48 protein-coding genes and 2 tRNA genes (2 of these 50 only partly in view) are annotated in these 56,922 nt (G+C 70.4%); 17 read left to right on the top strand and 33 right to left on the bottom strand.

From position 1 onward, the window contains the following. The 4 genes from VXJ25_RS00940 to VXJ25_RS00925 all read right to left on the bottom strand — a co-directional run. Positions 1-773, bottom strand: partial view of a nicotinate phosphoribosyltransferase gene (locus VXJ25_RS00940; RefSeq protein ID WP_330957330.1) — the 5' portion only. The gene continues 715 nt to the left of window position 1, outside the view; the window shows 773 of its 1,488 coding nt (coding positions 1-773); the start codon lies at positions 771-773; the stop codon falls past the left edge of the window. Between the two features lie 103 nt (positions 774-876). Beyond that, on the bottom strand, positions 877-1,266 hold the full coding sequence (locus VXJ25_RS00935) for a hypothetical protein (RefSeq protein WP_330957329.1): 390 nt from the start codon (positions 1,264-1,266) through the stop codon (positions 877-879). A gap of 37 nt (positions 1,267-1,303) precedes the next feature. Continuing rightward, positions 1,304-2,281: a radical SAM protein gene (locus tag VXJ25_RS00930; RefSeq protein WP_330957328.1), complete on the bottom strand. Its 978-nt coding sequence runs from the start codon at positions 2,279-2,281 to the stop codon at positions 1,304-1,306. Between the two features lie 92 nt (positions 2,282-2,373). After that, positions 2,374-2,449: transfer RNA gene (locus VXJ25_RS00925), tRNA-Ala, on the bottom strand. A 451-nt stretch (positions 2,450-2,900) separates the two neighbouring features. Between VXJ25_RS00925 and VXJ25_RS00920 the strand changes: the two genes are divergently transcribed. Then, entirely contained in the window at positions 2,901-4,088 is a 1,188-nt protein-coding gene (locus VXJ25_RS00920) for a glycosyltransferase family 4 protein (protein ID WP_330957327.1), read from the top strand. Between the two features lie 188 nt (positions 4,089-4,276). On the opposite strand, the gene rplT is transcribed toward VXJ25_RS00920, so the two are convergent. The 11 genes from rplT to VXJ25_RS00865 form a co-directional block, all read right to left on the bottom strand. Further along, positions 4,277-4,642: a 50S ribosomal protein L20 gene (gene rplT / locus VXJ25_RS00915; protein WP_330957326.1), complete on the bottom strand. Its 366-nt coding sequence runs from the start codon at positions 4,640-4,642 to the stop codon at positions 4,277-4,279. A gap of 46 nt (positions 4,643-4,688) precedes the next feature. Beyond that, complete coding sequence (gene rpmI, locus VXJ25_RS00910; protein ID WP_330957325.1) at positions 4,689-4,883, bottom strand: 50S ribosomal protein L35; 195 nt, start codon at positions 4,881-4,883, stop codon at positions 4,689-4,691. 2 nt (positions 4,884-4,885) lie between these two features. Continuing rightward, complete coding sequence (gene infC, locus VXJ25_RS00905) at positions 4,886-5,458, bottom strand: translation initiation factor IF-3 (protein WP_330957525.1); 573 nt, start codon at positions 5,456-5,458, stop codon at positions 4,886-4,888. Positions 5,459-5,808: 350 nt separating this feature from the next. After that, a tRNA-Leu gene (locus tag VXJ25_RS00900) sits at positions 5,809-5,894 on the bottom strand. Between the two features lie 80 nt (positions 5,895-5,974). Continuing rightward, entirely contained in the window at positions 5,975-6,613 is a 639-nt protein-coding gene (locus VXJ25_RS00895; RefSeq protein WP_330957324.1) for an MBL fold metallo-hydrolase, read from the bottom strand. Next, positions 6,614-9,010 carry a RelA/SpoT family protein gene (locus VXJ25_RS00890; protein ID WP_330957323.1) on the bottom strand — a complete coding sequence of 799 codons (2,397 nt, stop codon included), beginning with the start codon at positions 9,008-9,010 and terminating at the stop codon, positions 6,614-6,616. 7 nt (positions 9,011-9,017) lie between these two features. Beyond that, the gene (recJ, locus tag VXJ25_RS00885) at positions 9,018-12,752 is read right to left on the bottom strand and encodes a single-stranded-DNA-specific exonuclease RecJ (RefSeq protein WP_330957322.1); all 3,735 of its coding nucleotides are present in this window, start codon (positions 12,750-12,752) and stop codon (positions 9,018-9,020) included. Positions 12,753-12,756: 4 nt separating this feature from the next. Continuing rightward, on the bottom strand, positions 12,757-13,716 hold the full coding sequence (secF, locus tag VXJ25_RS00880; protein WP_330957321.1) for a protein translocase subunit SecF: 960 nt from the start codon (positions 13,714-13,716) through the stop codon (positions 12,757-12,759). Further along, entirely contained in the window at positions 13,709-15,208 is a 1,500-nt protein-coding gene (secD, locus tag VXJ25_RS00875) for a protein translocase subunit SecD (RefSeq protein WP_330957320.1), read from the bottom strand. The genes secF and secD overlap by 8 nt, the downstream gene beginning before the upstream one ends. A gap of 113 nt (positions 15,209-15,321) precedes the next feature. Next, the gene (gene tgt / locus VXJ25_RS00870) at positions 15,322-16,494 is read right to left on the bottom strand and encodes a tRNA guanosine(34) transglycosylase Tgt (RefSeq protein WP_330957319.1); all 1,173 of its coding nucleotides are present in this window, start codon (positions 16,492-16,494) and stop codon (positions 15,322-15,324) included. Between the two features lie 110 nt (positions 16,495-16,604). Then, a complete protein-coding gene (locus tag VXJ25_RS00865; RefSeq protein WP_330957318.1) occupies positions 16,605-16,877 on the bottom strand; it encodes an HPr family phosphocarrier protein in 273 nt (90 codons plus the stop codon). A 393-nt stretch (positions 16,878-17,270) separates the two neighbouring features. Here VXJ25_RS00865 and VXJ25_RS00860 point away from each other — a divergent pair, with 393 nt between their 5' ends. Then, entirely contained in the window at positions 17,271-18,536 is a 1,266-nt protein-coding gene (locus VXJ25_RS00860) for a coiled-coil domain-containing protein (protein ID WP_330957317.1), read from the top strand. A gap of 56 nt (positions 18,537-18,592) precedes the next feature. On the opposite strand, the gene queA is transcribed toward VXJ25_RS00860, so the two are convergent. The 4 genes from queA to VXJ25_RS00840 form a co-directional block, all read right to left on the bottom strand. Then, positions 18,593-19,756: a tRNA preQ1(34) S-adenosylmethionine ribosyltransferase-isomerase QueA gene (queA, locus tag VXJ25_RS00855; RefSeq protein WP_330957316.1), complete on the bottom strand. Its 1,164-nt coding sequence runs from the start codon at positions 19,754-19,756 to the stop codon at positions 18,593-18,595. A 138-nt stretch (positions 19,757-19,894) separates the two neighbouring features. After that, positions 19,895-20,443 carry a PTS sugar transporter subunit IIA gene (locus VXJ25_RS00850; RefSeq protein ID WP_330957315.1) on the bottom strand — a complete coding sequence of 183 codons (549 nt, stop codon included), beginning with the start codon at positions 20,441-20,443 and terminating at the stop codon, positions 19,895-19,897. 132 nt (positions 20,444-20,575) lie between these two features. Continuing rightward, positions 20,576-21,223: an epoxyqueuosine reductase QueH gene (locus VXJ25_RS00845; RefSeq protein WP_330957314.1), complete on the bottom strand. Its 648-nt coding sequence runs from the start codon at positions 21,221-21,223 to the stop codon at positions 20,576-20,578. A 19-nt stretch (positions 21,224-21,242) separates the two neighbouring features. Then, positions 21,243-21,851: a DUF3267 domain-containing protein gene (locus tag VXJ25_RS00840; RefSeq protein WP_330957313.1), complete on the bottom strand. Its 609-nt coding sequence runs from the start codon at positions 21,849-21,851 to the stop codon at positions 21,243-21,245. Positions 21,852-21,978: 127 nt separating this feature from the next. On the opposite strand from VXJ25_RS00840, the gene VXJ25_RS00835 reads away from it, so the two are divergent. The 7 genes from VXJ25_RS00835 to VXJ25_RS00805 all read left to right on the top strand — a co-directional run bounded on the left by VXJ25_RS00835 (position 21,979) and on the right by VXJ25_RS00805 (position 31,509). Continuing rightward, complete coding sequence (locus VXJ25_RS00835) at positions 21,979-24,009, top strand: class I tRNA ligase family protein (RefSeq protein ID WP_330957312.1); 2,031 nt, start codon at positions 21,979-21,981, stop codon at positions 24,007-24,009. A 2-nt stretch (positions 24,010-24,011) separates the two neighbouring features. After that, complete coding sequence (locus VXJ25_RS00830; RefSeq protein ID WP_330957311.1) at positions 24,012-24,920, top strand: alpha/beta fold hydrolase; 909 nt, start codon at positions 24,012-24,014, stop codon at positions 24,918-24,920. Positions 24,921-25,126: 206 nt separating this feature from the next. Continuing rightward, complete coding sequence (locus VXJ25_RS00825; RefSeq protein WP_330957310.1) at positions 25,127-25,615, top strand: MarR family winged helix-turn-helix transcriptional regulator; 489 nt, start codon at positions 25,127-25,129, stop codon at positions 25,613-25,615. Continuing rightward, positions 25,608-27,497 carry an ABC transporter ATP-binding protein gene (locus VXJ25_RS00820; protein ID WP_330957309.1) on the top strand — a complete coding sequence of 630 codons (1,890 nt, stop codon included), beginning with the start codon at positions 25,608-25,610 and terminating at the stop codon, positions 27,495-27,497. Before VXJ25_RS00825 ends, VXJ25_RS00820 begins: the two co-directional genes overlap by 8 nt. Continuing rightward, complete coding sequence (locus VXJ25_RS00815) at positions 27,490-29,478, top strand: ABC transporter ATP-binding protein (protein ID WP_407941889.1); 1,989 nt, start codon at positions 27,490-27,492, stop codon at positions 29,476-29,478. The genes VXJ25_RS00820 and VXJ25_RS00815 overlap by 8 nt, the downstream gene beginning before the upstream one ends. A gap of 268 nt (positions 29,479-29,746) precedes the next feature. Continuing rightward, a complete protein-coding gene (locus VXJ25_RS00810) occupies positions 29,747-30,505 on the top strand; it encodes a peptidylprolyl isomerase (protein ID WP_330957308.1) in 759 nt (252 codons plus the stop codon). 110 nt (positions 30,506-30,615) lie between these two features. Continuing rightward, the gene (locus VXJ25_RS00805) at positions 30,616-31,509 is read left to right on the top strand and encodes a YpsA SLOG family protein (protein ID WP_330957307.1); all 894 of its coding nucleotides are present in this window, start codon (positions 30,616-30,618) and stop codon (positions 31,507-31,509) included. Positions 31,510-31,577: 68 nt separating this feature from the next. Here VXJ25_RS00805 and VXJ25_RS00800 read toward each other — a convergent pair whose 3' ends face one another. The 5 genes from VXJ25_RS00800 to VXJ25_RS00780 all read right to left on the bottom strand — a co-directional run bounded on the left by VXJ25_RS00800 (position 31,578) and on the right by VXJ25_RS00780 (position 36,983). After that, positions 31,578-32,777, bottom strand: a complete 1,200-nt coding sequence (locus VXJ25_RS00800; RefSeq protein WP_330957306.1) for a galactokinase — start codon at positions 32,775-32,777, stop codon at positions 31,578-31,580. Between the two features lie 137 nt (positions 32,778-32,914). After that, positions 32,915-33,838 (bottom strand): SPFH domain-containing protein, encoded by a 924-nt coding sequence (locus VXJ25_RS00795; RefSeq protein WP_330957305.1) that lies wholly within the window; start codon positions 33,836-33,838, stop codon positions 32,915-32,917. A 129-nt stretch (positions 33,839-33,967) separates the two neighbouring features. Next, positions 33,968-35,725 (bottom strand): ABC1 kinase family protein, encoded by a 1,758-nt coding sequence (locus tag VXJ25_RS00790; RefSeq protein ID WP_330957304.1) that lies wholly within the window; start codon positions 35,723-35,725, stop codon positions 33,968-33,970. Positions 35,726-35,728: 3 nt separating this feature from the next. Beyond that, the gene (locus VXJ25_RS00785) at positions 35,729-36,103 is read right to left on the bottom strand and encodes a phasin family protein (protein ID WP_330957303.1); all 375 of its coding nucleotides are present in this window, start codon (positions 36,101-36,103) and stop codon (positions 35,729-35,731) included. Positions 36,104-36,278: 175 nt separating this feature from the next. Continuing rightward, positions 36,279-36,983 (bottom strand): HAD family hydrolase, encoded by a 705-nt coding sequence (locus VXJ25_RS00780; RefSeq protein ID WP_330957302.1) that lies wholly within the window; start codon positions 36,981-36,983, stop codon positions 36,279-36,281. A gap of 119 nt (positions 36,984-37,102) precedes the next feature. On the opposite strand from VXJ25_RS00780, the gene serC reads away from it, so the two are divergent. The 6 genes from serC to VXJ25_RS00750 all read left to right on the top strand — a co-directional run bounded on the left by serC (position 37,103) and on the right by VXJ25_RS00750 (position 45,345). Beyond that, a complete protein-coding gene (serC, locus tag VXJ25_RS00775; protein WP_330957301.1) occupies positions 37,103-38,197 on the top strand; it encodes a 3-phosphoserine/phosphohydroxythreonine transaminase in 1,095 nt (364 codons plus the stop codon). Between the two features lie 69 nt (positions 38,198-38,266). Further along, positions 38,267-39,451: a 3-phosphoglycerate dehydrogenase family protein gene (locus tag VXJ25_RS00770; protein WP_330957300.1), complete on the top strand. Its 1,185-nt coding sequence runs from the start codon at positions 38,267-38,269 to the stop codon at positions 39,449-39,451. 103 nt (positions 39,452-39,554) lie between these two features. After that, positions 39,555-40,787 (top strand): DUF1015 domain-containing protein, encoded by a 1,233-nt coding sequence (locus VXJ25_RS00765; protein ID WP_330957299.1) that lies wholly within the window; start codon positions 39,555-39,557, stop codon positions 40,785-40,787. 202 nt (positions 40,788-40,989) lie between these two features. Beyond that, positions 40,990-42,762, top strand: a complete 1,773-nt coding sequence (locus VXJ25_RS00760; protein ID WP_330957298.1) for a polysaccharide deacetylase family protein — start codon at positions 40,990-40,992, stop codon at positions 42,760-42,762. Between the two features lie 83 nt (positions 42,763-42,845). Continuing rightward, on the top strand, positions 42,846-43,922 hold the full coding sequence (locus tag VXJ25_RS00755) for an ABC transporter substrate-binding protein (RefSeq protein ID WP_330957297.1): 1,077 nt from the start codon (positions 42,846-42,848) through the stop codon (positions 43,920-43,922). Beyond that, positions 43,915-45,345 carry an ATP-binding cassette domain-containing protein gene (locus tag VXJ25_RS00750; protein ID WP_330957296.1) on the top strand — a complete coding sequence of 477 codons (1,431 nt, stop codon included), beginning with the start codon at positions 43,915-43,917 and terminating at the stop codon, positions 45,343-45,345. Before VXJ25_RS00755 ends, VXJ25_RS00750 begins: the two co-directional genes overlap by 8 nt. Before the next feature lie 76 nt (positions 45,346-45,421). Here the strand turns inward: VXJ25_RS00750 and VXJ25_RS00745 are convergent, their stop codons facing one another. Further along, a complete protein-coding gene (locus tag VXJ25_RS00745) occupies positions 45,422-45,787 on the bottom strand; it encodes an ArsR/SmtB family transcription factor (RefSeq protein ID WP_330957295.1) in 366 nt (121 codons plus the stop codon). 149 nt (positions 45,788-45,936) lie between these two features. On the opposite strand from VXJ25_RS00745, the gene VXJ25_RS00740 reads away from it, so the two are divergent. Next, on the top strand, positions 45,937-48,711 hold the full coding sequence (locus VXJ25_RS00740) for an ICP22 family protein (RefSeq protein ID WP_330957294.1): 2,775 nt from the start codon (positions 45,937-45,939) through the stop codon (positions 48,709-48,711). A 51-nt stretch (positions 48,712-48,762) separates the two neighbouring features. Here the strand turns inward: VXJ25_RS00740 and VXJ25_RS00735 are convergent, their stop codons facing one another. Further along, positions 48,763-50,178: a Sapep family Mn(2+)-dependent dipeptidase gene (locus VXJ25_RS00735; protein ID WP_330957293.1), complete on the bottom strand. Its 1,416-nt coding sequence runs from the start codon at positions 50,176-50,178 to the stop codon at positions 48,763-48,765. A 105-nt stretch (positions 50,179-50,283) separates the two neighbouring features. Here VXJ25_RS00735 and VXJ25_RS00730 point away from each other — a divergent pair, with 105 nt between their 5' ends. Further along, entirely contained in the window at positions 50,284-50,991 is a 708-nt protein-coding gene (locus VXJ25_RS00730) for an HAD family hydrolase (protein WP_330957292.1), read from the top strand. Positions 50,992-51,081: 90 nt separating this feature from the next. On the opposite strand, the gene VXJ25_RS00725 is transcribed toward VXJ25_RS00730, so the two are convergent. From VXJ25_RS00725 to VXJ25_RS00695, 7 genes are all read right to left on the bottom strand, one after another. After that, positions 51,082-51,285 (bottom strand): cold-shock protein, encoded by a 204-nt coding sequence (locus VXJ25_RS00725; RefSeq protein WP_330957291.1) that lies wholly within the window; start codon positions 51,283-51,285, stop codon positions 51,082-51,084. Between the two features lie 192 nt (positions 51,286-51,477). After that, positions 51,478-52,710, bottom strand: coding sequence for a cation diffusion facilitator family transporter (locus VXJ25_RS00720; RefSeq protein ID WP_330957290.1), 1,233 nt, complete (start codon positions 52,708-52,710; stop codon positions 51,478-51,480). 45 nt (positions 52,711-52,755) lie between these two features. Continuing rightward, the gene (locus VXJ25_RS00715; protein ID WP_330957289.1) at positions 52,756-53,139 is read right to left on the bottom strand and encodes a hypothetical protein; all 384 of its coding nucleotides are present in this window, start codon (positions 53,137-53,139) and stop codon (positions 52,756-52,758) included. A 56-nt stretch (positions 53,140-53,195) separates the two neighbouring features. After that, positions 53,196-54,257, bottom strand: coding sequence for a Holliday junction branch migration DNA helicase RuvB (gene ruvB, locus VXJ25_RS00710; RefSeq protein ID WP_330957288.1), 1,062 nt, complete (start codon positions 54,255-54,257; stop codon positions 53,196-53,198). After that, the gene (ruvA, locus tag VXJ25_RS00705) at positions 54,258-54,890 is read right to left on the bottom strand and encodes a Holliday junction branch migration protein RuvA (protein WP_330957287.1); all 633 of its coding nucleotides are present in this window, start codon (positions 54,888-54,890) and stop codon (positions 54,258-54,260) included. It lies immediately after the preceding gene. Next, positions 54,887-55,552, bottom strand: coding sequence for a crossover junction endodeoxyribonuclease RuvC (gene ruvC / locus VXJ25_RS00700; protein ID WP_330957286.1), 666 nt, complete (start codon positions 55,550-55,552; stop codon positions 54,887-54,889). The genes ruvA and ruvC overlap by 4 nt, the downstream gene beginning before the upstream one ends. Before the next feature lie 81 nt (positions 55,553-55,633). Then, positions 55,634-56,922, bottom strand: the 3' portion of a protein-coding gene (locus VXJ25_RS00695; RefSeq protein ID WP_330957285.1) for a nitrilase-related carbon-nitrogen hydrolase. 646 nt of this gene lie beyond the right edge of the window; only the last 1,289 of its 1,935 coding nucleotides appear in the window; the start codon falls outside the window, past its right edge; the stop codon is at positions 55,634-55,636.

Below are 56,922 nucleotides of genomic sequence, written 5' to 3'. Positions count from 1 at the left end.
TTGGCCACCGTGATGGCGTTCCTGATGCCCTGGTGCACGTCGTAGGTGTCGAGCAGCAGCACGCAGTTCTTGGGGCTCGACTTGGCGAAGGCGCGGAAGGCCTCGAGCTCGGAGGGGAAGGCCATGACCCAGCTGTGGGCGTGGGTGCCGAACACGGGGATGCCGTAGATCTTGCCCGCGAGCACGTTGGAGGTGCTGGAGGCGCCGGCGATGTAGGAGGCGCGGGCCACGGCGAGGCCGCCATCGGGGCCCTGGGCGCGCCTCAGGCCGAAGTCGGACACGGGGTGGCCCTGCGCGGCGTGCACGATGCGCGCGGTCTTCGTCGCCACGAGGGTCTGGAAGTTCACGAGGTTGAGAAGGGCCGTCTCGAGCAGCTGGCAGGCGATGATCGGGCCCTCCACGCGCACCATCGGCTCGCGCGGGAAGACGAGGTCGCCCTCGGGGACCGCGTGGATGGTGACGTCCATCCTGAAGGTGGAGAGGAAGTCGAGGAACTCGGGCTTGAACATGCGACCGCCGCCGGGCGCGTCGATGCCGGCGAGGTAGTCGATGTCCTCCCTCTCGAACACGAAGTTCTCGACGAGGTCGGCGATCTGGCCCATGCCGCAGGCCACCGCGTAGCCTCCGCCGAAGGGGTTCTCGCGGAAGAACACGTTGAAGCACGCACGGTCCTCCGCGAGGCCCGACTCCCAGAAGCCCTGGGCCATCGTCAGCTCGTAGAGGTCGGTGTTGAGTGAGACGTCGCTTGCCTTCGTCCGGTCAGTGAGAGACATCAGGGCTTCCTTCCGACTTCGCGCCTCGGCGCGGTGTGCGACAAACTCCCATAAGACTACCACTCAGCCGCAGCCGGGCCCGTACCCTGGCCGCGCCTCCTTGCTACTTGGGGCCGAAGACGGTCAGGAGCACGAAGACGAGGGCGACCAGGGCGATGCCCGCCAGGACGACCTTCTGCCCCAGGGGCATCCTGAGGTCGTCGTCGGGCTCCATGAGCCTGCGACCCCGCTCGCGGCGCTCGGCGTCGCGGGCCATGGCGGCCGCCTCCTCGCGCGATACCGGGCGCGGCGCCGGGCGCCGGGCCGCCGGCTCGGCCGCCCTCGGCTCCGCGTGCGGCTCCGTGCGGGCGCCGTCCCTCTCCGCACGGAGCCGCTCCAGCTCCTCGCGGTCCCTGCGGTCGCGCTCCTCCTGCTCGCGGCGCCTCTTCTCGGCGCGGAGCTCCTCGAGCTCGGCCCTCTCCTCGTCGCTCAGCGGCCTTGACTCCTCGGACATGCCCCCTCCTTCCCGGGCGAAAGCCCGGCGTCGAATCCTATCCGCGCGCGGGCGCGTCCGGCCCGCCGTCTGAGAGCTCGGGGCCGCGCACGCCCGTGGCGTCGAAGGCCGGCACGAAGCTCTCCGAGACCGTGCCGCCCTGCTGCCACCACAGGCGCTCGAAGCCGAGATCGTCGGCGTGGTCGAGCACCAGCTCGTACTCCTCGTCGGTCACCGCCCGCGAGAGGTCGCCGCCGGCGCGCCTGCAGCGGTCGTTGGGGGTGTACTGGTTCATGACGGAGAGGTCCACCTCGTTCCCGCACAGCTCCCACACCCGGTCGAGCACGGCGCAGGAGTCGTCCGCATGGCCGGGCAGCACGAGGTGGCGCACGATGATCCCGCGCCGCATGGCCCCCGAGCCGTCGAGCTCCTCGCCCCCTCCCTCCCTGAGGGAGGAGAGCATCTCGGCGAGCGCCGCGGTGGCGACCTCAGGGTAGTCGCGCGCCCGCGAGAGCTCGGCGGCGAGGTCGGCGGAGGCGTACTTGAAGTCCGTGAGCCAGACGTCGACGTAGGGCGCCATCGCGCGAACGACCTCGGGGCGCTCGTAGCCCGACGTGTTGCACACGATGGGCAGCGTGAGGCCGGCCTTCCGGGCGAGCCCGAGCGCCTCCACGACGTGCGGGGCGAAGTGCAGGGGCGTCACCAGGTTGACGTTCAGCGCGCCCTGCCCCTCGAGCTCGAGCATCATGCGGGCGAGCCGCGACGGGCTCACCTCGAGACCGAAGCCCTCCTGGGATATCTCGTGGTTCTGGCAGAAGACGCACCTCAGGGGGCAGCCCGAGAAGAAGATGGCGCCCGACCCCGCCTCCCCGGAGATGGGCGGCTCCTCCCAGAAGTGGAGGGCCGAGCGGGCGACGCGCAGACGTGCCGTGGCGCCGCACGCCCCCGCCTCCCCCGCGGCGCGCCCGGCGCCGCAGCGCCTCGGGCACAGCTCGCAGCGCTCGTAGGCGGCCTTGCTCAGATCCTGTGCGTCCATGGCCCCACCGTGGCTTCCTGCCGGCCCGCGGCTCGCCGCGGGCCCCTTACGAAAAAGGGCCCGGATGCCATCACCCGAGCCCCTCGAATTCATGGTGGAGATGAAGGGATTCGAACCCTCGGCCTCTGCCTTGCGAAGGCAGCGCTCTCCCAGCTGAGCTACATCCCCATGCTTTCGCGCAAGGAGTATTGTTGCAATTCTCGCCACGCCTGTCAACCACAACCGCAAAATGGTTTTCCGACGCCCACATCCGGCGCGACCGGCGGGGAAAGCCGCCCTCCTGCAGATGCGATAATGAACCCACCTATCCACAGGTGGGTGCCCTCGACGCCCGTTCCAGCTTCCTCAACAAGGAAGGATACCTGTACTGAGGACGAGATATGGGCTCCCAAGTAACGCTTGTCGGTTCACCCAGTTTGCCCCGCAGGAGGACGGCACCTCTAATATAGGTGCTCTCGCCCCCGATAACAGACTTGACTTCTCGGGGATGTTCGGAAGAATGAAATGAGTGCGGTTTTCGCCCCGAGCCGCTCCGTTCACGTCCCTTCACCGCGTTGGTCTCGCATACTCTTCTCTAGAGAGCTTGCCAGGGGTCCTGACGGTCAGGGAGGGTGAATAGATGCTGAGGTGGTGGCTCCCCTTCTTAGCGGTCTTCGCTGCCTCGTTCCTCGTGACGCTCGCCACGACGCCGCTCGCCCGGCGCATAGCCTGGAGGCTCCGCGCGGTGGACTACCCCGCCGCCCGTCGCGTCAACAAGCGCCCCGTCCCGCGCATGGGCGGCATCGCGATCGTCTGCGGCCTCGTCGCCGGGGAGCTCGTCCAGGCCCTCGGGGTGGCCTTCCTGGGATGGCCCCGCGTCTTCGTCCCCGTCGCCAGGCAGACGGTCAACTACTGGCTCCTCTTCCTCTCCTTCCTCGTGATCTTCCTGACGGGCCTCGTCGACGACAAGTTCACCCTCACGCCGAGGCAGAAGCTCTTGGGACAGGTCGTGGCCTCCGTCGTCGCGGTCGCGAGCGGCCTCGTGATCGACGAGATCGTGAACCCCCTGCAGAACTCCGTCATCCACCTGGGCCTCGCGGCCATGCCCATAACGGTGGTCTTCCTGGTCGCCTACACCAACATCTTCAACCTGATAGACGGCTTGGACGGCCTCGCCTCGGGCATCGCGTGCATCGCGGGCCTCACGATGTGGATCGTCTCCACCATCTCCGGCCGCCTGGACGCCGCCGTGCTCGCGATCATGATCTCCGGCACCACGCTGGCGTTTTTGCGCTACAACTTCCACCCCGCCTCGATCTTCCTCGGTGACTCCGGCGCCCTGCTCATCGGCTTCGCGCTCGGCACCGTCTCCCTGCTCTCCGTCTCGAGGGTCTCCGGCCTCACCGCGATCATCATCCCGCTCGTCGTCGCGGGCATCCCGATCATCGACACCTTCTCCGCTATCGTGCGCCGCGGGCGGGCGCACGTCTCGATCGGCCACGCGGACAAGGGCCACATACACCACCGCCTGATGAGCGTCGGCCTCGGGCAGCGCCAGACCGCCCTCGTCATCTACGCGTGGACCGCCGCCCTCTGCGTGGGCTCCGTTGTCATGACGCAGGTAGAGGTCTTCCCCCGCATCTGTATCTTCGTCGCCCTCGTCGTCGCCTCCGGCGCCTTCGCGAGTCGCCTCAGGCTCTTCCGGCCCGTCCTCCTGCACCACCGCGACCCCAAGACCGGCGAGGACGAGCTCGTGACCCCTCAGGACCCGGCCTTCGAGCAGGAGCGCGAGAAGTTCGACGAGCAGCACCACCAGCTCGGAGAGTAGCTCCGACTCCCGGGGTCCGGAGGGCGCCTTGCACCTGCGCCGTCCTTCTCCACACGGCACCTGTGCCAGAGCCTGCCACGCGTCGACGAAAAGAGGGGCACCCGCTCTCGCGGATGCCCCTCATCTCGAACCCTGCGCGCTCGCCGCCAGTCAGGTGCCAGCTGCGAACAGAAGGAGGCTCGCCGTGCCTACTGGGCGGCCTCGATGGCCTTCTTGGCGACCTCGGCGAGGGCGGCGAAGCCCTCGGCGTCCTCGTAGGCGACCTGGGCGAGGACCTTGCGGTCCAGCTCGACGCCGGCGAGCTTCAGGCCGTGCATGAACTGGCTGTAGGACAGGCCGTTGACGCGGGCCGCGGCGTTGATGCGCTGGATCCAGAGAGCGCGGATGTCGCGCTTCTTGTTGCGGCGGTCACGGTACTGGTACTGCATCGAGTGCTGGGACTGCTCCTTCATCCCGCGGAAGGTGCGGGAGCTGGTCCCGTAGTAGCCCTTGGTACGCTGGACGAGGGTCTGACGCTTCTTGCGACCGGCGACTGCGCGCTTAACACGTGCCATATCTGATCAACTCCTTGAGAATGCTTCTGAACTGACGCGTGTGCGCCTACTTGCCCATGCGCTGGCTGACGACCTTGACGTCGCCCTTGCCCAGTGCGGCCTCCTTGCGGAAGTTACGGATGCGCTTCTGGGACTTCTTCGTCAGGATGTGGCTCTTGAAGGCCTTGGCACGCATGATCTTGCCGGTGCCGGTGCGGCGGAAACGCTTGGCCGAACCCTTATGAGTCTTCATCTTGGGCATGACTAGTTCTCCTTCTCGTCATCGTGGGACGCGTCGTCATCCGGGAGCTTGTCGAAAGCACCCTTGATGGGGGCGACGAGCATGTGCATATTGCGGCCTTCCATCTTAGGCTGCTGCTCGACGGTGGCGTAGGGCTTGAGGTCCTCCGCCAGGCGCTCGAGCACGTTGAGGCCCTGCTCGGGGTGAGCCATCTCACGACCGCGGAACATGATCGTGATCTTGACGCGGGCACCCTTCTTGAGGAACCGCATGACGTGGTTCTTCTTGGTGTCGTAGTCGCCCACGTCGATCTTGGGCCTGAACTTCATCTCCTTGACCTCGACCTTGACCTGCTTCTTGCGCGCGGCCTTGGCCTTGCGGTCCTGCTCGTACTTGTACTTGCGGTAGTCCATGACCTTGCAGACGGGAGGCTCCGCGTTGGGGGCGATCTCGACCAGGTCCATGTGCTGCTCGCTGGCGATGCGCATCGCGTCACGGACGCCGAACAGGCCGAGCTGGGAGCCGTCGACGCCGATCAGACGACACGTACGAGCTGTGATCTCCCCGTTGACGCGGGGGCCGTCGTTCTTGGCTATTGTCTTGCACCTTCCCTTCGTCGCGGCTGCTTCGCCGCATAGAAAAAACCCGAGCCACAGCTGGGCCCGGGTAGACAGAAGCAGCCCCTGAGGGGCGCGCATACGTTGTCCGACCAGGCGGCAGCCGAAGCGCCACGTAGGTGGGGACCCAACCGCGGTCCCGCTTCGCAATCACACGTTTATAAATCATAGACTCTGCTTGCACGTCGTGCAAGCGAGAATGACGTGAGCCTCGACGGCCAAACCCGAATCCACAGCTCGGACACAGTAGGCCCGACCAGCCGATCCCGTGGGCCGAGCGGCCGAGACGAAAAGCGCCCCGCCTGCTCGAGGCGGGGCGCTGGGCACTCTGGTACCGGCGGTGGGGGTCGAACCCACACGTCCTTACGGACAGCAGATTTTGAGTCTGCCGCGTCTGCCATTCCGCCACGCCGGCGCTTGTCGCACCACTATAACAGATGGGAGCCCGCTCAGCGTCGGATGTGCGCGCGCAGCCACTCGGCGGCCTGGCCGACGCTAGCCCCTACGCTCCCTCAGGAAGGGGTTGGCGGAGAGCTCCCGCTCCATGGAGGTGAGGTCGCCGTGGCCGCAGCACAGCATGGTCTCGGGCGGGATGACCTCCTTGAGGTGCGCGAGCGTCCTCGTGAGGGCCGCCGCGTCGCCGCCCTTGAGGTCGGTGCGGCCGGCGCTGCCCGCGAAGATCGTGTCGCCCACGAAGGCGATGCCCTCCCCCAGGAGGACGATGCCGCCGGGCGTATGCCCCGGCGCCTCGATCACGCGGAAGCGCGCCCGTCCGACCTCGACGACGTCGCCCTCGGCGAGCAGCCGGTCGGGGGCGGGGGCGTCGGTGTCTGCGAACTGCGACTCCACGCTCGCGTGCTCTGCCAGCTCCGCGTCGGCCTCGCTCATGGCGAAGGGCGCGCCAGTCCTCTCCTTCAGCGCCGCCACGCCGCTCACGTGGTCCCCGTGGCCGTGCGTGGCCACGATGACGCTCACGTGCACGTCGTCGAGGCGCTCGGCTATATCCGCGCCAGCGTCCCCGGGGTCCACCACCATGCACTCCCCGTCCGAGACGTACGCGTAGCAGTTGGTGCTGATCGGACCCACCACGAACTGCCTAAGCTCGCCGGCCGCCCGTCCGCTCTCCTCCGCCATCTATATCCTCCTCTTCATCTCGTTGCCGCCCTCGCCGGGCAGGATCCTGCGCGCGTCGTAGACCGACGGCACGCGGCTCGCGTTCGCGAGCAGGGTGTCGAGCAGGCTCGCGTCCGAGATCGCGACGAGGAACCGCAGGCGCGCCACCCCCTGGGCGCTCGTCTGGGTCGCCGCGGAGAGGATGTTGGCGCCCGCGTCGTTGATCGCGATGGTCACGTCCTTCAGCAGGCCCATGCGGTCGCTCGCCTCGATGACGATCTCCACCTGGAACTCGGTCGCCCCGGAGGTGTCCCAGTCGACCTCGATCATGCGCTCGGGGTGCTCCATGAGCGACTTGACGTTGGGGCAGTCCGCGCGGTGCACGGAGACGCCCCTGCCGCGGGTGATGAAGCCGACGATGTCGTCGCCGGCGACGGGGTTGCAGCAATGTGCCAGGTGGACGAGCAGGTCCGGGTCGCCCTTCACGACGACGCCGCAGTTGCTCCTCCTGCCCTGGGCGCCCTTGCGGGAGGGTTGCACCTTGGGAGCCTTGAGCGGGGCGTCCGAGGCGATCGCCCACTCGCGGGCGGCCTCCCTCTGCGCGGCGTTCTCCGCCGCCGCCTGCTGGGCGGGCGAGCCCTCCTCGAGGACGGCCTCGACCTTGTTGGCGACCTGCTTGACCGAGAGCTTGCCGGTCCAGATTCCCTGGTAGAGGTCCTCCACCGTGTGCAGGTCCATCTGGTCGAGCACCTTGTGGATCGCCTTGGTCGTGCGCGGCGTGGAGATGCCGTAGGCGCGCTTGCGCAGCTCGGCCGCGAGCTGGGCGCGGCCGGCCTCGGCGTCCTCGGCCTTGTTCGCCGTGGTGAAGTACTTGCGGATCTTGGAGCGCGCCGAGGGCGTGTGCACGATGCCCATCCAGTCGTGCGACGGGCGTGCGTTCTTGTTGGTCAAGATCTCCACGCGGTCGCCCGTCTGCAGCGTGTAGGTGAGCGGCACGACGCTCCCGTTGACCTTGGCGCCGACGCAGTGGTTGCCCACCTCGGTGTGGACGGCGTAGGCGAAGTCGAGCGGCGTGGAGTCCTTATGCAGGCTCATGACGTCGCCCTTGGGGGTGAAGACGAAGATCGTCCCCTCGAACAGGTCGATGCGCAGGCTCTTCAGGAACTCGTGCGGGTCGTCGAGGTCCGCCTCGTTGACCCAGTCAAGGCTGCGGCGGATGTAGTTGATCTGGGTGTCGATGTCCTTGTCGTCCTCGGACATCTGGCCCTCGGAGTTGCCCGCCTTCTTGTAGAGCCAGTGGGCGGCGATGCCGTACTCGGCCTGCTCGTGCATCTCCTGCGTGCGGATCTGGATCTCGAGGGGACGGCCCTCGGGCCCGATCACCGTGGTGTGCAGCGAGCGGTAGTTGTTGGCCTTGGGCGTCGCGATGTAGTCCTTGAAGCGGCCGGGCAGGGGGTGCCACAGCGCGTGCACCGCGCCGAGGACCGAGTAGCACTGCCCCACCGTCTGGGTGATGACGCGCAGAGCGATGAGGTCGTAGATGTCGGAGAACTCCGCCTTCTTCCGGCGCATCTTCTCGTAGATGGACCACAGGTGCTTGGGGCGCCCGGTGATCTGGAAGTCCTTGAGGCCCACGCGAGCGAGCTCGTCGGAGAGGGTCTTGATGGCGTCTTGCGTGTTCTGCTCGCGCTGGGCCCTCGACTCCTGCACCATGCGGGCGATCCTCTGGTACTCCTCGGGCTCCAGGTAGAAGAAGGCCAGGTCCTCGAGCTCCCACTTGACCGAGCTCATGCCGAGCCTGTCCGCGAGCGGCGCGTAGACGTCCATGGTCTCGCGCGCCTTGAAGACGCGGCGGTCGGGCGGGAGGGCGGCGAGGGTGCGCATGTTGTGCAAGCGGTCTGCCAGCTTGATGATCACGACCCTGATGTCCTTGCTCATGGCAAGGAACATCTTGCGCAGGTTCAAGGCCTGCTTCTCATCCATCGAGGAGACCGAGATGGTCGTGAGCTTGGTCACGCCGTCGACGAGCTCGGCCACCGTCTGGCCGAAGCGCTCAGTGAGGTCCGCGAGCGAAGCGGAGGTGTCCTCCACCGTGTCGTGCAGCAGCGCCGCGCAGATGGTGTCCTCGTCCATGTGGAGGCCCTTGGCGAGGATGAGCGCGACCTCGACGGGGTGGTTGATGTAGGGCTCCCCGGAGCGGCGCCTCTGGTCCCTGTGGTACTCCGCGGCGAACCGGTAGGCCCCGTCGATCTTCTTGCAGGCCGCCTCGTCAAGGTAGGCCCTGCAGGAGGTCTGGAGGAGCCGGTAGTTGTCCGCTGCGGGAACGGCCTCCTCCACGGAGGGACCGCCCGCGACGGCGTCCGCGGCGGCTTCCTCGCCCGCGGCGGGCGACGGCAGCTCGGCTTCCTTGTCTGACATGACCCCCCTATCGGTCGACGACGTCGCCGAACGACGGCGTTATTGGTCTGTTGATTCTACACAGAATCTCCTGCGGGCGCGACGAGAGCGCCCAAGCCGCAAACTCCGAGAAATCATCCCGGGCGCGCTGGCCCTCGAGGTAGCGGATGGAGCTCTCGAGGTCGACCCGTTCCGGGCTCGGGCTCATCTGGATGTGGCGCGAGGAGCCGTAGCCACGGGTCGTGAGCAGCCCAAGCTCGCGGAAGATCGAGACGCCGCAGGAGACGGAGCGCTCGTCGAGCCTGGAGCAGGGGTCCACCTCGAGGGCGGACTGCGCGATGTCGGCGTTGTTGAGGGCGAAGGAGCCGTCTACCTCGCAGGCCTCGGGCGACCCCTTGGAGAGGCACTGGCGCGCCATCCTCGTGAGCGTGCGGTACAGCGTCACGAGGTCCTCGCGCGAGGGCGCCGAGGACGAGAGGATCCTCTCGTTTATGCGCGCGTCGCGGCTGCCGTACATGAGCCAGATGCGGGCCCGCTCTCCGTCGCGCCCGGCGCGGCCGCTCATCTGGTTGAACTCCGCCGACCCCATGGGCAGGTGGTAGAGGACGACGTTCCTGATGTCGGGCAGGTTGACGCCCTCGCCGAAGGCGCTGGTCGAGACGATGCAGCTCAGCGCTCCGGATCGAAAGGCCTCCTCGACGCGCGTGCGGTCCGGGCGCGTCAGGCCCGCGTTGTAGAAGGCGACGCGGGGCGCGAGGTCCGGCAGGGCGTGCCGCAGCATCCGCGCGAGGCTCACCGACTGCTCGCGCGAGTTCACGTAGATGATGGTCTTCTCGCCCGCCGCCACGACCGACACGAGGGCGGCCTCGCGGTCGCGCAGCTCGCGGTGGTCCTCGAGCTCGAGGTTCGCCCGGACGCTCTGGTCGACCACGACCGCGTCGTGGCGGATGCCGAACAGCTGGCAGACCCTGGTGGCGACCGGCGTGGAGGCGGTCGCCGTCACCGCGCACACGGTCGGCGAGCCGAGGCGGCGCAGCGCCTCGGGAAGCCCCGCGTAGGCGTCCCTCTCGCCCGTGCCCGCGTGGTGGGCCTCGTCGATCACGACGAAGCCGACCTCGCCGGCGGAGAGGCGGCGCGCATGAATCTCGAGGAACTCGGGGGTCGTGAGGACGACGTCGACCTCGCCGGCCGAAAGCGCGCCGAAGACCTCGTCGCGCTCGTCGGGCGAGGTCTCGCCCGTGAGCACGCGCACGCGCACGCCCAGCGGCCCCAGGCTCTCCCTGAGGTGGAAGGCCTGGTCGGAGACGAGGGCGCGCAGCGGGTACACGAAGACGCTCGCGCGATGGGCGAGAAGAGCCTCGCGCGCCGCGTGGACGTGGAAGACGAGGGACTTGCCCCGGCCCGTCGCCATCACGCAGAGGGTGGGCCTCCCCTGGGCGAGCAGGTCGAGGGCCGCCTTCTGGGCGGGCAGCAGCTCGTGGTCGCCGATCAGGTGGCGACGCAGCCTGTCGGTCAGCTCGGCGCCGCCGAGGGAGGAGAGCTCGGCGCGCGCGAGCTTCGCGGGGTCGTCCCCACGACCGGCGCCGCCGGCGCCCCCGATGCGCGCGACCTGCACGTTCACGCCGAAGGCACGCCCGTCGCCCCCTCCGGTGACCTCGCGGACCGAAGCCTCGTAGCGCACCCCGTCGTCGATCAGCGGGGCGATCGCAGCCGCGATCTGGCGGCGCAGGAAGCCGACCTTGCGGCCCGCGGGGTCCCTGAGGGCGACCGCGCACTTGTCGGCGGGGTTGTCCGCCTCGTGCACGACCGCGAGCACCTCGCCCGGCGCGAGCTCGGATATAACCTGCTGGCGGTCGCCGAAGCTCACGCCGACCGCTTTGGTGAGGAAGCTCGACGCCTCAGCGATCCCGGCGAACTCGTCGCGCGAGAGCACCTCGTCCGCGCGGGAGAAGAGCTCGTCGGCGAGGCTTTCCGGCTGCGCAGGCGGGCACGGGGAGCCCGAGGCGGCCCGTGCCGCGCCGGCGGCGGGCGCGCCCGCGGACGCGGCGGGCGCGGCGTCGCGGTAGATGATGTCCTTGACCATGAGCTTGGGCTTGCAGCGCCCCTGCCAGACCTCGTTCACCGCGTCGAAGACGAGGTCGACGGCGCCGTCGTACGCGCTCGCGTGCTCGATGTCCGGTGCGCGGAACATGATGGCCGGCACCGTCGTGAAGCCGTCGGTGGCCGAGAAGCACAGGTGGTTGTTGGAGTAGCCCACGCGGGAACGGTTCTTCATCAGCACGCCGCAGGCCCCGAGGAGGGGCTTCTTGTTGCCCTGGCCGAACGGCTGGAGCACCTCGAGCGAGGCGATGTTGTCGATCGTCATCTCCTGGAGGCTCACGAGGGTGGTGACCTCGCCCGTGTCCTGGAACTGCTCGGCCGGCAGCCGGTCCAGGACCTCCTCGAGCCGGTCGCGGAAGGCGTCGAGGTTGGCGGCCTCGAGCGTGACGCCGACGGCGCCCGCGTGCCCCCCGAAGCGCACGAGGAGGTCGGAGCACTGCTCGACCGCGTGGAAGAGGTCGACCGACCCCACGCTCCGCCCGGAGCCGCGCGCCACGCCGTCCGAGATGGTGAACAGGATCGCGGGCACGTGGTAGCGGTTCACGATCCGGCTCGCCACGATGCCCTTCACGCCCTCGTGCCAGCCCTCGCCGCCCACGACCGCCACGCGCCCGCCGTCATAGGTCGCGTCGAGCACGGCCATGGCCTGCTCGGCGAGGTCCGATTCGATCTCGCGGCGCTCGCCGTTGATGCGCTCGAGCTTGCCGGCAAGCACCGCCGCCTCGGCGGCGTCGTCTGAGATGAGCAGGTCGAAGGCCACGTCGGTGGTGCCCATGCGCCCCGCGGCGTTGAGGCGGGGTATCAGCGAGAAGGGCAGCGCGTCCGCGGTGACCGAGGCCAGGTCCACCCCTGCCGTCGCCGCGAGCGCGACGAGGCCGGGCCGACCCGTGCGGCGGAGCCGCTCGATGCCGTCCGCGACGAGCGCGCGGTTCTCGCCCCTGAGCAGCATCATGTCGGAGATGGTGCCCAGGGTCGCGAGGTCGGTGAGGCCGCGCCAGAAGTCGGGCTCGCCGTCCCTGCGCCCGACCTCCGAAACCATCTTGAGCGCGACGCCGGCGCCCGCAAGCTCCCGGGAGGGGCAGCCCCCGCCGATCTTGGGGTCCGCGACGGGGACGCCTGCGGGCACGAGGTCGCCCGGCTCGTGGTGGTCGGTCACCACCACGTCGACGCCCTGGTCGAGCAGCCACGCGACCTCCTTTGCGGCCGCGATGCCGTTGTCGACCGTCACCAGGAGGTCCGGGTGGCAGGCCTCGATGACGCGGTCGAGCGCCTCGCGCGAGAGGCCGTAGCCCTCGCCGAAGCGATGCGGGATGAAGGGCGACACCTTGGCGCCGAAGTGCCTGAGGCCCAGCGTCAGGATGCAGGTGGCCGACATGCCGTCCACGTCGAAGTCGCCGAAGACCGCGATCGTCTCGCCCCTCGCGATCGCGCCCATGACGCGGTCCGTGGCCTCCGCCATGCCGGGGATCGCCAGGGGGTCCACCCAGTCGCGCTCGAGCGAGGGCGCGAGGAAGCGGCGCGCCTCCTCCACGTCCGCAAGCCCCCGCGCCACCATGACGCGGGCGACCAGCGGCGAGACGCCGAGCTCGGAGACAAGGGCCTCCTCGGCCCCGGCGTCGGCGCCGAGGATCTTCCAGCGCGGGCTTGTGGCGAGGCCTGCCATGGGGCTACTCCGCGCCCTTGGCCGGCGCGGCCGCAGAGGCAGAGGCGCCGTACTTCGCCTCGAGCTTCGCCCACTTGGGCTCGTGGGTCTTCCAGACGGCCAGCAGCGGCGAGGCGACGGCGAAGCTCGAGTAGGTGCCGAGCAGCTCGCCGACGAGTAGCGCGAAGGCAAAGCCCTTGAGGGTCTCGCCGCCGATGACGAGCATGCAGATGACCGGGACGATGGTCGTTAGCGTCGTGTTTATCGAGCGGATGAAGACCTCGTTGATCGAGAAGTTGCAGATCTGGTAGTAGGTGCGGTGGACGCCGTCCTTGAGCTGCTTGGCGTTCTCGTTGGTGCGGTTGAACTCCACCACCGTGTCGTAGAGCGAGTAGCCCATGATCGTGAGGAGGGCGGCGACGACGTTGGGCGTGACGGGGATCTGGGTCCAGGCGTAGACGCCGACCGTGATCACGAGGTCGTGCACGAGGGCCACGACCGCCGCGATCGACATCTTGAACTCGTAGCGGATCGAGACGTACGCGATGATCGCGAGGATGGCCACGAAGAAGGCCGCGAGCGAGGAGCGCGTGATGTCGGCGCCCCAGTCGGGGCCGATCGTGGTGACCGTGTAGGAGTCCGAGGGGAGGCCGAGCTCCTCTGCCGTCTGCGCCGCGTGCTGGGTCGCCACGGTGGCGTCGGTCGTGTCGGAGCGGACGAGGAAGCCCTCGACGCCGTTCGCGAGGGTCGTCTGGACCGTCGGGTCCTGCTCGCCCGCGTCGGCGAGCGCCGAGCGGAGCTGCTCGATCGTGACGTCGCCCGTGCCGTTGAAGTCTATCTGGGTGCCGCCGCGGAACTCGATGCCGAGCACGAGCCCGCGCACCACGAGGCCCACCAGCGCGAGCGCGACGAGCGCGACGGAGACGGCCAGGAACTGCCTGCGGTGGGCGATGAACGCTATCTCGTGGGAGAAGTGGCTACGCATCGCGCGCACCCCCCTTCACGGCCGCCGAGCGCGCGGCCTCGGTCTTCTTCCTTCCCTCCGCGACGTCTGCGGTCACGCCCCAGAACCCGGGATGGCGCTCGATGGGACCCGCGGCGAGCAGCCTCAGCATGGGGACCTTGAAGCAGAACATCGTGATCACGTCGCACACGACGCCGAGGGCGAGCGTGAGCCCGAAGCCCTTGACCGAGCCGACCGCGACGAAGAAGAGGGCGAGCGCGGTCACGAGGGTGACGACGTCAGCGTCGAGCGAGGTGGCGACCCCGTGCTTGGAGCCGCTGACAGAGGCGTTCTTGATGCTGCGCCCCATGCGTATCTCCTCGCGGAAGCGCTCCAGCACGAGGATCGAGGAGTCGGCCGCAGAGCCGGTCGTCAGCACGATGCCGGCAAGGCCCGGCAGGGTGAGTGAGAACGCCCCGAAGGACGAGAGCAGGGCGAGCATCCCCAGGTAGATGATCCCGAAGACGGCGAGCGAGCCCATGGTGAGCAGCCCCAGGCCCCGATAGAAGAAGAACAGGTAGACGACCACGAGCGCCACGCCGACGCCGATGGCGACGATGCCCTGGTTGAGCGAGTCCTGGCCGAGGGTCGGCCCCACGACGCGGCTCTCGCTCATCGTGAGCGTGACGGGCAGCGAGCCGGAGTCGAGGACCGTCTTGAGGCTCGTCGCCTTGTCGAGGGTGAACTGCCCGGTGATGGACACCTTGCCGTCCGTGATCTCGCTCTGCACCGCCGGGGCGGACTCCACGACGCCGTCGAGCACGATCGCGATCCTACCGTTGGTGGGGGCGAGCTCCTTGGTCACCTCGGCGAACTCCTTCGTTCCCTCGTCGTCGAAGGTGATGTTGACCGCATAGTATCCGGTCGAGGCGTTGGAGGCCTGGCCCACCGAGGTCTGGGTGATGGAGGAACCGTCGAGGAAGGCGGTGTAGGTGCCCTCCTTGAGCTTGACGCCCTCGGTGCCCGTGTTGAGCTTGGCGAGCGCGTCCGCGTCGCCAATCTCGTCGAGGCGGACGAACTCGAGGTGGCCCGTCTGGCCGATGGCGGCGACGGTCGACTCCGCGTCGGTCGCTCCGGGGATCTGCACCAGGATCGAGCTGGACCCCTGCTGCTGGACGCTCGCCTCGTTCGCGCCGAGGGAGTTGACGCGCTGCTGCACGATCTGGGTGGCCGTCGCCATGTCCTCCGAGCTCGGAGTGCCCCCATCGGAGGTGGTCGCCGTCATGATGACGGAGACGCCGCCCCGGATGTCGAGGCCCTGCGTGATCTTCTCGCCCAGGGGCGTGAAGCCGAAGACGCAGACGCCGAGCGCCACGAGCAGGACCACGAGCGTGGTGAGGTAGCGCCTCCTGTCGCGCGACACCCTGCGCCTACCGCCGCGCGAGCCGCGGGGCGCCCTCCCCTGTGTCCCCTCGGAGGCCTTCCAGCGGTCCACGCCGCTCGGCTGGCCGGAGGGGTCGTTCTTTCTCGCCATAGAAACGTCCTCACGATCGGGGCGGACGCAGCCGCCCTACGGGTTCAGCCCAACCATTATATGTGGGCGCGCCCCACGCGTCCCGCGTGGAGGCTCCGCGCCGCCTCGAGCCCCTAGAACTCCCGGGACACCGGGAGGTCCATCCAGTCGCGCACGAAGGAGCCGTAGGTGCCGTCGAGAATGCTCTGGCGCGCCCGCCTCATGAGCTCGAGGAGGAAGTAGAGGTTGTGGAGCGAGACGAGCGTGGCGCCCAGGATCTCGTGCTGCCGGACGAGGTGGTGCAGGTAGGCGCGGGTGAAGCCTCCCGCGCAGGCCGGGCAGCCGCAGCCGGGTTCGAGCACCTCGTGGTCGTGCGTGAAGCGCGCGTTCTTGAGGTTGAGCTTCCCCTCGGTGGAGAAGGCCGTGCCCATGCGCGCCGTCCTCGTCGGCAGGACGCAGTCGAACATGTCTATGCCGCACGCGACGCCGCGCACGAGCGTCGTGGGGTTGCCCACCCCCATGAGGTAACGCGGCTTGCCCTTGGGCATGTGGTCTGAGACGAGCGGCGCCAGGGTCTCGAACATCGTCTCGTGGTCCTCGCCGACCGAGTAGCCCCCGATGCCGTAGCCGGGGAAGTCCCCGCACTCCTCGAGGTGCCGCAGGCTCCTCAGGCGCAGGTCCAGGTGCATGCCCCCCTGGACGATGCCGAAGAGCGCCTGGTCGGCCCTCGTGTGGCTCTGCCAGCAGCGCTCGGCCCACAGGCTCGAGAGCTCGACGGCGCGCTCGACGAAGGAGCGCGGCGAGGGGTAGCCCGGGCACTGGTCGAGCTGCATCACGATGTCGGCGCCCAGGCTCTCCGCGATCTGCATGTTGCGCTCGGGCGTCCAGGTGACGTAGGTGCCGTCGTAGTCGACGGTGCGGAAGGTCACGCCGTCGCGCGAGAGGCGCACGTTGTCCGCGTGGCTGAATACCTGGAAGCCGCCCGAGTCCGTGAGGATCGGCCCGTCCCAGCGCATGAACTCGTGCAAGCCGCCCATCTCGCGGACCAGGGCCTCGCCGGGCCGCTGGCTCAGGTGGTAGGTGTTGGCGAGGATGATCTTCGCCCCCAGCTCCTCGAGCTGACTCGGCAGGACGCCCTTCACGGTCGCCTTGGTCCCCACCGGCATGAAGATGGGCGTGGGGACGTCGCCGTGGGGCGTGTGCAGGACGCCCGCCCGCGCGTGCGTCTCCGGGTCCTCCGCGACGATGTCGTAGCCGAACCAGCGGCCCTGCCCCCCGTCCTCGCGGCCGGGCTGTCCGTCTGCCATGGGCCCTCCTCTCTCGCGCGGCCCGCGGGCGGCGGGCTGCGCCCCTAGAACAAAAAGCCCGGCGCGAGGCGCCGGGCGGATGGTGCGCGTATGGTCGTGCGAAGGCGCGTCTACTCGCCGAAGCCGCCGTCGATGAGGGCGATCAGGGCGTCGAGGGCCTGCTGCTCGTCGGGGCCGTCGCACGCGACCTCGACCTTGGTGCCAGAGCCCATGCCGGCGGCGAGGATCATCATGATGGACTTGGCGTTCACGGGGGCGGTGCCCTTGTCCACGTCCTTGATGGTGACGGAGGACTGGTACTTCTTGGCCTCGGTCACGAAGACGGAGGCGGGACGAGCGTGAAGACCAGTGGCGTTGACAATCGTCGTCTGCTTAGAAACCATGATGGTGCTCCTTCTTCTCCTTGCGCTCACATGGGTACGCCCCATGCACTACCGACTATCTTAAACGAAACGAAATGCATTTTACACACAATCCGGACGTCCAACTGCGACTTCTTGCACCCACCGCCGATTTCCTTATAAGAACACCAAGACTTGCGCGCAAATCGGTCGGGAGACGGCAGGATATTCCCCACGAACGGCCTCCCCAATTCGGTGAGCGAGGGCGGGGGCCCGCGGTCCAAGGCGCGCGACGCGCCCCAAACATGTTGATTCGCGGCGCCGCACCCCGCGTGGCAGGGCCTGCGGCGGCGTGGTGTATCTTCTAAGACTGGGCGGGGCCGCACGTGCGGCCCCGCGCGAACCCCGGCTATCGGCACCCTCGAAAGGACGGCAATGGCAAGGCACGCACGGAAGGCAGCACCCGACACCACGCCGAGTCGACAGGCCGCCCAGGCGGACGCCGGGACGGCCGGGACCGAGAGGGGCGGGGCCGAGAAGGACGCCGCGAGGCCCAGGCGCGACAAGGGCACGAAGGGCCGCTCCGCCCTGACCGGGGGCTTCTCCGCCCTGAGGAAGGTGCGCAAGGCCAACAAGGACCTCGGCGCCGCCCAGACCGAGCTGCGCCAGCTCCGCCAGATGCTCCAAGACGACCGCGACCTCCTCGCACATCGCGAGCAGGTCGAGCGCGACTACCCGCAGATCCTCTCGGCCCAGAACGCCGAGATCAAGACGGCCTCCGCCGCCTCCGCCCGCTCCGCCGAGAGGGCCGCCTCCCTCACGGAGGAGCGCGGCAGGCTGCTCGCCGACCTCGAGCGGATGAAGGCGGACCACGAGCGCGAACTACGCCCCTTCAGGAACCTCATGGACTCCTCGCGCAGCCGCGCGGACGACTCGGCCCGCAAGCTCGCCGACGCCAAGCGTGTGCTCAAGGGCGCCGAGTCCAGGGTCGCAGACGAGACCAAGAGGCGCGACCAGCGCCTCAAGACCGCCAACCGCGACGTGGACAGCGCCCAGGAGCGCCTCCGCAAGCTCGAGGCGGAGATCTCCGCCCTCGAGGGCGACGCACAGGCCGTACCCGGCGCCATCGAGAAGGTCAAGGCGGAGCGCGAGCTGGAGCTCTCCCACATCGAGACCGCCAAGGGCGACGTGGCGCGCATCAGCGCCGAGTGCGCCGAGGCCGTCGACGCCGCCCAGCGCGAGCTCGTCTCCCGCCAGGTGCTCACCGAGGAGGCCGAGCGCGAGGTCAGCTCCACCAAGCAGGAGGCGACCGCGCGCAAGGAGGAGTACGAGCGCCTCTTCAAGCAGGCGAGCGCCGAGGAGAAGCAGCTCGAGGACCAGGCCAAGGCGAGGGAGGACGCCGCCAAGGAGGCGACGAAGGCCAAGGAGGCGGCCGACAGGCGCGTCGAGGCCGCCCGGCAGATCCTCGGCGAGGCGAACGAGATCCACGGCAACCCCGCCACCACCCAGGGCCTGAGGGAGCGCATCGCGAACGAGAAGCGCGACGCGGACGCCAAGCAGGCCGAGGTCGACGCCCTCAAGCGCACGGCGGCCGAGCTCAAGCGCAGGACGCGTGCCTCGCGCGCCGTCTTCGTCCTCGCGTGCGTCGTCCTTCTCGCCGTGGCTATAGTCGCGCTCTGGTACTTCACCCAGAGGCGCTAGCGCCCCCGCCCCGCCCGCGCGGCGACGAGCGGGGACAAGGGCGGCGGCAGCGCCCCCTAGCGGATCAGCATCGCGTCGCCGAAGCTCAGGAAGCGGTAGCGCTCGTCGATCGCGGCCTGGTAGGCGGCCATGATCTGCTCGCGCGTGGCGAAGGCGGACACGAGCATCATGAGGGTCGAGCGCGGCACGTGGAAGTTGGTGATGAGGCCGTCCACCACGTGGTAGGTGGAGCCGGGCATGAGGTAGAGCTGCGTCTTGGCGTCCCTGCGCTCGACGAGGTCTCCCCTGCCGAGGGTCCTCGCGGAATCCGGCGCGTCCTCGAAGCGGCACGCGACCATGGGCGGCTCCGAGACGGGCGCCTCGGGGTCGAAGGCGCTCTCGAGCGAGCGCACCGACGTGGTGCCAACGGCGATCACGCGGTGGCCGGCCGCCTTGGTGGCGTGCACCGCGTCGACGACCTCCTGCGGGACGTGGTAGCGCTCGGTGTGCATGACATGCTGGGTCGGGTCGTCCTCCTCGACGAGCCGGAAGGTGTCGATGCCCACCTCGAGCTCGACGGTCTGCCAGCCCACGCCCCTCTCGCGCAAAGACCCGATCAGCTCGGGCGTGAAGTGCAGGCCCGCGGTCGGGGCCGCGGCCGAGTGCTCCTCGCGCATCGCGTAGACCGTCTGGTACTTCTCGGGGTCCCCCTCGTACTGGGTGATGTAGGGCGGCAGGGGCACGTGGCCCGCCTTGTGGATGGCCTCGTCGAGCGTGAGCCCCTCCGCGGGCTCGAAGCGCACGAGGCGGCCGCCGCGGTTGTCCTCGAGGTAGTCGACGACCTCGGCCGTGAGCACGACCGGCCAGCCCAGGGGCGCGTGGGCGCCGCCCTCGCGGTACTCGATGCGCGCGCCCTGCTTGAGGCGCTTGCCCGGCTTGACCAGGCACTCCCAGACGCCGCCCAGGGGGTCGAGGTCCTCGCGGCGCTTGAGCAGCAGCGTCTCCGCGACGCCGCCGCTGCCGGCCTTGTGCCCCATCAGGCGCGCGGGCATGACGCGCGTGCGGTTGGCGACGAGCAGGTCGCCGGGCTCGAGGTAGTCGCCCACGTCGCGGAAGCGCCTGTGCTCGAGCGAGCCGTCCTCGCGGTTCAGGACGAGGAGCCTGCAGGAGTCCCTCGGCTCCGCCGGGGCTTGGGCGATGAGCTCGTCGGGCAGTGGGTAGTCAAAGTCGTCGGTACGCATGCGGGTCCTCTCCTCGGGTCCTGGCGCCGGTCTCCCCGCGCCGACCGCCCATTCTAGCGCGTCGGGCGCGAGGGGGGTTGCGGCGGGCGAGCGCGCCCACGGCTCGCCCGCCGGGCCCGCCGCAGGGCCCGAGGGCCGCTACCCGACCCTGAGAAGGGGCTCGCCGACCTTGAGCAGGGGCATGCCGTCGATCTTGGTGCCGCTCTCGGCGACCAGGGCCACCGCGCGCTCGTCCGCGTTGGTCACGGAGACGATGACCGTGGGGTCGAAGCCCGCCTCCACGATCCTGTCGGCGTCGAAGGCGAGGAGGGGCTGACCGGCGAAGACGTTCTCCCCCGCCTCGACGAAGCGCTCGAAGCCCTTGCCGTCCATCTTCACCGTGTCGATGCCGACGTGGACGAGCACGTCCGCGCCGTCCGCCGTCCTGATGCCGATGGCGTGGTTGGTGACCATGGTGACCTCGACGCGGCCGTCCGCAGGGGCGAAGACCACGTCGCCCATCGGCAGGATCGCCGCGCCCGCGCCGAAGATCCCCTGGGAGATGGTCTTGTCGTTGACCTTGTCGAGGGGTACAAGCAGGCCCGAGACCGGCACGTAGATGGCGTCCGGCTCGGTCCTGAAGCGCGCCGCCTTGGGGACGCTGGGGGTGGGGGCGCCCGCACCCATGATCTTGCTGAGGAAGCCCATGCTCTGCCCTTCTCTTCGTCGTGGCGCCGTCGCCACTTTGTTATGACAATTATCGCCCACCCGTCGGCGTGCGAGAAGGACGTGCACGGGAACGGCACGCGCGCACCCGCGAGCGCGGCGCGACGGCGGGCCTCAGCGCGAGCGCGCCCCCTCTGCCGCCCCCGCCCCGGCCGCGGCGCGCTCGGCGCGGGCGGCCGCCTTGGCCGCCTTGCGCTCGTCGCGCGCCCGGTGGCGCTCGTCGGCGGCCTCGGCCGCGCTGAAGCGGCAGCCGCAGTAGTTCTGCCGGTACATCCCCAGCCCGCGCGACTCCGTCACGGACTCCGGGTAGTGCGGGCGGAAGTCGCGCCAGACCGGGGTCAGCCCGTTGGCGCGCGCCGTCGCCTCGAGCACCTCGCGGCACTCGTCGAAAAGCTGGTACGGCGAGACCGCCAGCGTGGTGCTCACGTACTCGAAGCCCTCGCGACGCGCCACGCGGCAGGCCTCCTGGAGGCGCACCGCGTAGCAGGCGCGGCAGCGGCGCGCCCGATCGGCGCCAGCGGGGGCCACGACGCGCTCCCACGCCTCCCGGTCGTCCGCGCCGACGACGAGCTCCACGTGCGCGACGTCGGCCGCCCACGCGCGCAGCACCTCGAGGCGCAGGTCGTGCTCGGCCACGGGCTGGATGTTGGGGTTCGTCCAGCAGATGGTCGGCTCGAAGCCCTCCTCGCGCAGGTACTTGACCGGCTCGAGCGAGCACGGGGCGCAGCAGGCGTGCAGGAGCAGCCTTCGCCTTCCTCGCATGTGACCCCCATCCCGCCCGCTACGCGAGCAGCCGTATCCCGAATTCGCAGTCCTCGACCCTCGTCGCCCCGCGCGTCCTCGCGATGGCCCAGGCCATCGCGAGGTCCCCGGTGCAGCCCGCGAGGTGGAGCACGAAGAGCCACCAGCCGAGCAGCGGCAGGGACAAGGTAGCACACACGACGAGGAAGGCGCAGCTCAGCAGCACCATAGGGGCGAGAAGGACGGCCGTGAAGCGCGCGCGTGGCAAGACGGTCCCCAAGGCCGAGGTGGTGAGCATGCCGGGCTCGCGGCCGAAGCGCACGCGCGTCCCCGGCCCTCCCGCGAGCCTGAAGGCCGCCGCGTGGACGAGCTCGTGGACGGGCAGGGCGGCGAGCGAGACGAGGGTGAGGGCGAGGAGCCAGGCGGGGCCGACGCCCTCGTGGGAGGGTCCGGGCGCGAGTGCCCAGGCCAGGGAGACCGCGCAGCCGACGGCCCCGACGGCGAGCGAGCCCAGGGTCATCTGGCGGCGGAGGCCCTCGTCCTCGAGGACGTTCACCTCGCGCACGACGCGCCCGGACGACGCGTCCTTCTCGCCCTCGTGCGCGCTCGCCGCGCCCCGATCGGCGCCGCGCCCCTGGTCCCGCACCATGCGCGCCCCCTCCCCCGGCGAGGCGCTTTGCCCAGCCGGCCACGCCCGCGCCGTTGTGGGATAATTCATAGCACTTATGAGTCGGCTGGGCGCACGGGCGCCCTGCACGAGTGACAAGGAAGCACGAATGTCTCCAGAAGCCTCCGCGGGCACGCGCCCCGCGTTCCCGCACCGCGCCGTCATCACCGGCGGCATGCCCTATGGCAACAAGAACCTGCACTTCGGCCACATCGGCGGCGTCTTCGTGCCGGCCGACTTCTTCGCGCGCTTCCTGCGCGACCGCATCGGCCGCGAGAACGTGCTGTTCGTCTCCGGCACGGACTGCTACGGCTCGCCCATCATGGAGGGCTACCGCAAGAAGGTCGCCGAGGAGGGCTACGAAGGGACCATCACCGACTACGTGAGCGCCAACCACGAGGCGCAGAAGGCCGCCCTCGACGCCTACGGCGTGAGCCTCGACCTGTTCGCCGGCTCCGGGCTCGAGCCCGCCCGCGAGTTCCACGCGCGCCTCTCCGCCGAGGTCATCGAGCGCCTGCATGAGCGCGGCTACCTCCACAAGATGAGCACCCGCCAGTTCTTCGACGTGAAGGCCGGCCAGTTCCTGAACGGCCGCCAGGTCCAGGGCCGCTGCCCGGTGCGCGGGTGCAAGTCCGAGAAGGCCTACGCAGACGAGTGCGACCTCGGCCACCAGTTCGACCCCGAGGAGCTCATCAACCCCGTCTCGCAGCTGACCGGCACCACCCCCGAGCTGCGCCCGGTCGACAACTGGTACTTCGACCTGCCCGAGTTCAGGGGCACGCTCGACGAGCTCATGGAGCGGTGGGACAAGGACCCGCAGGTGCGCGCCATCGTCACCAAGACGGTGCGCGAGACCCTCGTCGCGCCCGTGATCTACGTCCAGAACAAGTTCCGCGAGAGCTTCGACGCCTGCGAGGGGAGGCTGCCGGCCCACACCGTCCACGAGGCGGAGTCCAACCAGTCGTCCTTCTCCGTCGAGTTCTCCGACTGGCGCGAGCGCGACGCCGCGCGCGAGGTCCTCGAGGGGGCGGGGGTGCGCTTCCGCACCGGAAAGACCCTGCTGCCCTTCCGCATCACCGGCAACATCGAGTGGGGCGTGCCCGCCCCCGACCTCGAGGACACCCACGGCCTCACGGTCTGGTGCTGGCCCGAGTCGCTCTGGGCGCCGATCAGCTTCGTGCAGACCGCGCTCGCCCTCGCGCCCGAGGGCCGCTACTCCTCCACCGACTGGCGCGACTGGTGGTGCGCCGACGACGCCAAGGTCTACCAGTTCATCGGCCAGGACAACATCTACTTCTACTGCGTGGCCCAGCCCGCGATGTGGGAGGCGCTCGACTGGGGCCTGTTCCAGGACACCCCCATCGCCAACTACCACATCCTCTTCATGAACAAGAAGGCCTCCTCCTCAGGCGCCATCAAGCCGCCGATGGCCGCGGAGCTCCTCGAGCACTACACCGCCGAGCAGCTGCGCTGCCACTGGCTCTCGCTCGGCCTCGACCAGAAGGCCGTCTCCTTCGCGCCGAAGCCCTACGACACCTCCGTCAGCCACAAGGACAAGGCGACCGGCGAGGAGGTCCTCGTGCGGGACGACCCCAGGGTGGTGGACCCCGCCCTCAAGGAGTCGGCCTTCCTGACCAACATCTTCAACCGCATCGCCCGCAGCTGCCTGTACGGCGCGCAGCGCGCCTGCGGCGGCCACCTCATGGAGGAGCGCGCGACGGAGGAGGTGGCGCGGTCCTGCACCGAGGCGACCCTCGCCTTCGAGCGCGCGGCCTACCTCTTCGACGCGCACGGCGCGCTGGCCGTGGCCGAGGCGTTCGGGCGCGAGGCCAACAAGCGCTGGGGCGACGAGTCCAAGGCCGCCAAGGACGACGAGGCCGCCTACCGCCAGGCCCTCGCCAACGCCTTCGCCTGCCTGCGCACCCTGACGCTGCTCATGCACCCCGCCGCGCCCGCCGGCTGCGAGCGGATCTGCGACTACCTTGGCTTCCCCCACGATCTGTTCTTCTCCTGGGAGAACGCCTTCAAGGAGCCCTGGGAGCTCTGCGAGGCGCTCGGCGAGGGGCCTTGCGACCACGCCCTCGTCGAGCTCCCCCCGCGCTTCGACTTCTTCGAGAAGCACCCGTCGCAGGTGAGGTAGGCATGGCGGAGAAGGACAGGGGGCCCGAGCGACCGGCGAGGCGCCGGCGCCCGCCCGCTCCCCCGGCGCCCCACTTCCCGCGCCCCTACGCGCGCCCGGCCACGCCGCCCGACAGGGCCTGCGCCCACGTCACGCCCGACGGCGCCCGCATCGCCGCCTTCGTCTACGGGGAGGACCTCGCTGGCACCCCCGTGCTCATGCTCCACGGCAACGGTGAGGAGCATGCGATCTTCGGTCCCGTCGTCGACGCCTGCGTGCGGGCGGGCCACCCCGTGGTCGCCCTCGACTCGCGCGCCCAGGGCCGCTCGACGAGGGGGTCCGCGCCGCTCACCTACGAGCTCCTCGCCGCAGACGCCGCGGGCGCCCTCGAGGGGCTCGGCCTCTCCCCCGCGCACGTCCTGGGCTTCTCCGACGGCGCCATCGAGGGGCTGCTCCTCGCCCGCGACAGGCCCGAGCTCGTGAGGAGCCTCGTCGCAGTCGGGGCCAACCTCACGCCCGAGGGCGTGCGCGACGAGGACGGCTGGCTCGAGTCCGCGCGCGCGTCGCTCGAGGCGTGGGCGGCCTGGTGGCGCGAGGGCGAGGGGGCCGCGCTCGTCCGCTCCGGCGCCGTCGACCCCGCGCTGCTCTCCCCCACCCCCGACGAGGCAGCCCGCGAGGCCGAGCTGCTGCGGCTCATGGAGGTCGAGCCGCACATCGGCGCCGCCTCCCTCGCCGCCGTCCGCTGCCCGACCACCGTCGTCGCCGGCGAGTTCGACGTGATCGAGCCCTCGGAGACGCGCGCGATCTTCTCCGCCGTGCCCGATGCGCGGCTGGTCGTCCTCGAGGGGCTGGGGCACTCCGTCCCCAAGCAGGACCCGCGCGCCCTCGCGCGCATCCTGCTCGAGACCATCGCGTTCGCGGAGCGCCGCTAGGGAGGGCAGGCCGCCGGACGCGGCCCTGACCGGCGGCGCCTGGCCGCACCGACGGCCGCGCGCTGCGGCCGGCACCGTCCGCACCGCCACGAAATGTGTAGTTGTCAAGGTACCGAAGGTTTAATCCCTCGGTACCTTGACTCTTTTTCTCTAGGTACCTAGCATTCCCTACGCAACCTGGAACGACACGGACGAAGGGAGGGGCGATGGCGGAAAGGGACGCAGGCGGCGACGAGCCGTGCGGCGAGGCCCGGGACGACTGGATGGTCGACCACAGGATCGTCCGAGACATCGCCTGCCTCGGGAGCTTCCTCCACGCCCACGGGGGCGGGAGGGGCGGCATGAGCCACGTGCTCATCCGCCTGCTCGAGGAGGACGGCAGGCAGGACCTGCGGGGGCTGCAGGACGAGATGGGCATCAGCTCGGCCGCGCTCTCGGAGGTCGTGGGGAAGCTCGAGTCGAAGGGCTTCGTGACCAAGAGCGTCTGCGCGGACGACGCGCGGAAGCGCTCCATCGCGCTCACGCCGGAGGGCCACGCGGAGGCGCAGCGCCTTCGTGCACAGCAGAACGAGTTCAGGGAGGACTTCCTGGGCGCGCTGGACGCGAGCGAGCGCGAGCGGCTCGCGGACCTGCTCGACGCCCTCCTCACGCACTGGCGCGAGAAGAAAGAGAAGAGGGGGAATGCCAATGGCTAGGCAGAGGTTCACGGCGGAGCAGCAGGCCGCCATCAAGCGGGAGCAGGAGGTCGAGAGCCACCAGCGCACGGGCGCCGCGGCCGACCTCACCCTGGGGAAGATCCTCTCGACGCTCGGCGCCTCCATCCGAGAGTATCGTACGACGTCGCTGGTCACGCCCGTGCTGGTCGTGGGCGAGGTCGTGATCGAGTGCATCATCCCGTTCATCACCGCGAGCCTCATCGACTCCATGCAGGCCGGGGCGGGCCTCGACGCGATCGGCAGGACCTCCGTCGTCCTTGTCGGCCTCGCGATCCTCTCGCTCGCATGCGGCGCCGCGGCAGGCGTCACCTGCTCCATAGCGGCGACCGGCTTCACCAAGAACCTGCGCCACGACATGTTCGCGAGCATCCAGCGCTTCTCGTTCTCCAACATCGACCGCTTCTCGACGAGCTCGCTCGTGACGCGCCTCACGACCGACGCCAACAACGTGCAGCTCGCCTATATGAACATCATCAGAACCGCGATCAGGAGCCCCATGATGCTCGTCTTCGCGATCGTGATGGCCTACGTCACCGGCGGCCCCATGGCGACGGTCTACGTCGCCGTCTCCATCGTCCTCGGGTTCCTGCTCTTCCTCATCGCCGCCAAGGTGATGCCGATGTTCAAGCGGGTCTTCCGCAAGTACGATCGCCTGAACGACTCGGTCGAGGAGAACGTCTCCGGCATCCGCGTCGTGAAGGGCTTCGTGCGCGAGGAGCACGAGAAGGAGAAGTTCAACGCGGCCTCGGGCGCGCTCTACCACGACTTCGTCCACATCGAGCGCATCCTGGCCAACAACATGCCGCTGATGAACCTGGCCGTCGACGTCGTCTACACCTTCGTGATCTACTTCGGCTCCAAGGCGATCGTCGAGTCCGCCGGAGCCGCAATGCAGGTGGGGCAGCTCTCCGCCCTCATCACCTACAGCTTCTCCATGCTCATCTCGCTCATGATGTTCTCCATGATCTTCGTGATGGTCACCATGAGCGAGGAGAGCGCGCGGCGCATCTGCGAGGTGCTCCTCGAGCAGCCCGACCTTGCGAGCCCCGAGGACGCGCTCACCGAGGTCCCCGACGGCTCGATCGACTTCGACCACGTGAGCTTCGAGTACTCCGCCGACGCGGATCGCATGGCCCTGACCGACATCGACCTGCACGTCAGGAGCGGTGAGGTCATAGGCGTGATCGGCGGCACCGGCTCGTCGAAGTCCACCCTCGTGCAGCTCATCTGCCGCCTCTACGACGCGACCGAGGGCACGGTCAGGGTGGGCGGTCACGACGTGCGCGAGTACGACCTCGACACCCTGCGCGACAAGGTGGCCGTGGTGCTCCAGCGAAACGTGCTCTTCACCGGCACGATCAAGGAGAACCTGCGCTGGGGCGACCCCGACGCCACCGACGAGGAGCTCGTCGAGGCGTGCAAGCTCGCCCAGGCCGACGAGTTCATCCAGCTCATGCCAGACAAGTACGACACCCACATCACCCAGGGCGGCACCAACGTCTCCGGCGGCCAGAAGCAGCGCCTCTGCATCGCCAGGGCCCTGCTCAAGAAGCCGAAGGTGCTGATCTTGGACGACTCCACGAGCGCGGTCGACACCAAGACCGACAAGCTCATCCGCAAGGGCTTCAGGGACTACATCCCCGAGACCACCAAGGTGATCATCGCCCAGCGCACCAGCTCGGTCGAGGACGCGGACCGCATCGTCGTGATGGACGACGGCCGGATCTCGGCCATCGGCACCCACGAGGAGCTGCTGCGCACGAGCGACATCTACCGCGAGACCTACACGTCGCAGAACAAGCAGTCCCACGACCTCAAGATGGGACAGGTCGCAACCGAGGAGGTGCATGACCATGAGTAGGCACGCAATCGACGCCAAGGAGGCCGAGAAGGACGGGCGCGCGAAGGGCGGCCCCACCCCGGAGGAGGGCGCCGCCCAGGGCGGCCGCGGGAAGGCGGCTGCGCACCCGATGGCCACGCTCGCGAGGACGATCCGGCTCGTCTTCTCGTTCTACCCCGTGATGCTCACCATCATGATCGTGACGATCGTGGTGGCGGCGCTCCTCACGTCCCTGCCCGCCGTCTACATGCAGCGGGCGATCGACGTGATCGGCCGCTACTGGCAGGCCGGCGACTGGGCGGGCGCGCGCGCCGAGATCGTCCCCATCGTGGTCGAGCTCATCGGCGTCTACGCCGTGGCGCTCGCCTGCAACGTCATCCAGTCGCAGCTCGGCGCCGTCATCACCCAGGGCACCCTCATGCACGTCCGCGACGACATGTTCGACCACATGGAGGACCTGCCGATCCGCTACTTCGACCAGAACGCCCACGGCGACATCATGAGCCACTACACCAACGACGTGGACACCCTGCGCCAGCTCGTCGGCCAGGCGCTGCCCAACCTGCTCACGATGTTCCTGCAGATGGCCTTCACCCTCGTGGTCATGCTCTGGTACTCCCTCGACCTCACCGTGGTCGTGCTCGCCGTCGTCTTCCTCATGGGCTGGCTCGTCAAGGTCATCGGCGGCCGCTCCGCGCGCTTCTTCCTGCGCCAGCAGGTAACCCTCGCCAAGGAGGAGGGCTTCGCCGAGGAGGCCATGAACGGCGAGAGGGTCATCAAGGTCTTCACGCACGAGGCTGCCGAGCAGGAGCAGTTCGACCGCGTCAACGAGGAGCTCTTCGAGGCCTCCAAGAACGCCAACATCTACGGCAACACGCTCGGCCCCATCCTCTTCAACCTCGGCAACCTCGCCTACGTGCTGGCGGCGCTCGCCGGCGGCGTCATGATGGCGACTTCCTTCCCCAACCTCGCCCTGTCCGGCATGGTCATGGGCGTCGACATCATCGTCCCCTACCTCAACCTCACCAAGCGCTTCGCCGGCTCGATCGGCCAGACCTCCCAGCAGATCAACTTCGTGGTCATGGGCCTGGCCGGGGCGGAGCGCATCTTCGACCTGCTCGCAGAGGAGCCCGAGGCCGACGAGGGCTACGTCACGCTCACCAACATGGCCTCCGAGGGCGGCGCCCTCGTGGAGACCCACGTGCACACCGACCTCTGGGCCTGGAAGCACCCCCACGCGGACGGCTCCGAGGTGACCTACACGCCGCTCGAGGGCGACGTCCGCCTCGAGCACGTGAGCTTCGGCTACACGCCCGACCACGAGGTCCTGCACGACGTCAGCCTCTACGCCAAGCCCGGGCAGAAGGTCGCCTTCGTCGGCGCCACGGGGGCCGGCAAGACGACGATCACCAACCTGATCAACCGCTTCTACGACATCTCGAAGGGCAAGATCCGCTACGACGGCATCAACATCGAGAAAATCAGGAAGGCCGACCTGCGCAGCTCCCTCGGCATCGTCCTGCAGGACGTGAACCTGTTCACCGGCACCGTGATGGACAACATCCGCTACGGCCGCCTCGACGCGACGGACGAGGAGTGCGTCCAGGCGGCGAGGCTCGCCGGCGCCGACTCCTTCATCGAGCGCCTCCCCAAGGGCTACGACACCTGGCTTACCGACAACGCCGAGCAGCTCTCCCAGGGCCAGCGCCAGCTCCTCTCGATCGCGCGCGCGGCCGTCGCCGACCCGCCCGTCATGATCCTGGACGAGGCGACGAGCTCCATCGACACGCGCACCGAGCAGATCGTGCAGCGCGGCATGGACGCCCTGATGAAGGGCCGCACGACCTTCGTCATCGCGCACCGCCTCTCCACGGTCCGCAACGCCAACGTGATCATCGTCCTCGACCACGGCCGCATCATCGAGCGGGGCACGCACGACGAGCTCATCGCCCAGCGCGGCACCTACTACCAGCTCTACACCGGGGCCTTCGAGCTCGAGTAGGGCTCGCGCCCTCCCCTGCCCCGTCCAGGCGGGTCTCACCCCCAGACGTACGACAAGGACCACCACTTCCGGCGGGGCCGGGGCAGGTTGCCCCGGCCCCGCCCGCGTACCGGCCAGGGCGACCCCTCCGGGCTCGCCTTGGCCTAGCCACGATGCCCGCGCGCGGGCGGCTCGCCACCGCGTGCACAAGATGTCCATGACCATGGGATACCATGGCCCACACGCTACGCAGGGCCCCTCGGGGCCCGCACGGACGGGAGGGGGCCTCATGCCACGCACGCTCGACTGGAGGGAACTCGGACTCACGAGGCGCTCGCTGCTCGCCACCACCGCGCTCCTGGCCTCGGCGGGGTTCGTGTCCGCCTGCTCGGGCGCCCCGGCCCAGCAAGGCGACGCCGCGGACATGGACGGGGACTCCACGCCCCCATCGGACGCTACCCCCTCCTCGGCCCCTGCGTCCTCGGACGGCACGCACGGCACCCGTGACGACGCCGTCCTAACGGCGCCCCTCGACAACTGCTACGACGCGGGTCTCCACCACGCCGAGATCTCGGTCGCCGGCCTGGGCACCATCGCCCTCGAGCTCGACGCCGACAGCGCGCCCATCACGGTGAGCAACTTCGCCGACCTCGCGGACTCAGGCTTCTACGACGGCCTCACCTTCCACCGCATCATCAAGGGCTTCATGGTCCAGGGAGGCGACCCCGCCGCCGACGGCACCGGCGGCTCGCCGCAGCGGATCAAGGGCGAGTTCGCCGAGAACGGCGTGCCCAACGCCATCCTGCACAAGCGGGGTACGATCTCGATGGCGAGGAACTCCAAGGCGGACTCGGCGAGCTCCCAGTTCTTCATCGTCCACCAGGACGCCCCGAGCCTGAACGGGAAGTACGCCGCCTTCGGCCACGTGAGCGACGACGCCGGGCTCGCGGTGGTCGACGCCCTGGCGGAGGTCGGCGTCCAGGACTCAAACGGCACCGTCGCCAGGCAGGACCAGCCGCGCATCGAGTACGTCCGCATGGTCGACTGAGGGGCGCCCGCCGCGAGCCTCCCGCCCGCTCGGGGGCGCCGCGTGCGGCGGCACGCTCGCCGACGGTCACTCGGTGCGCACCCCACAAACGAGACGAAAGGCCAGCCCAGATGCAGCCCAAACCCCTCGAGACAGCCTCGCTCGCCCTGATTCCCGAAGACCTCGGCTCCGGCGCGGTCGGCTTCGACATCGTCCGCGGCACGCTCGCGACCCACGGCGCGACGATGGGAAGGATATGGCTCTCGGGCCTCTCCCCCGACGGCACCCCCACCCCCGGCCCCGCTACCCTCGACTACGAGACGAGCCCGGAGCTCGAGGGGTCCGGGCTCATGCCCGAGGCGATCCGCGAGGTGGAGCGCCTCGCCTTCGAGTCGATCGGCCTGACCGAGCTCCTCATCTCGCCGCGCCGCCTCGGTCACGAGACGCTCACGCGCGCGCAGTGGGAGGTCGCCGAGGCCGCCGACCCCGACCGCTCCTCCTACATCGCCAGCCAGCAGGCAGAGGCCCTTCGCATCATCGAGCACCAGCCGCGCGTCGCCTACGTCCGCTCCGGCGGCCAGACCGGCGCCGACCGGGCCGCCCTCGACGCCGCCCGCTCGCACGGCGTCCCCATCTGCGGCTGGTGCCCCCCGGGCGGCCTCGCCGAGGACCGCCCCACGGCTCCCGGCCTCCTCGAGGACTACCCCGAGCTCAGGGAGGGCGCGTCGCAGGGCTACGTGGAGCGGACCGCCTGGAACGTGCGCGACTCCCACGCCACTCTCGTCGTCGCTCCCGCCGGCCTGCAGCCCAGGAGCGGGACGGAGATGACCGTGCGCTTCGCGGCGAGCCTCCGCCGGCCGTGTCTCGTCATCTCCGGCCCCAAGGAGCTCGGCCGCGCCGCCGCGTGGCTCGCGGGCCTTCCCGGCGCCATCACGCTCAACGTCGCGGGACCCCGCGAGAGCAAGACGCCCGGCACCTACCGGGCGACCTTCTCGGTCGTCTCCGCCCTCCTCGACGAGGGCTAGGGCACCCCTGGGCTTGGGGCACAGGACCCGTGGCCTCGCTCAGCCCCGGGTCCCCACGCGCCCGTGGCCTACGCCCAGGCGAAGCGCGCGCCCTCGGGGTCGATCGCCAGCACCTCGGCGACCTCGCCGCCGAGCGCCTCGTCCATGGCACGGCAGAACTCCTGTGCCTCGTCGGCGCGGACGAACGCCTGGATCGTGCCGCCGAAGCCACCGCCGTGGATGCGCGCGGCGCCGCGCCCGCCGAGGAGCTCCTCGGCGACCGCGAGCGCGACCATCGCGGGCTGCTCCGCCGAGCCTCCGATCGACACGTTCTGCAGGTACATGGCGCTCGACGCGCCAGACAGGGTGGTCGCCTCGAGGAAGGCCGCAAGGTCGTGCGCCTCGAGGGCGCGGAAGCGGGCCTCCACGAGCCGCTCCTCCCTGAAGTAGTGCAGGGCGCGCAGGGCCGCCCGGTCGCCCAGGGAGGCGCGGACCTCCCCCAGGTGATGGAGGAGCTCGGACTCGGAGACCTCGGAGAGGACCTCCCTCCCGAACGCCCGCGCCACGGCCTGCATCTCCTGCGGCACGGCCGCGTAGTCGGCGGTGTTGGCCGAGTGGTCGGCCCCCACGGAGACGAGGCAGAGCGCGAAGCCGTCGTCGGCGAAGTCGTAGTCGATCCGGGTCACGTCCGGCCGCCCCGCGCGGGAGAAGTCCATGCGCGCGATGCCGCCGAGCGCGACCGCCATCTGGTCCATGAGGCCGCAGGGCTTGCCGAAGTAGTCGCGCTCGGCCGCCTGGGCGACCAGTGCGAGCGAGGCGGCGTCCAGCCTCCCCTCGGCCCAGAGGCCGTTCATCGCCTGGGCGAGCGCGAGCTCGAAGGCAGCCGAGCTCGAGAGCCCGGAGCCCACGGCGACGCCACTCGTGAGGTAGGCGTCGAAGCCCGAGGGGCGCCCCTCCCGCGCCATCCCGGCGGCGATGCCGCGCACGAGCGCCGCCGACGTCTCCCGCTCGCCGGCGCGCGGCGCGAGGTCTTGGAGGTCGAGCTCTACGAGGTCGTACCCCTCGCTCTTCACGCGCACCCGGCCGTCCGTGCGCGGCGCGACGACGCCCTGGACATAGCGCCTGACCGCGCCGGCGACGACGGTGCCGCCCTCGTGGTCGGTGTGGTTGCCCGCGATCTCCGTCCTGCCCGGCGCCGTCACGAGCAGCAGCCTGTCCGCCGCGTCCCCGAACTGCCTACGGAACTGCTCGAGCGGCCAGACGCCGACCTCGCTCGCGACCTCGCCCATGCTGCGCCCCCCATCCGCCCGGGCGCGGGGCCCGGGACCTCGTCCCTGCGACGCCCGGCCGGGCGCTTCGGCCCGCCGGGACGCACCCACTCTAGACCACGGGGGCGCACGCGGTCACGCGGAGCCGCGCGCGCTCGCTAGGCGTCCGGCTTCGCCCCGCCTGCGGGCGGCGCCTGCCTGGCCGCGAGGACCTGCTCGAACACGCTGGCCGCCGACTCGAAGCCGCTCGGCAGCACCACCGTGCTCGCGCCCCTCTGCGCGTAGGCGTTCATCATGTCGACCCACTGCGTGTACTCGAAGAGGCGGTTGGCCTCGGCGGAGGTCATCTCGGCGCCCTTGATGGTGTCGATGGACTCCTTGATGCCCTCGGCGATGGCGACGCGCTGGTCGGCGATGCCCTTGCCCTCGGCGGCCATCGCCTCGGCGCGGGCCTTGGCGGCTATGACCGTCTTGGCGCGGGCGGCGTTGGCGTCGTTGGTCGCGCTCTCGAGGTTGTTCTTGGAGGCGATGATGCGGTTCATCGACTCCTGGACCTCCTTCGGTAGGCGGATGGAGGTGATGAGGGTGGTCACGAGGACGTAGCCGTAGCCGAGCATCTTCTTCGCCACGACCTGGTCTATGGACTGGGCGATCGCGTCCTTCTCGGAGAAGACCTCGTCGAGGGAGCGGTTGGGTATCTGCGAGCGCAGGGCGTCGGCCAGGTAGTCCTTCATCTGGGCGACCGGGTCCTTCAGGGTGTAGAAGCTCTTCCACACGCCGCTGCCCTCGCCCTGCCCCAGGTCGGAGGAATCCACGTGGTACTGGATCGAGACGTCGAGCTCTATCGTCACGTTGTCCGAGGTCTTAGCGTCGAAGGTCATGTGCTCGTCCTCGGTCATGAGGTCGACGTCGAAGGTGCGGTCGATGAAGGGGACCTTCACGTGGAAGCCCGGGCCCGCGACACCCGCGAACCGGCCGAGCCGCTCGATGATGGCGACGTGCTGCTGGCGGACGACGTAGGCGGTGGAGAGCACGACCGCCGCAACGACGACGAGAAGGACGATCACGAGGAATATGGTCATGGTGGCCTCCTTGCAGGGACGCATGGCGTCTTTTCTCCGACACCTCTGGTGCGAGGTGTCGCTTCGGACATCATGGGCCACCCGGCGCCCGGGCGCAAGAGCCCGCCACGAGAGGTCCGCCGCGCGTCCCTAGCGACGCCGGCGCCCGTCCCTCATGATCGAGATCACGACCCAGAGGCCGAGGATCAGCGCGATGAGAAAGCCCAGGAAGCCGATCACGGGGATGCCGAAGATGACCGGCTGCACCCTGGCGTAGTAGATGACCGAGGAGCCGATGAAGAGGCCGGCGATCACGATGCCCATAGTCAGCCGGTCGAAGGCGTGCGAGAAGTCCGCGATGGGGTCGGAGCTGCCCGGGATGTCGAGGTTCATGCGCAGCTGGCCGCGGGTGAGCATGTTCATGGCGAGGGGGGCCGCCGAGACGGCCCGGAGCGCGCCGTGCAGCGCGGAGCGCCCCTCGCGGGCGAGGGACTTGAGCTCGTCGGCCGTGAGGTCGACGACGTCGAGGTGGGCCCTGAGGTGGCCGGAGACGATCTCGATCATGGAGACGCCCGGCAGGAACTCGTCGAGCAGGCCCTCGAGGGTCACGAGCGAGCGCGCGAGCATGGTCACCGAGCCGGGCAGCTCGATGCCGCTGCGCCGCGCGAGCGAGATGATCGCGTTCACGAACGAGGAGATGTCAAGCTCGGCGAGGTCGGCCGTGCCGTAGTTCTCCATGATGAGGTCGAGGTCCTCGAGCAGGTGCGCGTGGTCCACGCCGCCACCCGTCGAGGGCACCGAGAAGCGCAGGAGCCCGTTCATCAGCCTCGCGGTGTCGCGCTCGCCCACCGCGTAGACGACGTCCCTGAGCGCCGAGCGGTCGTGCGCCGAGAGCCTGCCCATGATGCCGAGGTCGATAAAGACGATCTTGCCGCCGGAGACTATGAGGTTTCCCGGGTGGGGGTCCGCGTGGAAGAAGCCGTCGTCGAGGATCTGCTTGGCGTAGTTGTCGCAGAGCTTGGTGCCGATCTCCTCCAGGTCGTAGCCGGCGGCGGAGAGGCGCCCGGTCTCGGAGATGGGGATGCCCTCCACGAACTCCATGACCACGACGTGCTGGGTACACAGGCCGAGGTAGGGCTTCGGGCAGCCCACGAAGGCGCAGTCGGCGTTGTTGCGGCGGAACTCGTCCAGGGAGCGGGCCTCCACGAGGAAGTCGGTCTCCTCGCGGAAGGACTGCCACAGCTCCTCCACCACCGACTCGAGGTCGAGGAACTGCTCGCTGCCCACCACCCGGTCGGCGTGCTTCACCAGGGAGCGGATGATGTCGATGTCCTGCGCCATTACCTCCTGCACGCCGGGGCGCTGCAGCTTGACCGCGACCGTCTCGCCGGTGACGAGGCGGGCCTTGTGGACCTGGGCGACGGAGGCGGAGCCCAGGGGGACGTCGTCGATCGCGTCGAAGATGTCCTCGATGGGACGGTCGTACTCCGCGCGCAGCGTGGCGAGGACGACCTCCCGGTCCATGGGCTCCACGTGCGTGCGCAGCCTCGAGAGCTCGCGGCAGAAGGGCTCCGGGAGGATCTCAGAGCGCATCGAGAGGATCTGGCCCGCCTTCACGAAGGTGGGGCCGAGCTCCTCGAGCATCTGCCTGAAGCTCACCGGCGTCAGACCGTGGAGGATGTCGTACCTGCGGACGATGGAGACGATCTCGGCGATCCGGCGCACCCGGCTGCGGCTCCCGAGACCGTAGCGAGCCGAGTCGTCACGACCGCCGAAGAGCCCTATCGTGGGATCCTCTTCGGCGGTCCTGCCGAGCATCGACGCGTACCAGTCGCGGAAGGTCTCGGACACCTCGTCCGGCGCCTGACCCCCGCCGGGGGCCTCCCTCTGGTCTCGTTCCGTCGCCACGCGCTACTTGTCCGCGCCCTCGTCCGTTACGTCCTCGGCGTCCGTGACGTCCTCGACGTCCGCGTCCACCTTGGTCTCCCGCTCCGCGGTGTCGAGGTCGGAGATGATGTCGGAGACCTTCTTGGCGTAGGCCGCGCGCTCCTCGGCGCTCATGGTCTCGAGGTGCGAGCGCAGGACGGCGCCCTCGCTGTCCTTGAAGGCCTCGGTGGCCTTGCGCGTGAGCTCCTCGTTCAGGGCCTTGCCCTGGGCGACGGTGAGCTCGCCCTTCTTCACGAGGTCGCCCACGAGCTCCTGGGACTTCTCGGCCCCGGTCGCGACGGCGCCGACGCCGGCGAGGAAGGTCTTGCGGACGATGTCCATCGGATCGAATACAGCCATGATGACCCCTTTCCGGCCACGAGGGCCGCAGGCGAGAGGAACTTGGACTCTAGTATCTCCATTTGCGAGAAAAACATGCACGCCCGGCGACGAGCGGCGGCCACCGCCGAACGCCCGGGCGTGCAGCGGCGGCCCCGCGCTGCGCCGGGCGCCGCCCACGACCTCCGGGCGTCCCCTACACGCCCGGGGCGGCCTCCCCCATGAGGGCCTCCCCGAGCTCGGCCACGCTCCCGGCAACCTCGACGGCGCCCGCGCCCGCGAGCTCGGCGAGGTCGCCCGTGTCCGCGTAGGTGACGCCCACGCAAGGCACGCCGGCACCGGAGGCGCCCTCGACGTCGAAGCTCCTGTCGCCCACCATGACCGCTTCGTCGGGCCCGAGGGAGAAGTGCTCGAGGACGGCCTCTATGAGCTGGGTCTTCGAGCGCATGGCGTCGCTCTGCTTGCCGCGCACGAAGTCGAAGAGGTCGCCCGTGCCCTGCCCCTCTATGCAGCGCTCGAGGAGGGGCTGGTTCTTGGAGGAGGCGACCGCCACGAGGCGCCCCGCGGAGCGCAGGGAGGAGAGCAGCCCCCTCATGCCCGGGAAGGCGGGCCAGGCCTCGGGGCCGAGGTTGCGGTAGATCTGGCGGTAGCGGCGCGTGACCTCCGCCGCGTCCGCCTCGGAGAGGCCGTAGACCAGCGTGTAGGCGTAGGGGAAGGGAGGCCCCACCAGGCGGCCCAGGTCGCCGAGGTCCTCCTCCGCCATGCCGAAGTCGAGCAGCACCCGCCGGGCCGTCTCGACGATGCAGGGCTTGGTGTCAGCCACCGTCCCGTCGAAGTCGAAGATCACGAGCCTGCGGCCGGGAACGGTCGCGGCCACCTCCTCGTCCATCACGCTCAGCATGTCTCCCCCATCACCCGGACCTGCGTGCGACCAGTCTGACACCTTACGGTAACGCTTTCGTTACGCCCTCGGCTGCTGTGCTATAAACGGGAAAATTCGCGGCTCGTGAAGGGAAGCCCATGTCACGTGTGTACAACTTCGCCGCTGGGCCTGCGGCGATGCCCCTCGAGGTTCTCGAGGAGGCGCAGGGTGAGCTGCTCGACTACAAGGGGCTCGGCTACTCGGTGCTCGAGATGAGCCACCGCTCCGCCGCCTTCCAGGAGATCATCGACGATGCGGAAGCCACCCTGAGGCGCCTGCTCAAGATCCCCGACGACTACCACGTGCTCTTCCTCCAGGGCGGGGCGACGCTGCAGTTCTCCGCGGTCCCGCTGAACCTCATGCGCACCCGCCACGCGGGCTATGTCGTCTCGGGCAACTGGTCCCGCAACGCCTGGAAGGAGGCCGCGCGCTTCGGCCGCGCCGACGTGCTCGCCTCGGGCGAGGAGTCGGGCTTCTCGCGCACGCCCGAGCTCGACGTCCTTCCCGACCAGACCCTCGACTACGTCTACGTCTGCCAGAACGAGACCGTCTACGGCACCATGCGGCGCGGCGTCCCCGAGACGGGCTCCGTCCCCGTCGTCTCGGACGTCTCGAGCTGCTTCCTCAGCCTGCCCCTCAACGTCAGCCGCTATGGCCTCATCTACGCCGGCGCCCAGAAGAACGGCGGCCCGGCCGGCGTCACGGTCGTGATCGTCCGCGACGACCTGGTGGGGGACGGCCCCGCGCTCGCCGACGTGACCCCCCAGTACCTGGGCTACCGCCTCCAGTGCGACAAGGGCTCGATGTACAACACGCCCAACACCTTCGGAATCTACCTGTGCGGCAAGGTCTTCAGGTGGATCGAGCGCACGGGCGGCCTGGAGGCCATGGAGCAGCGCAACTGGGCCAAGGTCAACCTGCTCTACGACTACCTCGACCAGAGCTCCCTCTTCGAGGGGACGGTCGAGCCCGCCTCCCGCTCGATCTCTAACGTGTGCTTCCGCACGGGCGACCCCAAGCTGGACGCGGCCTTCGTCGAGGGCGCCGCGGAGCGCGGCATCGTGAACATCAAGGGCCACCGCCTCGTCGGCGGCATGCGCGCCAGCTGCTACAACGCCGTCAGCGAGGAGGCCGTGCGGGCGCTCGTCGCCTACATGCGCGACTTCGAGTCGGCCTACGCGGGCCGCTCCTAGCGCGAAGGGGCACGAGCGACCCGGACACAAGACCAAGCGGACGCCGCCACGCGGCGAGGAGGAGCCATCATGCGATACGTGCGCGTACTGGACAACATCACCAAGGACATCACGAAGGACGCCCCGTGCGACCTCGGCGAGGGCTACGAGTCGACCTTCGACCTCTCCGTCGCCGACGCCATCGTCGTGCGCGCGTCCGACATCCACGACCTCGACTTCCCCGACTCCCTGCGCGTGGTCGCCCGCTCCGGGTCCGGCGTCAACAACATCCCCTGCGAGGAGCTCGCCAAGCGCGGCGTCGTGGTCTTCAACGCCCCCGGCGCCAACTCCAACGCGGTCAAGGAGCTCGTGCTCGGCATGATGCTCGCCAACTCCCGCAACACGCAGGCCGGCATGGACTGGTGCCGCGAGCACGCCGGCGACCCCAACGTGGTCAAGGACGCCGAGAAGGCCAAGAAGGCCTTCGTTGGCCGCGAGCTGATCGGCCGCAAGGTGGGCGTCGTCGGCCTCGGCAACATCGGCTCCAAGGTGGCGAGCAGCCTCGTCGAGCTCGGCGCCAAGGTCTTCGGCTACGACCCCTACCTCTCCGTCGAGCACGCCCTCAAGGTGTCGACCAAGGTCAGGATGGTGTCGAGCCTTGAGGACCTCTTCCGCGAGAGCGACTACGTGACCGTGCACGTGCCCTCCAAGGAGGACACGATTCACATGGTCAACGAGGAGATGCTCGGCAAGCTGAACCACGGGGCGATGCTGCTCAACTACTCCCGCGCCGACATCGTCGACGAGGACGCCGTCGCGCACGCCCTCGAGACGGGCCAGCTCTCGCGCTTCTGCACCGACTTCGCCACCCCCAAGACGCTCAAGATGAGGAACACCCTCGTCACGCCCCACATGGGCGCCTGCACCAACGAGGCCGAGCGCAACTGCGCCCACATGGCGATCACCGAGATGAAGGAGTACCTCGAGCTGGGCATCATCCACAACTCGGTCAACTACCCCGACTGCGACCTCGGCCCGTGCCACTTCGACGGGCGCATCGCCTGCCTGCACGACAACAAGCCCAACATGCTGAGCCGCATCACCGGCATCGTCGGCGACGCCAACGCCAACATCCAGCGCCTCGCCAACGAGCAGGCCGGCGAGAACGCCTACACGGTCATGGACTACACGGGCGTGATCGACAACGCCACGCGCGAGAAGCTCATGGCGATCGACGGCATGCACCGCGTCCGCAACCTGGTCGGCGGAAGGTAGCGCCATCGCCTGGCGGGTCCCGCACCGCTAGACTCTAGATGCAAGGTACAGATGGCCACGCGCGCCGGCAGACGCCGGCGCGCCCTCGTCTAGGAGGTGTCCCATGCGCGTCGAGCCCCTGAAGTGCCTCAGGGCGAACCCCGAGCGAGTCGGGGAGGTCGCGTCTCCCCCCTATGACGTCTTCGACCGCGCGTCGGCCGCCGCCTACCTCGAGGCGCACCCCTCCTCCTTCCTCGCCGTCGACCGCCCGGACGCCACCCTCTGCGCCGACGTGGCGCCCGACGCGCCCGAGGTCTACGAGCGCGCCCGCGAGCTGCTCCTCGAGCGGAGGCGCGACTTCACGCTCCTCTCCGACGAGACGCCGTGCTTCTACGTCTACGAGCTCCAGAGCGCGGGCAGGCGCCAGACGGGCGTCATCGGCGCCGTCGCGGTGGACGACTACCTCGACGGCACGGTCGCGCGCCACGAGCTGACCCGCGCCGACAAGGAGCTCGACCGCGTGCGGCACATCGAGGCGACGGGAGCCCAGACCGGCCTCGTGCTCCTCGCCTACCCCGACCAGCTCGCGCTCGACGTCATCCTGGGCAGCGCAAAGCAGGCCCAGCCCCTCTACGACTTCACGGCCGACGGCGTCCGCCACCTCGTCTGGCGCGTCGCTCGCCCCGCCGCGACCGAGGCGATCGAGGCCGCCTTCACCTGCGTGCCCAAGGCCTACATCGCCGACGGCCACCACCGCGCGGCGGCGGCCGCGCGGGTGTGCGAGAGGAGGCGCGCCGAGCGGGGCGAGGCGGGCGCGGCGGGAAGCTTCCTCGCAGCGCTCTTCCCCGCGAGCCAGCTCAGGATCCTCGCCTACGACCGCGCCGTGACCGATCGCGCGGGCCTCGCACCCGCCGAGCTCCTCGGGCGCCTGGAGCGCGCGGGCTTCTCCGTATCGGAGGCGCGCGACGAGCCCGTCAGGCCGCAGGAGCGCGGCCACTTCGGCTGCTACCTCGCGGGGCGCTGGCACGAGCTCGCCTGGGGGCGCGAGCCGGGCGCGCGCGACGCCGACGCGGCCGCCTCGCTCGACGTCTCCGTCCTGCAGGACGAGGTCCTCGGCCCCATCCTGGGCGTCCAGGACCCGCGCCGTGACGCGCGCATGCGCTTCCTGAGCGAGTCGGAGGGCCCGGCCGCGCTCGAGGCGGCAGCCGGCGATGAGGGCGTCGCCTTCACGCTCTTCCCCACCACGATGGACGACCTCATGCGGGTCTCGGACGCCGGCGGCACCATGCCGCCCAAGTCGACCTGGTTCGAGCCAAAGCTCCCGAGCGGCCTCGTCGTCCGCAGGATCGACCAGTAGTCGCCCGCGCCGCACCGCTCCCCGCCCGTCGCTCGACGCCCCCCGCCCGGCGCGGGGGGGGCGGTGCCGATATTGGTCAAATCGTCAAGAGGCGCCCAACCCCCGACAAAGTACGCTGAAACAGTCTAGTATCAGAGCCTGCACCGAGAATCCTTACGCGAGCTTCCCCGTACCTCGGGGATGGAAGGGCGGCAGGGCACCTATGAGCAGCAGCATCGGTGGGACGGGAAGGCCCGGCGCAGGCGCCGGCCCGAGACGCCAGGGGTCCAACCCCTACGAGAACGCGGACCCCATCCCCGTCCACAGGGCGCACCATCGCGCCTACGGAAGCAACCAGGCAGCACAGGGGGCGGAGACGCCCTCCCCGCGCCCTGCGGCGCACGCGCGCCAGCAGCGCCCGGCGCAGGCGGCAGGCGCCCAGCGCCAGCAGCCTAGGCCGCAGCAGGCCGCACCCCAGCAGTCCAGGCCGCAGCAGGCCGCACCCCAGCAGCACATGTCGCAGCAGCACGGGCACCAGCGTCCGTCCGCGCGGCCGCAGCAGGCCACGGCCACGGGCGAGCGCCGCGTCATGGAGCCCGCGAGGCGCCCGGCGCGCCAGGCGCGCCCTGACGGGGCCGCCGGCCGGCCGCAGCAGGCGGCGCGGCCCACGACCGGCCGCCAGCCGGCCCGCCGCACCCAGGCGGCCCCGCGGACCGGCTTCGTGCCCGCGGCCGGGGAGGGCGGTGCGCGCGGAGGGCAGGCGCCCAGCGTGCGCACCTCCCACGGCCCCGCGCTCATCGGCCTCGCGGTCGTCGCGGCAGTGGTCGTGGCCGGCGTCCTCTTCTGGACGCACCGCCCGGTCAACGTCACCGTGGACGGCACCCCCACGAGCATCACCGTCGGCTCCAGCCTCGAGAGGGTCGCGAGCGAGAAGGGCGCGGGCGTCTCCGCCGGCGACTACGTGTCGGTCTCCGGCAAGGTCCTCAAGGCCGGCGGCGGCGACAAGTTCGAGGCCACGGTCGACGGCAACCAGCTCTCCTACGCGGACGCCACGAGCTACCGGGTCAAGGGCGGCGAGTCCATAGACTTCTCCGACGGCGCGGACGTCTCGGAGGACTACGAGGTCGTGAACACCACCTCCGAGCAGCCCAAGCTCAAGATGGAGGGCAAGGGCGGCGTCATCTTCTACGTCTCGCAGTGGGGCAAGCCGAGCAAGGTCGAGACCCGCAAGGGCGCCGAGTCCGGCGAGACGGCCGACGTCACGGTCCAGGAGGTCCAGGACTGCGTCGTGACGCGCGCCAACATCACGCCCGCCAACGACGAGAAGCTCGTGGCGCTCACCTTCGACGACGGCCCGGCCGACCCCTACACCAACCAGTACCTCGACATCCTCGAGAAGTACGGCGCCCACGCGACGTTCTTCATGCTCGGGCCCCAGGTGGGCGAGTACCCCGACGCGGTCAAGCGCGTCGTCTCCGACGGCAACCAGGTCGGCTCCCACACCTGGAGCCACAAGCAGCTGACCAAGCTCGGCGAGTCGGACCTCAAGGAGGAACTCTCCAAGTCCTTCTCCGCCCTCTCGCAGGCCGGCGTCACCACCACGACGATCCGCCAGCCCTACGGCTCGATCAACACCAACGTGTGGCTCTACTCCGGCGGGCAGATGTCGACCGCGGTGTTCTGGTCGCACGACTCCGAGGACTGGCGCCGCCCCGGCGCGTCCCAGATCGTCTCCAACGCCACGAAGGACATGTACTCCGGCGCCATCATCCTGATGCACGACGGCGGGGGCAACCGCGAGCAGGACGTCGAGGCCCTGCCGCAGATCATCGAGGCGTGGCAGAACGCGGGCTACCGCTTCGTCACGATCTCCGAGCTCATGGCCTCCGACCCCACGGTGCCCGCAGACATCGCGTCCGGCTCGGCGTCCATGCCCGAGGACGCCGTCTGGCCGACCGAGGTCGCGAGCGACAGCGCGAGCAACGCCATCCCCTAGCGCTGGCGACTCTGTTACATTTGAAGTTCGAACAAAGGTGCGCCGGGGCCCTGGGTCCCGGCGCTCGTCGATTGGAGACCCACATGCTGAACGCTAACCTGACGAGGAGGGCCCTGCTCCGGGCCCTCGGCACCGGCGCCGCGGCCCTGGGGCTTGCCGCCTGCGGCAGCGCGGGCGCGGACGGCGGCTCCGCACAGCAGGGCGCGCAGGGGCAGGGCGCCGCGGCGGCCGGCGAGGACGTCTGCGTCCGCGTCGCCTCGCTCAAGGGGCCGACCACCATCGGCCTGGTGGAGATGATGGACGCGACCTCGGGCGTGCCGGAGGGCGACGAGCCCACCACGCCCGCGGAGACCAGCGGTATCAGGTACAGCTACCAGGTCGTCTCCTCGCCCGACGACCTTCTCCCCAAGGTCATCCAGGGCGACGTCGACATCGCCTGCGTGCCCTCGAACGCGGCGGCGGTCCTGTACAACAAGACGGGCGGCGGCGTCTTGACCATCGACGTCAACACCCTGGGCGTGCTCTCGGTCGTGACCGGCGACGCGGGCGTGAAGGGCTTCTCGGACCTCGCCGGCCGCACCGTCTACCTCTCCGGCCAGGGCTCGAGCCCCGAGTACACCCTCGACTACCTCCTCGACGCGGCAGGGATCGCCGATCAGGTGACCGTGGAGTTCAAGAGCGAGCACACCGAGGTGGCGTCCCTCCTTGCGACCGACCCCAACGCCGTGGGCATCCTGCCCGAGCCGTTCACGACGGCCACCCTCGCCAAGAACGACGCCCTCTCGGCCCCCGTCGCGCTCGCCGACGTGTGGGCGGAGTACGTGAAGGACGGCAGCCAGTACGTCCTGGGCACGACGGTCGTCCGCAAGGACTTCGCAGACGAGCACCCCGACGCCGTGAAGGACTTCCTCCAGCGCCACAAGGAGTCCGTAGACAAGGTCAACGCCGACCCCGCCTCCGCCGCGCCGCTCGTCGTGAAGGCCGGCATCGTGCCTTCCGAGCAGGTCGCCGCCAAGGCCATCCCCGGCTGCCACGTCGTGTGCGAGACGGGCGCGGAGATGAAGGACGCCCTCGAGGGCTACCTCGAGGTCCTCTTCGGGGCGAACCCCGGCTCCGTCGGCGGCAGCCTGCCGGGCGACGACTTCTACTACGGTGCCTAGCCGCGCACGACCCGACCGCGACGCCACGGCCGCCCCGCGGCGCGCGGCGGCCGTGGTCGCCTGGCTCGTCGCCTGGCAGCTCCTGAGCATGGGGATCGGCCACGACCTCCTGCTGCCGGGGCCCGCAGACGTCGTGCTCCGCCTCCTCGAGCTCGCGGCACAGCCCGCCTCCTGGGCCCGCGTGGGCTTCTCGCTCGCGCGCGTCACCGGGGGGTTCCTGCTCGCCTTCTGCCTCGGGCTCGCGCTCGGGCTCGTGGCGGGCGGGCGGCGCTGGCTCCTCGAGCTTCTGGAGCCCGCCGTGCTCCTCCTCAAGAGCGTTCCCATCGTCTGCGTGATCGTGCTGCTCCTGCTCTGGGTCGGCTCCCGGCAGGTGTCGGTCGTGGCGGTGTTCCTCGCCGTCTTCCCGCCGGTCTATCTGAGCGTGGTGGAGGCCATCCGCGCGCGCGACGACGGCCTCGGGCGCGTCCTGCGCGCGATGGAGGTGCCCGCCTGGAGGCGCCTTCTCGCCGACGACTGGCAGCAGCTCCTCCCCTACCTGGTCGCGACCTCGCGCAACGCCTGCGGCATGGCGTGGAAGGCGGGGGTGGCGGCCGAGCTCATCGGCAGCCCGCGCGGCTCCATGGGCGAGGGCATCTACCAGGCCAAGCTCCTGCTGGAGACGGGCGACCTCTTCGCCTGGACCCTCGCCGTGGTCGCCCTCTCGTGGGCGTGCGAGCGCGTCTTCGTGCGCTGCCTCGCCGCGACCGGCCCGCTCGCCCTGAGGCTCGCCGCCCGCTGCCCCGGCGCCGGCGCGAGCGGCGCGGCCGTGGCGGCGCCGGGACCCGCGCCCATCCGGCTCGAAGGCGCGACCCTCGGGCACGGCCCCGCCTCGGTGGTCGCCAAGGCGCTCTCGCTCGAGCTTTCCGCCGGCTCCCGGACGATCCTCTCGGACCCGTCGGGCGCAGGCAAGACCACCCTCATCGAGACCGTGGCGCGCATGGTCGAGCCCCTCTCGGGCGAGGTCGACTCGCCGGCGCACGTGTCCGTGGTGACGCAGGCGCCCGCCCTCGTCGAGGGCATGACGGCGGAGCAGAACGTGGAGCTCGCGGCGGGGACCCTGGGGGAGCGCGGGGCGCACGACCTTCTCGCCCAGGTGCTGCCCGCCGAGGCGCTGGGCAGGCCGGTGAGGGGCCTCTCCGGCGGGCAGCGGCGCAGGGTAGAGATCGTGCGCGCGCTCGCCCACCCCTCCCAGGCGGTGCTGCTCGACGAGCCCTTCGCCGCGCTCGACCGCGCGAGCAGGCGGCAGGTGGCCGCCCTCGCCGACCGCCTGCTCGCCGGCCGCACGCTGCTCGTGGCCTCGCACGACCCCGAGGACGCGAGGCTGCTCGGCGCGACGCGCGTGGAGGCGCTCGGCGGCACGGCAGGCCCCGTGAGGCCCGCGTAGGCGGCCGGCGCATGCCACCGGCAGGGGCGTCCGCGCGCGGCCCACGCACCCCCTCGGGATGGTCCGGCCCTCCCGCCTAGCCCCTCCCCGCGGCCTCGCCGGCGTGGCGCAGGCCGACGCAGATGAGCGTCCTCACGTGGTCGTCGTCCAGGGAGTAGAGCATGCGCTGGCCGTCGCGGCGCCCCTGCACGAGGCCGCGGTCGCGCAGGAGCCTGAGCTGGTGCGAGATGGCCGACTGCGAGACGTGGCAGACGTCTTGCAGCTCGCCGACGCTGTGCTCGCCCATGCAGAGCGCGCCCAGGATCTGGAACCGGGTGTAGTCGGAGAGGGCGTCGAAGATCTGGGTCGCGGCGTAGACGGTGTCCTCGTCGCGCATGTACTCCTCGAGGTCGATCCCCTCGGGACCGGACACCTCCGCCGCGCACTTCCTCACGTCGTCCACGCTCACGCTCCCTCCGGGGCGCCGCGCGCCCCCGTCTCCTCTGCCAGAGAAGCCTACCACAAGCCCGTGGAGGCCCCGTATCCCGGGATTTCCCCCATAAGGCTTCGGGGTATAAGCTCTCAGTAGTCTACGGAAGGAAGCCGTTCGCGATGCAAAGGGACACGAGGGACAGGGAAGCCGACGTCGAGAGGGCGCGGCGCGCCTCGCACGCGCGCGCGGGGGCCGCTGCGGCGTGCCTCGCGCTCGCCGTCGCGACGCCCGCGCTCGGCCTGCCCGCCCTCCTCCTGCCCGCGGGCGTCCTGGGCCTCGTCGCCGTCGGCGTCGCGTCGCTCGCGGCGCGGGCGGGCACCGCGCGGGTGGCGTCCATGGAGGGCGCCGGGGGGCATGCGCGCGACGGTCGCGAGGGCGCGTCCTTCTCGCCCGAGGCTGACGCAGGCTCGGACGAGGCCGAAGGCACGGGCGCCGACGCGAGCACGGGCGCAGCCGGGAACCCAGACGAGGCCGAAGGCACGGACGAGGCCGGACGCGACGCCGAGGGCCACCTGGCGGCAGGACCCGCCGCGAGGGATGAGGACGCCTCGGCCCCGGAGGACGGGGCCGCAGCTGCGGACGGCGAGGCGAAGGCCGCCGCGGAGCCCGTCGCAGGCGAGGACGACGGAGACGGGAGCTCCCCCTCCGCCCTCGCGACCTCAGGGACGGGTGGCTTCGGCGACCCGGAGGGGGACGTGGTGCCCGCCGACGCGGGCGGACCGGAGGGGGGCGCGCTCGCGACCCAGGAAGAGCCCGCGCGCGAGGCCTCGCCCTTCGAGGCCGCCTGCGAGCGCATCCTGGCCTCCCCGGACCCCGTCGCCGAGATGCGACTCGTCGTGGACGACGTCCACCGCCGCGAGATAGACGCCGACGTCGACCCCGAGGCCGAGGCGCCCACCGTCGAGGAGTCCTTCCTCGCCCGCCAGCTGGACGACGCCGGCCTCATGGACGACTCGGTCGAGCTCCCCGAGCTCTCCTGCATCCGCCTGCGCCTCACCGGCCTCTTCTACCTGCGCTACGCCGCGACCGAGATGACCTACGCCGCCAAGCTCAGGATCATCTCGCTGGAGGCTGCCCTGAACGCCGCCCAGCTCGTGCACACCTTCGCCGAGAGAGCGGGCACCGAGGTGGCGGACCAGCTCGACCTCGAGGGCGCCTACAGGATCTACCAGGGGTTCTGCAGCTCGATTTGCGCGCAGGTGCCCAACGTCGACGGCAGGGCGACCGTGCGCACGACGGGCGCGGGCGAGAACCCCAACGGCGAGTGGGCGGTCCGGCGCGCCCTCTCCTGGGCGATAGAGGTCATCCGCCTCCCCTACCGCCTCACCGCCAACTACCGCTGCAACCTGGCGCTCGGCGACGTCGCGATCCAGGTGGACCTCACCCCCGCGTCCGTCTTCCCGCGATCGGCCTACGTCGAGGGGCTGGGCGTCGTGCCCACCTCCGGCGAGATGCGCCGCAAGGAGGCGTCCAGGTACGCCCTGCGCGTCGGCCTCTCGCTCGCAGCCTGCGCCTTCCACACCTCGCAGCGCGTCCGCCACGTCTGGGTCCAGGGCGTCCTCGACACGCCGAGCAGCCGCACCTGCTACTACCACGCGCGCTTCTCGCGCTCGGCCTTCTCGTGGCTCGAGCTCGACGGCATCGTGGACCCCATCTCCTGCTACCAGTGCCTCGGGGGCCACCTCCACCACGAGGGCGGCGTACTCAGGCCGGTCGAGATGGGCTTCTCCCTCGACGACGAGCGGTTCTGTCCGCCGCGCCGCTACGAGCTGCCCAACTCCTCGGAGAGGGTGCTGCCCGAGCGCTACGCCAGGGCCCTGGGCGCCACGCGCGTCTCCGACCTCGCCATAGACGAGGAGGGCCTGCGCTCGCAGGTCGCCGACGACGTCGTGCGCGGGCTCGGCTCGTCCACGGCCGCCAACGTGCGCATGATGCTCGACCTGGCCAAGCGCGCCGAGGACGACTCCGTCTCACGGGCCGCGCGGCGCACCGCGCGCCGACTCATCGACGGCAGCCTCTCCGACGACGACGGGCTCGCCGTTCGCGAGGAGTTCGTCCACGGCGACGACCTCTCTCGCGCGGTCGAGCGGGCCAACGGCCTCGCGGGCGACCAGCGCTTCCCTGCCATGGTGGAGACCCTCGAGGGGGCGCTTGCGCCCATCGAGGAGAAAGGGGACTTCGAGGACGGGGCGGACACGGTCTTCCGCTACTTCGGCAGCTACGTCGACCGGACCTTCTACAACCGCCTGCACGGGGACGACGGGCGCGAGCTGAGGCTCGTGCCTCGCTCCTACGTCGAGGCCCTCATCATGCTCTCCGGCGCCCTGCTCGTGCAGGGAGAGCCCGAGCGGGCGACGCGCTGGGCGAGAAGGGCGGCCGAGGTCGCACCCATGAGCCCGCGCGCCTGTTTCGTCCTGAGCTCGAGCCTCATGGCGCAGGGCGCGACCGAGGAGGCCACGGGGCTCCTCTGCCGCTTCCTCGAGGAGGCCCACGACGCCACCAGCGCCGCGATGGCCTACTACCAGCTCGCCCACATCGAGTGGGCCCAGCACCACCTGCTCGCCGCCCAGGCCTGCTACCTGCGCATCCTCGGCATCGTCAGGCAGCCCGTGCCGCTCGTGGCGACGGAGCTCGCCTACCTCGCTTCGCTTCTCGGCGAGGGCGACGAGGTCGATGCGGACCCCGAGCGCGTGAGCGCGCTGCTCGAGGCCTACGGCATCCCGGTGGCCCCGACCGAGCGCATGGAGAGGATCTTCGCCGAGGGGCTCTCCGCCTCCTTCGACGCCGAGCTCTTCCCCGTGGCCAAGAGCTTCATCGACGTGCTCGCGAGCGAGACGGGCGACGACGTGATCATGGGCATCATGCGCTCGGTTGAGGGCGAGCCGGACCAGTAGGCCGCACGCCCGGCCGCGAGGCCGGGCCGCTAGGCGAACTCTCGAAGCGCCCTAGGCCTCGTAGAGGCGCATGAGGCGCGCGATGCTCACGATGTAGATCTTGAGCGCCAGCTTGAGCTGGTCCTCGGCTATGCCCTCGTCGGGGCCGTGCTCGGGGCCAACCCACGACGGCTGAGGCGCCTCGGGGTCGCAGGGGCCGAAGGCGGCCGCCCTGGCGAAGTGGCGCGCGTAGGTGCCCCCGCCGATGGTGTAGGCCTCGCCGTGCGCGCCCGTGTACTCGTTGTAGGTGTCGAGGAGCGTGCGGACCTCGGGAGAGCTCGGGTCGGTGTAGAAGGGCGGCACGTCCCTGCCCTGCTCGTACTCGGCGCCGTGGGCGCGGGCGAGCTTGGCGAGCGCGGCGGTGATGGCCTCGCCGGTGGTCGACTTGGGGTAGCGGGAGTCGACGGTCTGCACGAAGCGGCCGCCCTCGGTACGCACGGTGCCGCCGATGCAGGTGAGCGGCCCGAAGAGGCCGTCTGCGGACGCGATGCCCAGGCTCGACCCGTCGGTCGTGGCGAAGACGGCGCGCTCGAGCTCGAGGAAGTCGCGCTCGGCCCCGGCCACGAGGCCGTTGTCGAGCAGGTAGCCGACGAGCATGCCGATCGCGTTCAGCGTGCCCGCGGGCATGCTGGCGTGCCCTCCCCTGCCGTGGGCCGTGAGCTTGCAGAGGCCGTCCGCCGCAGGCTCCACGTCGATGCCCTCGGCTGCGGGGAGCTCGGCGGCATCCGCGCGCACGAGCGCGGTGGCGAGGCCCGGGATCGCGTTGCCGACGGTGCCGCCGTCGAGCTCGACGATCCTGTCAGCGACGACCCCGCTCCTGAAGGTACCGGAGTAGAGGCCCTTCTCGCCGCAGATCAGCGGGAAGTTGGCATCGGGGGTGAAGAGGAACTCGGGCTCCGGGTAGTGGGCGAGGTAGTAGTCCACGTCGCCCATGTTGGTCTCCTCGTTGCAGCCCACGATCGCACGCAGGGTCAAAGGCAGGCGCTCCCCGGTGCGCTCGACATGGCGCTGGAAGAAGTGGGCGGCGTAGAGCGACATCACGAGGGGGCCCTTGTCGTCGAGGACGCCGCGGCCGACGAGGTAGCCGTCCTTGCGCGTGACGTGCAGGGGGTCGAAGGTCCAGCCGATCCCGAGCGGCACGATGTCGGCGTGCGCGATGGTGGCGAGGTAGCGCTCAGAGGCGCCGGGCAGGTCCGCGAAGCCGATGTAGCCCTCGCAGTCGTGCGCCTCGAGGCCGAGCCTCGAGGCCACCTCGAGGCCGCGACCCAGCGCCTCGCGGGGCGCCTTGCCCCAGGGACTGCCGGGCGCCGCGCCCTCGAGGTCCTCGACGGACTCGACCTGCACGAGGTAGTCGATGTCTCTTACCGCGTCCTCCCAGACCTCGTCGACGTAGGCGTCGACCTCGGCCTTGAGCTCCTCGTCTGCCATGTCTCGCTCCTAACTGCGCGCGTGCGCGCCGCGTTGTGTCTGCACGACCCCTTAGTGTATCGTTTGGCGTCGGACTAGCAAAACGGCAGGCTGGGGGGCAGTGGCATGACGGATGCGGGCCAGGGGCGGCGAAGGGCGCCGGAGGCGCTGTGGCCCCCGCGCTTCGAGGCGGCGATCTTCGACTTCGACGGCACGATCGCGGACACGGCGGCGGTCTGGCGAGAGGTCGACCTCGCCTTCCTCGGCCAGCGCGGGCTCGAGTTCACCGACGACTACTCGCGCGCCCTGTCGGCCCTCGGCTTCGAGGCGGGCGCCCGGTACACGATCGAGCGCTTCGGGCTCAAGGAGCGGCCCGAGGACATCTGCGCCGAGTGGAACCGCATGGGAAGGGCGCTCTACCGCACCCGGGTCGCGCTGAGGCCGGGCGCCGAGGCCTACATCAGGGCGCTGAGGGCGGCGCACGTCCCCTGCGCGCTCGCGACGACCAACGACCCCGACGTGCTCGACTCGATGCAGCGCGTCGACGTCTCCTCCCTCTTCGACGAGCGCGTGCACAGCGCCGACGTCGGTGCGGCGAAGGACGTCCCCACGATCTACCTCGAGGCCGCGCGGCGCCTGGGCGTCGACCCCGGCCGCTGCCTCGTCTTCGAGGACATCGTGGTCGGCGTCCTCTCCGCGCGCAGGGCGCAGATGATGACCTGCGGCGTCCTGAGCGGCGACCCCACCCAGCAGGTCGCCGAGCTTCGGCGCGTCTCCGACCTCTTCCTCAGCGACTGGCGCGACATCTACCTCGGCGGCGCGGACGCGCTCTAGGGCTGTCGGGTCCCGGCATGAAAAACCCGCGCCGTCCCGGAGGGCGGCGCGGGCGTCTTCGCGATGCTTGTCAGCTCGCTCGGAGGCTACCTAGAGCTTGCGGACGTTGGAAGCCTGGAGCTTGCCGTTCTGGCCGGTCGTGATGTCGAACTCGACAGCCTGGCCCTCGTCCAGCGTCTTGAAGCCGTCCATCTGGATCTCGCTGTAGTGGACGAACAGGTCGTCGCCACCCTCGCGGGAGATGAAGCCATAGCCCTTGTCGGGGTTGAACCACTTAACAGTACCCTGTGCCATGTCGTGCCTTTCTTTCTTTTGCCCCTTCGGGGCAAAAACTCTGCGCCCGAAGGCGCGATGCCTATGACCCGTAGGCCACGGAGAACATAATACCCCTACCAACGCCCTAGTGTTTCACCAATCGATGGCCACTTTATATTTGGGAAGACGCCGTGCGATAAGGGAAATGGGTCCAAGGTGCGCCCGCCGGCGCTACTCGCCGTAGTCGCGGTCCACGTCCACGACCACCCGGTATCCCGGGTACTCGCGCTCGAGGCGCTCCCTGATCTGGGAGCCGACCTCGGAGGCGTCCGCGACGTCGAAGTCGAGGATCACGTCGAGGGAGACGTCCTTGTCCTTGGGATCGATGTAGATGCCGTGCACCTGCCTCACGCCGAGGTAGCTCTCGGCCAGGCCCTGGATCCTGCGCTCCATCGAGGCGAGCTCCGGCGAGCTGGTGTTCACCGCGTGGATGCCGACCGTGAGGTTGACCCCGTAGCGCTCCCGCACGAGCCGCGAGATCCTGTGGGTGAGGTCGCCGATCTCGTGGGCGGTCATGGTGTCCGGCACGCCGATGTTGAGGGTGCCGATCAGGCTCTCGGGACCGTAGTTGTGCAGCGTGAGGTCGTAGACGCCGAGGACCCCCGCCATGTCCGCCACGTCCCGCTGGATGTCGCTCCCGAAGCTCACGTCCTGGCGGGTCCCGAGCAGGCGGTTGAGGGGGCCCAGGAACATCTGGTAGCCGCTCCTCACGATGACCAGGGCGATCGCCGCGCCGAGGATTCCGTCGAGGTCGACACCGAGCGTCATCTGCACCACGGCGGAGAAGAGCGTCGTGAGCGAGATGAGGGCGTCGAACAGGGCGTCTGCGCCGGAGGCCTCGAGCGAGTCGCTCCTCGACTCGCGCCCGACCCGCCTGAAGCCGAGGCCGAGCGCGACCTTGACCACCGTCGCCATCACGAGGACGAGGATGGTGGCGCCGTCGTACGTCGCCGGGCTCGGGCTCAGGAGCTTGCGCGCCGACTCGATGAGCGACGAGGCGCCCGCGCCCATCACGATCGCGGCGACGCCCATGGCGCTCAGGTACTCGATCCTGCCGTGTCCGAAGGGGTGCTCGCGGTCGGCGGGCTTCGCCGCCATCCGGACCCCCACTATCGTGACGACGGAGGAGGCCGCGTCGGTCAGGTTGTTGACCGCGTCGAGCACGATCGCGAGCGAGCCCGCCGCGAGGCCCACCAGTGCCTTCGCGACGACGAGGCCCACGTTGACCGCGACGCCGACGTAGCTCGTGCGGACGATCCTCCGCTCGCGGTCCGGCTGGCGCGGCGCGCCGTCGTCGGCAGAGCCCCTCGGAAACGCGCCACCAGTACCTGCCACGCCCTCCGCGCCCTCCGTGCCGGGCGCGGTGCGCCCTGGCTCCTCGGACTCGCTTGCAACCTCGCTCACGAGGCACCTCCAACCTGCGGCGGGGCCCATGCCAGCGCCAGCATCCTATTCCATCGTCACCCGGAGCTCCTCCGGGACCTCCTCCTTCGACACGTCGAAGGCCTCCGCCACGGCGTCGGCCTGCTCGTGCCTGAGCTCTGCCAGCTCGTCCTCGCCCATCTCCTCCATCACGCCCGCCAGCTGCTCGAGCGCGTAGGAGACGTAGCCGGCGACCGCGTCGCCCGTGCCCGCCAGCGTCATCATGGTGACGAGCGACTGGGGCGCGAGCGACATCGCCGTGTCCGCGTCGAGCTCGAGGAGCCCTCCGATGGCGCCCTCGACCTCCCTGACGGCCGCGGGGTCGCGGAGCTCCCGCGCCCTGGCGAGCGCGGCGCTCACCGTGCGCGCGAACTCCTGGATGAGCTCGAGGATGTAGTCGTGCTGGAGCATGGACCTCTCCCTTCCACCTCCCCGCCCCCGGCGGGGAACCATGATACGACCCCGGCCTAGCCCGCGCTGGGCGGCTCCACCCCGAGGTGCTCGAAAGCGGCCAGCGTCGCCTGGCGGCCCTGGGGCGTGCGGATGACGAGGCCCCGCTGCATGAGGTAGGGCTCGTAGACGTCCTCGAGGGTCGAGGGGTCCTCCCCCACGGCCGAGGCGATCGTCGTGAGGCCGACCGGCCTGCCCCTGAAGGTCTCGCAGAGCGCCCGCAGGATCTTCGCGTCCATCCAGTCGAGGCCCATCTCGTCGATCTCGAAGAAGGAGAGGGCCTCGGCCGCCACCTCCCAGGTGATGGCGCCGTCGGCGCGGACCTGAGCGTAGTCGCGCACGCGCTTGAGGAGGCGGTTCGCCAGCCTCGGCGTGCCCCTGCTGCGCGAGGCTATCTCCGCCGCACCCTGCCCGTCGATGTCGACCCCCAAGATCCTCGCCGAACGCTCTACGATGCGCGAGAGGTCGGCCACGTCGTAGTAGTCGAGGCGGTAGGAGATGCCGAAGCGGTCGCGCAGCGGGCCGGTGAGCAGGCCGGTGCGGGTCGTCGCTCCTACGAGGGTGAAGTGCGGCACGTCCAGCCTGATCGAGCGGGCGGCCGGACCCTTGCCGATCACGATGTCGAGGAAGAAGTCCTCCATCGCGGGGTAGAGCACCTCCTCCACCTGGCGGCTCAGGCGGTGGATCTCGTCGACGAAGAGGACGTCGCCCTCCTCGAGGTTGGTGAGGATGGCGGCGAGGTCCCCGGTCCTGCCAATCGCGGGGCCGGAGGTCGTGTGCAGGCGGGCGCCCATCTCGTTGGCGACGACGTTGGCGAGCGTCGTCTTGCCCAGGCCGGGAGGCCCGCTGAACAGCACGTGGTCGAGGGTCTCCCCGCGGTCCTTGGCGGCGGCGATGAGGACGCGGAGGTTCTCGCGGATGCGGTCCTGGCCGATGTAGTCGACGAGGTTCGCCGGCCTCAGGCTGTGCTCGACGTCGAGGTCGTCCTCGGTGAGCTCGCCCGTGACCGACGGCGCCTCCGAGCGCCGTGCGCGACCCCCCGCGTCCTCGAAGAGGTCGTCCTTGTCTGCCTCCCACATCTAGGCTCCCCTCCCCAGGCGCCTGAGCGCGAAGGAGACGGCGGCCTCGATGGTCGTGGCGCCCGCCTCGTCGAGCCCCTTGATGGCGAGCTCCGCCTCCTGCGGCGTGAAGCCCATCGCGAGGAGGGCCTCTGTCGTCTCGTCCGCGAGCGTGCCCGCGGCGCCGGGCGTCGAGGGGCCAGAGGCCGTGGCGGGGGCGGTGGCGGCGAGGCCGAGGAGCTCCGGGTCGCGCGCGAAGACGTCCGAGAGCTCCACGAGCAGCCGGCTCGCCTTCTTCTTGCCCACGCCGGGCACCCGCGCCATCTCGCCGGCGTCCTGCGAGACGACCACGGAGGAGAGCCCCTCGGGGGTGAACGTCGAGAGGACGGAGAGGGCGAGCTTGGGGCCCACACCGCTGATGGCGCGGAGCTTGTCGAAGAGCGCGCGCTCCTCGCGCGAGGAGAAGCCGTAGAGCTCCATCGCGTCCTCGCGCACCACCAGGCGCGTCAGCAGGGTCACCCCCGCCTCCCCCACCTGGGGCAGCGAGCTCGCCGTGGTGGACGAGACGCCCATCTCGAAGCCGACGCCGCCGACGTCGAGCACGACGCGGCTCGGCAGCACCTCCAGGAGCGTGCCCGTGAGCTGTGCTATCACTTGGAGTTCCTCCTGCTCTGACGTGACCTCCCGAGGACGCCCCTGTCCCTGGCGCGCCCGCCCTCGCCTATGGCGACCCTCGCCGCCGTGGCCGCCGCCGTCTCCTCGCGGCGCTCGGCGGCACGCAGCTCCCGCTCCGCCCGCTCCTGCGCCGCGACCGCCACGGTCGCCGCGTCCCTCGTGATGGTGCGCGTGCGCACGAGGTTGGCGTGGCAGATGGCGGCGGCGAGAGCGTCTGCGCAGTGGTCCGGCCGCGGGTCGTGGTCGAGCGCCAGGACGTTGCGCACCATGTAGATGACCTGGCGCTTGTCCGCGCTGCCCGTCCCGACGACCGCCTGCTTGATCTGCATCGGCGTGTACTCCCCCAGGGCGAGGCCGTAGCGCGAGCAGGCCACGATGGCGGCCCCGCGCGCGTGCGCCGTGGCGATGGCCGAGCGCTGGTTCTCCCCGAAGAAGATCTTCTCGACCGCCGCGTCCGTGGGGGCATAGGTGGCGATGGCGGACTCCACCTCGTCGAAGATCCTCCCGAGGCGACGGTCCAGGGGCTCGTCCGCATCCGTCGCGACGCAGCCGTAGGCCCGCGCGCGGGCGAGCGAGCCCCGCGTCTCTATGACACCCCAGCCCGTGTGCGCGAGCCCCGGGTCTATGCCCAGGATAACCAAGGGACCACCTCCGACGTGGGCCGGGCTCCGAGGAGCGACGAACGGTTGTTCTATCCTACCACACCCCGAAGCGTACGGCCGTCAGTTCTCCGAGAAGGGCCCGCCCCAGGACAGGGGGCCGGTCGGCCCCATCCCCTGCTGGCCGCCGCCGAGGCCGTCCTCCCCGTCCCGACCGAGGCGGTCGCCGAGGTCGCCGCGGGCGAGGTCGCGAAGGAGCCCCAGGACGTCCCGCACGTCCCGGGGGCCTGCGTCCTCGTCCTCGCGGGCGTCCTCCCCCGGGGCTCCCCCCTGGGCTCCCTCCCCGCCGCCGGCGAGGTCGAGCGAGCGTTCGGTCAGCTCCTGCAGGTAGTCCATCAGCTGCCGCTCGCTCATGCGCTCGCCCTCCCCGCGGACGCGGTCGTGCCAGGCGAGCCCGAGCGGCGAGCGCGCGTCGTAGAGCGTGCGCGAGGAGACCATGAGGCAGAGGGTGCGACCGAGCCGGAAGGGCTCGCGATCGCGCAGGCGACGGGCTATGGCCCGGACGACCACGGGCTCCCCGCGCTGCGCGACGACGTCCGTCAGCGGCTGCTCCCACTCGACGAGGCTCGCGAGCACGGTGTCGCACAGGGCGAGGCGCTCCGCGTCGGTCGGCGCGGCGGAGGCGAGGCCCTCCACGTCGGGCACGCGGAAGTCACGCATGGCCGCGGCCGGTATGACGGGAGAGATGGTGTTGCGCAGCCGGGCGAGCTCGAGCACGTCGGAGCGGTACACGTCCCCCAGGGGCATGAGCTGTGACGGCGTGCAGGTGCCGGGCGCGGCCTCGAGGGCGAGCGCCGTCTTGTCCTCGGCCGTGAGCGCGATGCCCGCGACCTCGCGCGCAAGCGCCGAGACGCGGACCGCGGTGAGGTCGTGGAGGAGCGCCTCGTCTCGTCCGAAGGGCACCTGCGCCCTGCTCGTGGCGACCGCCGCGGGCGCCGGGGCGGGCGCGTGCGCGATGGCCTCGGCCGCGGGGGCGTCCGCCCCCTCGCGCAGGTCCAGGTGGAGGTTGCGGGCGAGCTCGCGCGAGGCGGCCGCCCCCTCCTCCGTGACGCCCTCGGCGAGGACGGCGTGCACGTGCGTGGGGCCCAGCGCGTCCGAGGCGAGGGTCGCGAGCAGGAGCGTCCCCGCGCCGCCGTCCAGGGCGAGCGCGACCTCGCCGAGGTCGAGCTTGCCCAGGTAGTCGCGCAGGCCGAGCGTGAGCGCCTCCCAGAGGTGCAGCGGCTTGTTGAAGACCTCGGGCGGCAGCGGCCGGGCGAGCGGGCCCTCCGCAGCCGGGTCGACCTCCGCTGTGACCACGGCCTCCTCGAAGCTCGGAGCGCAGGCGGCGAGCTGGCCCCACGGCGCGAGGACGA

It is taken from the genome of Olsenella absiana (genome assembly GCF_036408855.1).
In the GTDB taxonomy this organism is placed as follows: Bacteria; Actinomycetota; Coriobacteriia; order Coriobacteriales; family Atopobiaceae; genus Olsenella_K; species Olsenella_K absiana.
Note: the sequence above shows the minus strand (reverse complement) of the source record. Positions and strands in the feature narration are given on the sequence as shown.

Coding starts and splice junctions, on each gene's coding strand:
- VXJ25_RS00715 (WP_330957289.1), bottom strand. CDS start 53,139: ATGCTCCAGCACGACTACATCCTCGAGCTCATCCAGGAGTTCGCGCGC.
- VXJ25_RS00725 (WP_330957291.1), bottom strand. CDS start 51,285: ATGGCACAGGGTACTGTTAAGTGGTTCAACCCCGACAAGGGCTATGGC.
- tgt (WP_330957319.1), bottom strand. CDS start 16,494: ATGGCAGACGGACAGCCCGGCCGCGAGGACGGGGGGCAGGGCCGCTGG.
- VXJ25_RS00755 (WP_330957297.1), top strand. CDS start 42,846: ATGCTGAACGCTAACCTGACGAGGAGGGCCCTGCTCCGGGCCCTCGGC.
- VXJ25_RS00825 (WP_330957310.1), top strand. CDS start 25,127: ATGGCGGAAAGGGACGCAGGCGGCGACGAGCCGTGCGGCGAGGCCCGG.
- VXJ25_RS00805 (WP_330957307.1), top strand. CDS start 30,616: ATGCAGCCCAAACCCCTCGAGACAGCCTCGCTCGCCCTGATTCCCGAA.
- VXJ25_RS00895 (WP_330957324.1), bottom strand. CDS start 6,613: ATGGCGGAGGAGAGCGGACGGGCGGCCGGCGAGCTTAGGCAGTTCGTG.
- VXJ25_RS00785 (WP_330957303.1), bottom strand. CDS start 36,103: ATGGCTGTATTCGATCCGATGGACATCGTCCGCAAGACCTTCCTCGCC.
- VXJ25_RS00845 (WP_330957314.1), bottom strand. CDS start 21,223: ATGCGAGGAAGGCGAAGGCTGCTCCTGCACGCCTGCTGCGCCCCGTGC.
- VXJ25_RS00735 (WP_330957293.1), bottom strand. CDS start 50,178: ATGGCAGACGAGGAGCTCAAGGCCGAGGTCGACGCCTACGTCGACGAG.
- recJ (WP_330957322.1), bottom strand. CDS start 12,752: ATGGCAGGCCTCGCCACAAGCCCGCGCTGGAAGATCCTCGGCGCCGAC.
- VXJ25_RS00795 (WP_330957305.1), bottom strand. CDS start 33,838: ATGACCATATTCCTCGTGATCGTCCTTCTCGTCGTCGTTGCGGCGGTC.
- VXJ25_RS00840 (WP_330957313.1), bottom strand. CDS start 21,851: ATGGTGCGGGACCAGGGGCGCGGCGCCGATCGGGGCGCGGCGAGCGCG.
- VXJ25_RS00810 (WP_330957308.1), top strand. CDS start 29,747: ATGCCACGCACGCTCGACTGGAGGGAACTCGGACTCACGAGGCGCTCG.
- VXJ25_RS00830 (WP_330957311.1), top strand. CDS start 24,012: ATGGCGGAGAAGGACAGGGGGCCCGAGCGACCGGCGAGGCGCCGGCGC.
- VXJ25_RS00760 (WP_330957298.1), top strand. CDS start 40,990: ATGAGCAGCAGCATCGGTGGGACGGGAAGGCCCGGCGCAGGCGCCGGC.
- VXJ25_RS00850 (WP_330957315.1), bottom strand. CDS start 20,443: ATGGGCTTCCTCAGCAAGATCATGGGTGCGGGCGCCCCCACCCCCAGC.
- queA (WP_330957316.1), bottom strand. CDS start 19,756: ATGCGTACCGACGACTTTGACTACCCACTGCCCGACGAGCTCATCGCC.
- VXJ25_RS00800 (WP_330957306.1), bottom strand. CDS start 32,777: ATGGGCGAGGTCGCGAGCGAGGTCGGCGTCTGGCCGCTCGAGCAGTTC.
- VXJ25_RS00815 (WP_407941889.1), top strand. CDS start 27,490: ATGAGTAGGCACGCAATCGACGCCAAGGAGGCCGAGAAGGACGGGCGC.
- VXJ25_RS00770 (WP_330957300.1), top strand. CDS start 38,267: ATGCGATACGTGCGCGTACTGGACAACATCACCAAGGACATCACGAAG.
- VXJ25_RS00920 (WP_330957327.1), top strand. CDS start 2,901: ATGCTGAGGTGGTGGCTCCCCTTCTTAGCGGTCTTCGCTGCCTCGTTC.
- VXJ25_RS00730 (WP_330957292.1), top strand. CDS start 50,284: ATGACGGATGCGGGCCAGGGGCGGCGAAGGGCGCCGGAGGCGCTGTGG.
- VXJ25_RS00820 (WP_330957309.1), top strand. CDS start 25,608: ATGGCTAGGCAGAGGTTCACGGCGGAGCAGCAGGCCGCCATCAAGCGG.
- VXJ25_RS00935 (WP_330957329.1), bottom strand. CDS start 1,266: ATGTCCGAGGAGTCAAGGCCGCTGAGCGACGAGGAGAGGGCCGAGCTC.
- VXJ25_RS00860 (WP_330957317.1), top strand. CDS start 17,271: ATGGCAAGGCACGCACGGAAGGCAGCACCCGACACCACGCCGAGTCGA.
- secF (WP_330957321.1), bottom strand. CDS start 13,716: ATGCGTAGCCACTTCTCCCACGAGATAGCGTTCATCGCCCACCGCAGG.
- VXJ25_RS00780 (WP_330957302.1), bottom strand. CDS start 36,983: ATGCTGAGCGTGATGGACGAGGAGGTGGCCGCGACCGTTCCCGGCCGC.
- serC (WP_330957301.1), top strand. CDS start 37,103: ATGTCACGTGTGTACAACTTCGCCGCTGGGCCTGCGGCGATGCCCCTC.
- VXJ25_RS00930 (WP_330957328.1), bottom strand. CDS start 2,281: ATGGACGCACAGGATCTGAGCAAGGCCGCCTACGAGCGCTGCGAGCTG.
- rpmI (WP_330957325.1), bottom strand. CDS start 4,883: ATGCCCAAGATGAAGACTCATAAGGGTTCGGCCAAGCGTTTCCGCCGC.
- ruvB (WP_330957288.1), bottom strand. CDS start 54,257: ATGTGGGAGGCAGACAAGGACGACCTCTTCGAGGACGCGGGGGGTCGC.
- VXJ25_RS00865 (WP_330957318.1), bottom strand. CDS start 16,877: ATGGTTTCTAAGCAGACGACGATTGTCAACGCCACTGGTCTTCACGCT.
- secD (WP_330957320.1), bottom strand. CDS start 15,208: ATGGCGAGAAAGAACGACCCCTCCGGCCAGCCGAGCGGCGTGGACCGC.
- VXJ25_RS00835 (WP_330957312.1), top strand. CDS start 21,979: ATGTCTCCAGAAGCCTCCGCGGGCACGCGCCCCGCGTTCCCGCACCGC.
- VXJ25_RS00740 (WP_330957294.1), top strand. CDS start 45,937: ATGCAAAGGGACACGAGGGACAGGGAAGCCGACGTCGAGAGGGCGCGG.
- VXJ25_RS00765 (WP_330957299.1), top strand. CDS start 39,555: ATGCGCGTCGAGCCCCTGAAGTGCCTCAGGGCGAACCCCGAGCGAGTC.
- VXJ25_RS00890 (WP_330957323.1), bottom strand. CDS start 9,010: ATGTCAGACAAGGAAGCCGAGCTGCCGTCGCCCGCCGCGGGCGAGGAA.
- rplT (WP_330957326.1), bottom strand. CDS start 4,642: ATGGCACGTGTTAAGCGCGCAGTCGCCGGTCGCAAGAAGCGTCAGACC.